Raw genomic sequence first — 41,498 nt, forward strand, 5'->3', positions numbered from 1 at the left:
GTTTCCTCCAAAGCAGGCTTGCTTTTTGCTAATACAAGTGAACTATTCATTGATTTTAAAGGAAAGGGTGGTCATGCTGCTTACCCTCATTTAACAAAAGATATGGTAGTAGCAGCAAGTAATTTTGTAACCCAATTACAGCAGATTGTCTCCAGGAAAATAGATCCTTTAGAAAGCGCTGTTGTTACGATAGGAAAGATTACTGGAGGATTCGTACAGAATGTTATTGCTGAAGAAGCAAGGTTAGAAGGAACTATTCGAACTCTTAAACCTACAATAATTGATGAAGTTAAACACCATATTGAAATACTAGCAAAAGGAAACGAACTAAGCTATGATTGTTCCATTTCAATTGATTACGGTTCTAATTATTATCAAGTATTTAATACAGATGATTACATTAAAAATTTTAAAAATGTTGTACTCGGTCAGAATATAATTTGGAAGGAAGCAAAAGCTGCAATGACTGGAGAGGACTTTGGCTATATGTTAAAAGAGATACCTGGGTTTATGTTTTGGTTGGGAGTTGACTCAACTTATGGGTTACATCATAGTCAGTTAGAACCTCAGGAAGAAGCTTTATCTATTGGAGTGAATTTAGTAGAAAGTACTATTAGACAACTATAAAGCATTCACGAATACCAACTCTTCTTTTGGGAAATCTAATAACGGAAATCCCAATAGAACTAATTTGAGGAGGTATGTCGACTATGGCTAAAATAGGTATTGAAGGTACTCTTGCAGATGTCAAAGGTGCACTACAAGAAAAAGGTTATGAAATTGTTGATTTAAGGCAAGAGGAAGACGTGAATGGCTGTGATTGCTGTGTCATTTCTGGTCAGGATAAAAATGTAATGGGAATGCAAACAACAAGTTACAAGGGATCCGTTATTAATGCAGATGGACTTACTGCTGATGAAGTTTGTAAACAAGTAGAACAACGCGTTCAATTGTAGAAAAATTACTTATAAAAATAACCCTCGCACACTGCGAGGGCTATATTTTAGGCATCTTTACTAATATTGACCTGATGTGGGAAAGGTATTTCAATGCCTGCTTCATCAAATACTTCCTTAATCCGTTTTCTCATATCCCTTTCAGCGGACCACTGAAGCATGTTTTCGGTTCTACCCAGAATTCTTAGCACTACTTCTGAAGAGCCAAAGCTCTGAACCCCTAGTACATCTGGGCCATCAACAAATCGCTCATCGTCTTTAAATTCATCACATACTTTCTGTAATACTTGCATCGCTTGATCGATATTGTCATCATAACTAATACCAATATCAACTAGTGCTCGCATCGTACCTCTAGAGTGATTACTTACACCAGCTACATCTCTATTTGGTACAAAGTTTAATGTCCCATCAAAGCTTCTAATTTTAGTAGTACGTAATCCAACCTCTTCAACAATTCCGTTAAATCCGCCAGCTGTAACATATTCATCTACTTCAATTTGACGTTCAAGTAATAAAAAGAATCCTGTAACAATGTCACTAACAAGTCCTTGTGCGCCAAATCCAATCGCAAGTCCAACTACCCCCGCCGCGGCAAGTAGAGGTCCAAGATCCAAGTCGAATACACCAAACAACATAACAATAAAAATGAATGTTAGTGTGTAGGTATATACATTAACTAATAGCTTGTCTAATGTCTTAATTCTACCTTCAGATATTTTTTCTTTATTACTAGCTTTCGCTATTGCTTTAGATATAATCTTCTTTCCAATTGGGGTAATAATTAATAAAGCAATTACTAGTAGGGCTATTTTTAATCCTTTGCCGATAATAATTTCTAGTAATTCAGCAAAATTGAACTCTAACCCTTCCTCAAATAAGTTCATATTCATGCTCCTTTCTATGCTCTTCTATCATAATAATAGAGAGTTGTTTAATTAATCAAATCAAACAACTTAACTAATCTAGTAAAAAAATTAGTTTTATTTAGTTTCGGAATTAGAAATTGTTACAAACTAGTTTAATCTAAAATGAATCTGGTTAAACTAATACTGGGAAAAATATATTAGATAACATATCCTAATTGACTAGAGATGATGTGTTGGGTATAATATCCATTGTGATTTGCAGTTCAAGCATCACAAGAACATCCTAATGAATATATTTGTGGAGGTATTACATATGGCAGAACGCATGGTAGGAAAGCAGGCACCGCGATTCGAAATGGATGCAGTGCTACCAAACAAAGAATTTGGTAAAGTTTCTTTAGAAGAAAATATGAAGAATGATAAATGGACAGTTCTATTCTTTTATCCAATGGATTTTACATTTGTTTGTCCAACAGAAATCACCGCACTTTCCGATCGGTTTGATGAATTTGAAGATCTTGATGCAGAGGTTGTGGGAGTTTCTACTGATACGATTCATACACACTTAGCATGGATTAACACACCACGTGATGAAAATGGTCTTGGCGATTTACACTATTCACTAGCCGCTGACACCAATCACCAAGTAGCAAGTGATTACGGAGTTCTTATTGAAGAAGAGGGTGTAGCATTACGAGGGTTATTTATTGTTAGTCCTGAAGGTGAATTACAATATCAAGTTGTTAATCACAACAACATTGGTCGTGATGTTGATGAGACACTTCGAGTACTGCAAGCACTTCAAACTGGCGGACTTTGTCCAGCTAACTGGAAGCCGGGTCAGCAAACACTTTAATTAATAAGATGGAAGGTCTAACCACCAGTGTTAGGCCTTTTTATTCAATTCACTTATTTCTAAGTTAAACGAAGCATTTGTCTTGATTATATACTCTCACAAAATTATGAAAAATCATACGAGAGTTCTGTCAACTATCCAATGGGAGGATTACATATGAAATTAAGAGAACCAATGCCAGAACTAACTGGTGCAACAGAATGGCTGAACGGAGAAGTAACCAAGGATAGTCTCGTTGGTGATAAGCCAACGCTTTTCCACTTCTGGTCGGTAAGTTGTGGCCTTTGTAAAGAAGCTATGCCTAATGTAAACGAATTTCGAGACGAATTTAAAGATGAGCTAAATGTTGTTGCTGTTCATATGCCAAGGTCCGAAAAAGATTTAGATTTGGCCCAAATTAAAGAAGTTGCAGATGAACATGGAATTAGTCAACCTATATTTGTTGATAACAAACACTTATTAACTGACGCATTTGAAAATCAATACGTTCCTGCTTATTATGTTTTTGACGCAGAGGGTAACCTTCGTCATTTCCAAGCTGGTGGGGGCGGGATGAAAATGCTTAGGAAGCGTGTGAATCGTGTATTAGGTAAAAATGAGAAGTAAACATTTTTTGATAAGAAAGCTCCTTACTTATGGTAAGGTGCTTTCTTTTTTATCGTTTTATGCATAGGACAAAAGCAAGTAATATAGTATTTTTAATGGACCTAAAAATTTATAGGGAATTTTTAACAATCTAAGTCAAAAAGGTGGAATTTTATTTCGAAAACCGTTATATTTAAAGTTGCGAAAAAACATCAGGAGGAGGGAAACGGTTGGATACATTTAAGAAATTAATGCAGTATTATTGGCCGTTTAGGAAGTACTTTTTTGCTTCCCTGTTTTTTGTATTACTTGTAACCGGAATAACTGTGCTATACCCAATTGTATTACAGGTAACTATTGACGATGTAGTTAGGGGAGGACAGTACTCATTAATACCATATCTTGCAGTTGGCTTTATTTTAATTATGATTGTAAAAGGAATTGCTAATTTTTTCCAACAGTATCTCGGCGATTTGTTTGGTACGTCTTCAGTTTATTTGTTAAGAGATGGACTATATAAAAAACTACAGAAGCTATCATTTACCTATTATGATAATGCAAGAACAGGTGATTTAATGTCCAGGCTTACCATGGACGTAGAAGGTTTTAAATTCTTTTTAGCAGCTGGTTTTAAGGAATTATTAAAAATCTCCTTACTAATTATTATTAGTTTATGTGTTATGTTCTATTACTCTGTCCCATTGGCTTTAGTTACAATGTCAGCTATGCCTTTTTTAGCTATCGTTGTTTATAAATTTGACCGTCGTGTTCACCCAGCTTTCAGAACCATAAGAAAGTCATTGGGTCGTCTTAATACTAGAATACAAGAAAACGTAAGTGGTATGAACACAGTTAAATCTTTGTCAAAAGAAGATTTTGAAATTGACCGATTTACCAGTAATAACCAAGATTATCGTGAGGTCAACATCAAAACATCAAATATTTGGGCAAAGTACTTTCCATTTATGGAGTTTATCGGAAATATTTGTATGGTTGCATTGCTTATTTATGGTGGTTACTTAGTTATAAATGAACAACTAAGTTTAGGTGAATTAGTAGCATTTTTTAGTTTGGTAACCTATATTTTGGGACCATTAATGCACTTAGGATTTATCGTTAACATGTTCTCCCAAGCAAAAGCATCTGGAGAGAGATTACTAGAAATCCTAGAAGCCAAAGAAGACATTGAAGAAGATGAAGATGCAATTGTCCCTAACAAGATAGCTGGACATGTAACATTTAATAACGTTACGTTAACTTACACTGCTGAAGACGATTCAGCATTGAAAAACGTTTCTTTCGATGCTCCTCCAGGAAAAGTTGTCGGACTAATTGGAGCTACAGGTTCAGGGAAAACTAGTATTACTCAATTAATTACGAGATTTTATGAGCCAGAATCAGGAGAAGTTATAATTGATGGAAAATTAACTAGCGACTATAATTTGAAAACCCTTCGAAAAAATATTGGCTTTGTATTACAGGAATCTTTTTTGTTTTCGACTACAATAAAGGAAAACATTGCTTACGGGAATCCTGATGCGAGTATGGATGAAATCATAGCTGCTTCCAAGAGAGCACAAGCGCATGATTTTATAATGGAAATGCCTAAAGGGTATGAGACGATGTTAGGTGAAAGAGGTATGGGCCTTTCCGGTGGTCAAAAACAAAGGATTGCTATAGCTCGAGCGATTCTAATCGATCCAAGCGTGTTAATTCTAGATGATGCAACATCAGCAGTTGATATGGAAACTGAATTTGAAATTCAAAAAGCCTTAAAAGAAGTAATGGATAATCGCACAACATTCATTATTGCTCACAGAATTTCTTCATTAAAACATGCTGATGAAATATTAGTGCTTGAAGATGGTGAAATCGTTGAGCGAGGTAACCATGATGAACTATTACAAAACGGAGGACCATACCAACGCATTTATGATATTCAGTATCAAGACAAAGAAGCGATAATGAATGCTGTTAACTAAAAGGGGGGAAGGAAATTGTCAAGTCATCGAAGTTCAAGAGAAACAAGTAAAGGAAACCGTCACTTAAAACGATTTTACTATCCCCTGGATCAAGCAGTTGAAAAGCCTTTTAACTGGAAGCAAATGCTACGTTTGCTTAATTTTATCAAGCCATATTCAAAAACATTGGTACCAGGCGCAATTGTAGCAATGTTTATTACTACTATGGTGCGGCTTCTTGTTCCAATACTAATCGGTAAAGTTGTTATTGACGTTGCGATTGCAAACAAAGATATAACGTTGTTAACTCAGCTAGTTTTAGTAATAGGTTTTCTATATTTACTAAGTTATTTGGGTAATATGTTTAGAATTAAATGGATTAACATCCTCGGACAAAAGATTATTCATGATCTAAGGTGGAACCTGTTTTCACATGTCCAGCGTTTATCTCACAATTTCTTTGATAAAAGATCTGCAGGATCAATCTTAGTGCGAATTTTGAATGACGTAAATTCGTTACAAGAATTATTTACTAACGGTATCATTAACCTACTAATGGACACCGTTATGTTGCTAGGGATTATCGTAATTTTATTTGTACTAAGTCCACAACTAGCAATAGCTGTGTTGGTAATCTTACCTATTATGTTCTATATTTCAACGAAGCTAAGAAGAAATATTCGCAGGTCTTGGCAGGAAGTTCGAATTCAAAAATCAAGACTAAATTCACATTTAAACGAAAGTATGCAGGGAATCCGTATTACACAATCATTTGCACAAGAAAAAGAAAACACAGAGTTCTTTGATGGTGTAAATTCAGATAACTTTGAGGCTGAACGAATTGCGACTAAAAAAAGTGCTTACTTTGGTCCATTTGTAGAAATGAGTAATGCAATTGGTACAGTTATTTTAATTTCCTATGGTGCTCATCTAATAATTTCAGACCAAATAGAAATTGGTACATTTGTTTCTTTTGCTTTCTTCCTAGGTATGTTCTGGGAGCCTATTTCGAGATTAGGTCAAATTTATAATCAGTTATTAGTTGCAATGGCATCTTCCGAACGTATATTTGAATTTTTAGATGAACAACCAAATGTTGAAGAGAAAGAAGATGCATTGGAGTATGCAGACATGAAAGGGGATATTGAATTTGATCATGTTAAATTCTCCTATGATGAAGACCGTATTGCCCTTCATGAAATATCATTAAAAATGACACAGGGGCAAACTGTAGCCTTAGTGGGCCACACCGGTTCGGGTAAATCAACAATAGCTAACTTAATCAGTCGGTTCTACGATCCTACTGAAGGCAGTGTTAAAATTGATGGTTACGATTTAAAAGATATGAAGTTAGATAGTCTACGAAAGAATATTAGTGTTGTTTTACAGGACACATTTATATTCTCTGGTACAATAATGGAAAATATCCGCTTCGGTCGCCCAGAAGCTACCGATGAGGAAGTGAAGGATGCAGCTAAAGTAGTAGGTGCTGAAGAGTTCATATCAAGACTATCTGGCGGGTATGAGACCGAAGTAGAAGAGCGAGGAAACATTCTTTCTGCTGGGGAGAGGCAATTACTTTCATTTGCTCGTGCATTACTTGCTAATCCAAGAATATTGATTTTAGATGAAGCAACCGCAAGTATTGATACGGAAACAGAAGTGAAAATACAAAAAGCTTTAAAGAGGCTTCTTAAAGGAAGAACCGCGATTATGATTGCTCACCGGTTATCTACGATTAGAGAAGCAGATAATATTATTGTATTGGAACACGGAAAGATATTGGAACAAGGGAATCATCAACAATTGATGGAAGCAAAAGGTGAATATTTTGATCTCGTTAAATCGCAGTTTCAAATGCTAGACGCGCTATAAAAATAGAGACCTCTACCTGTAAAAAGGTAGAGGTCTTTATTTAAATGTTTACACAACAAAAAGTTCTTCAGTGGTATCCTTTTTAAATAAAAAGTGTGATAAGATGGTGAAAGTAATATATATGGAGGAAAAGCCATGAAAAGAGAGTTTGCCGTAATTGGATTAGGACGTTTTGGTGGTAGTATTTGCAGAGAATTAAGTGAGGAAGGCATGGAAGTCCTTGCTATTGATTTAGAAGAAGATAAAGTTAATGAATTCAAGAACATTGCTTCTCATGCAGTTATTGCTGATGCAACAGATGAAAAAGTACTAAAAGAATTGGGCGTACGTAATATAGATCATGTAATCGTTGCTATTGGTGATAACATTCAAGCAAGTATCTTAACTACTCTAATGCTTACGGAATTAGGAGTACAGAAAATAACAGTAAAAGCCCAAAATGACTACCACGAGAAGATTTTGAATAAAATAGGTGCTGATCAAGTCGTTCACCCCGAACGAGATATGGGAAAGCGAATAGCCCACAGTATTATTTCTAATAATATTTTAGATCATTTAGAGCTTTCTGACGACCACAGTATTGTTGAAGTAAAAGCCGGAAAGAAGATGAGTGGAAAAACACTGGTCGATTTAGATATTCGTGCACATTTTGGATGTAACGTAGTGGCAATTAAGCAAGAAAATAATAAGGAAATTAACGTTTCTCCAATGGCTACAGAAATGATTAATTTAGGTGATATTTTAATTGTAATTGGTGCAGATAAAGATATCTCTCGTTTTGAAAAACAACTAGTAGTAGATGATTAAGAAAAATACCCTTTCTCAACTGAGAAAGGGTATTTAAATAGAAGGATTTATCGGTATTATACTTCCATTATAATCGGTAGAATCATTGGTTTTCGCTTTGTTTTATCGTAAAGGAATGGTGAAATTGTATCTGTTATTTCATTTTTAATTTCAGACCACTGTGTTGTTCTTCTTTCCATCACTTTGTTTAAATGAGAGGAAACAAGTTTTTGTGCCTCATTAATAAGATCTTCAGATTCTCTCATGTAGACAAATCCTCTAGAAATGATGTCAGGTCCAGATGCGATCTTGAACTCCTTCATGTTAATGCTTACTACAACAATTAGAAGACCTTCTTCTGAAAGAATACGACGATCTCTAAGAACTATGTTCCCGATATCTCCAATTCCGCTTCCATCTACATAAATAGAACCTGATGGAATCTTACCGGCAATCGCAGCATTGTCTTTACCAAGAGCAAGAACATCTCCATTATCCATAATAAAACAATGACCAGGATCTACATCGCATAATTCTGCTAATTTTGTATGTTCTTTTAACATGCGATATTCACCGTGAATTGGCATAAAGTATTTAGGATTCATCAATCTAAGCATTAATTTCTGTTCTTGTTGCCCACCGTGACCTGATGTATGAATATCATTTAAAGGACCATGAATTACATCAGCACCCGCGCGGTACAGTTTATCAATTATTCTACTAACACTAACATTGTTTCCAGGGATTGGGGAAGATGAAAAGACCACGGTATCGCCAGGAATAATCTGAATTTGTCTATGTGTTCCATTAGCAACCCTTGAGAGTGCTGCCATTGGCTCACCTTGAGAACCAGTACATAAAATGGTAACTTCATTAGCTGGTAATCGGTTTAATTGGTGTGTGTCAATGAATGTATCTTTTGGTGCCTGAATATATCCAAGCTCTTGTCCAATCCTAATTGCATTATCCATACTACGACCAAATACCGCAACTTTCCGATTATTTCTAACTGCTGCCTCGACAACCTGTTGTAAACGATAGATGTTAGAAGCAAACGTTGCAAAAATTAAACGACCGTTATCGCGTTTAAATACATCGTTAATACTTTCTCCTACTACTCGTTCTGACATTGTAAATCCAGGAACTTCACTATTTGTACTATCTGATAATAAACATAAAACTCCTTCTTTACCAATCTCAGCCATTTTGGCTAAATTAGCTGGTTCACCAACTGGAGTAAAATCAAACTTAAAATCTCCTGTGTGAACGATATTTCCTGGTGGTGTTTTAACAACAATACCATAAGAGTCTGGGATGCTATGAGTTGTTCTAAAAAATGTTACTGATGTTTTACGAAATTTGATCACTTCGTCTTCCTGAAATGTATGAAGCTTAGCATTTCGCAGAAGACCATGTTCATCTAATTTATTTTTTAATAGTCCGATCGCAAGTTTTCCAGCATAGATTGGCACGTTAATCTCTCTCAGAAGGTATGGGATACCTCCGATATGATCCTCATGTCCATGTGTTACAAATAAGCCTTTAATTTTGTCTTGGTTTTGTACTAGGTAAGTGAAATCAGGAATTACATAATCAATTCCTAATAATTCATCTTCAGGAAACTTTATTCCTCCGTCAATAAGAATTATTTCATCTTGGAATTGAACCCCATACATATTTTTTCCGATTTCGCCTAATCCACCTAATGCAAAGACAGCTGTTTGGTCATTTTTTACGAATTTCATGAGTTAGGCATTCTCCACAACAAAGTCTTCAGACTGTTTTTCGTAATTAAGGTGTGCTTCATCTAAAGGCTGGATGAATTCTATGTTTAAATTGCGATCGGAGAGTTTTTTTCTTACTTCGCGCTCAGACTTGGCGTCAAAGTATAGGCTTTTTGTACGTTCTCGAACAGGAACTTCATTTGGAAGCTCCTGATACATTACTTTATATATCATTAAATCTCTCCTAACTTGTTTTAAAAGGTTTCTTAGTAGTTTGAATCATAGCATTTTTATTATCAAATAGTTTGTTAGTTGGACTAGTTAGTTTTGACGATCCTGAAATGTAGTAGGTACACGATTCCGGCCTAACATTTTTTTCCATCGTTTCCTAAGCTTTTCTCTTAAACGTTTTAACATTATTTCTTACAACTCCCTTCCTTATACTAAGAAAAGCAATAGAAAACGTTTACCGATCTAATCCCTCTTATTTTCTAGTATAGTATGATTTGGTAAATATTGAAATAGAAACGTATTAAAAATTGTATAATTTTCACTGAGAACTTGAGAAATTCACGAATTCATGTGATTATATTTTTTGCAGAAACCACGATCCTTATACATTACTGAGAATTAAGAGAATGGTTTGACGTTTAGTCAAAAAAGCAAGTGATATTTTCTGATATTGTCAATAAACTAACTTTCTTCATTAATTTTTCCAAATAAAAAAGAAAAAATGATTAGTATGTGAAGTGTAATTGGTTGAAGAATCAAGATATCGAAGTGTTATTTATGATCCTGATAAGAAATGAAATGTGTAGTTGTGCACTGAACTTAAGGAGATGTTGCTGAGACCATTACGGTAGATACAAAAATACATTTTGTGAAAGAAGTGTTTAAGTGCCTACTTCTAATAAAAAAAGCTGACTATATTAGTAATAGGTATAATCAGCTTCCACTTATATTAACTATCAACAGGTTTTGCATTAATAGGTTCCTGAAATGGATTTTCTGGGTTGATACGGTCGTAGAACATAATGCCATTTAAATGATCTATTTCATGTTGAAATACTATTGCAGCAAATCCTTTGACCCTGAGCTTTACTTCATTCCCATCTAAATCGATAGCCTTTACTGTTACTCTAGCATAACGAGGAACATACCCTGGAACTTCTCTATCGACCGATAGACAGCCTTCCCCAGTGGATAAATATGTTTCTTCCACTGAATGACTTATTATTCTTGGGTTGAACAAGCCATAGCTATAATGTTTATCCTCAAAATCCTCAAAATGTACAGCAATCATTCGTTTAGAAATCCCGATTTGAGGGGCTGCGAGTCCAACACCTGGTCTCAAATCATATTTTGTAGCAATTTCGTCGTCTTGGCTATCTTTTAGGTATTGCAGCATTTCCTGTAAAATTGTTTTGTCTTCAGTTGTTGGTGGTATAGATATTTCTATAGCTTCTTTTTTCAGAATAGGATTACCTTCGCGAATTATATCATTCATTGTAATCATATCGATTCACTCCTTAGCTTACTTCTTTTTGCTGAAAATAGTTTAACACAGAAATGAGTGAGAATGGTAAATTAATAAGAAAGTACCAAGGGTTATTTTTTTTAACTATAATAAAATTTGTTAACTAAATTAGTATAATGATATGTTATAATCTTAGAAAAGCAACTAAAATTTTACAACTAAAAAGATCTTCAACTAGACGATAGGAGGAAACGTAGTGCAATACAAGAAATTATTATTTGTCATCGCCATATCAATCTTTTTACTTGGGGCGTGTAATGGGGAATCACCTACATTAAAAATGTACGAGCATATGGAGCAGGCTGTTACTTTGGAGGAATCCTTTGCTGAGCAGCAACAACCTCTTGTGGATCTAGAACAACAGGAAAAGGAACTTTATGAGGAAATAATCAACATGGGTTTAGATGAGTTTGAAAGAGTAAAAGAGTTATCCCAAGAAGCTTTATCTTCTATTGAAAGTCGTGAAGAAATCATAGAAGTTGAAAAAGAAAGTATTGATGCGGCTATGGAAGAGTTTAGAAAAATCGAACCATTAATAGAGGAAATTGAAGAAGAACAAGTTAAGGAAAAAGCACAGCAAATGTATAGTACAATGGACGAAAGATATGAAGCATATCTAAGTTTACATGAAGCATATACTAATTCGATTAATGAGGATAAAGAATTGTATCAAATGCTTCAAAATGAAAACCTTGAAGAAGAGGAATTAAAAAGTCAAATTGAAACAGTAAATACTAGTTATGATGAAGTAATTAAAGCCAATGAAACCTTCAACACTAAAACGGACGAGTATAACAATCTAAAAAAAGAGTTTTACCAGTTGGCAGAAGTTAATGTTGAATATAATGAATAACTTTGCTTATACTAAGATGTAATAACTGAATTACAATACATTAGTTAAAGCCTTCGCAATTAAGCGAAGGCTTTTTATGTTCACAAAATTTTGTCTGTTTTATAGTACAGTAGCCAAACACTAATGTAACAGATTAATAATGTTATATTTTAAAGTCGGTTTTTTACTAGTGTTTTATTTACTTTTAAGTATACAAATTTGTATTAATAAGTATCAAAGTGTTTGACCAACATCTTTTAATAAGCTAAAATAAAAATTGAATAAAAATTGTACCAGTCCAAATTGATTCTTCTATGTAACAGATTTATAAAAAAGTACATATAAGATTAAAGAATAACAATAGAGGGTAATGTATTATTAATCAAATTTGGTACAGATTTTTTCATCTTTTGGGAAAGCTAGAATTGATAATTTAATCATGGAAATAGAAAGGAAGAGGTGAATCTTTTGAAACGTACATTAGAAAACATTGAAAAACAGTTTGAAACGTTTCAAATTCTGAATGAAGAAGGCAAAATAATTAATGAAGATGCTATGCCTGATCTATCAGATGATGAATTAAAAGAACTTATGCACAGAATGGTCTATACTCGTATTTTAGACCAACGTTCGATAGCCTTAAACAGACAAGGGCGATTAGGTTTTTACGCACCAACAGCAGGCCAAGAGGGATCACAGCTTGGTACACAGTATGCATTAGAACAAGAGGATTTCATTCTTCCAGCATACCGTGATGTTCCGCAGTTAATTTGGCAAGGTCTTCCGTTATATCAGGCCTTCTTATTTTCACGTGGTCACTATCATGGTAACCAAATGCCAGAGGGTGTCCATGCTTTAAGTCCTCAGATTATTATTGGTGCACAGTATACTCAAGCAGCTGGTATAGCGTTGGGTATGAAGATCCGTGGTAAGAAAAATGTTGCAATTACTTATACAGGTGATGGTGGTACATCTCAGGGTGACTTTTATGAAGGTATGAACTTTGCAGGCGCTTATAAAGCACCGGCGATTTTTGTTGTGCAAAACAACCGCTTTGCAATCTCTGTTCCAGTTGAAAAGCAAACAGCCGCTACAACACTTGCGCAAAAAGCTGTAGCAGCTGGTATTGAGGGGATTCAAGTTGATGGTATGGATATATTGGCAGTATATGCAGCAACTAAAGAGGCAAGGGAACGCGCGATTAATGGAGAAGGACCAACATTGATTGAAACTTTAACATATCGTTATGGTCCACACACAATGGCTGGAGACGATCCAACACGTTATCGTACGGAAGATTTGGATAACGAATGGGAGAAAAAAGATCCATTAGTTCGATTCCGAAAATTTCTAGAAAACAAAGGTTTATGGTCAGAGGAAGAAGAAAATAAAGTAATCGACCAAGCAAAAAAAGAAATCAAAGAGGCGATTAAAAAAGCTGACGAACAACCGAAACAAAAAGTGACTGACTTAATAAAAAATATGTATGAGGAACTTCCAGCTCACTTACAAGAACAAATGGAAGAATATAAAGCAAAGGAGTCGAAGTAAATCATGGCTCAAATGACAATGATTCAAGCAATTACTGATGCAATGCGCATAGAGTTAAAAAATGATGAAAACGTGCTAGTCTTCGGCGAGGACGTTGGTCAAAATGGTGGAGTGTTCCGTGCTACTGAAGGCCTACAAAAAGAATTTGGTGAAGAACGTGTCTTCGATACGCCACTAGCTGAATCTGCTATTGGTGGACTTGCGTTTGGTCTTGCCATGCAAGGTTTCCGTCCAGTACCTGAAATCCAATTTTTTGGTTTCGTTTACGAAGCAATGGATGCCATTAATGGTCAAATTGCACGTATTCGCTACCGTTCTGGCGGAACACAAAATGCCCCAATTACCATTCGTTCTCCATTCGGTGGCGGAGTTCACACACCTGAACTTCATGCTGATTCATTAGAAGGTCTTATGGCACAACAACCAGGATTGAAAGTAGTGATCCCTTCTACACCATATGATGCAAAAGGATTATTAATTGCTTCTATCCGCGACAATGATCCGGTTATATTTCTAGAGCATATGAAACTATACCGTTCTTTCCGTGGTGAAGTTCCAGAAGAAGAATATACTATTGAATTGGGTAAAGCAGACGTTAAACGTGAAGGTAGTGACGTTACATTAGTGGCTTATGGCGCTATGGTTCATTCATGTTTAAAAGCAGCTGAAGAATTAGAAAAAGACGGCATTCAAGCAGAAGTAATTGATTTACGCACTGTTATGCCAATCGATTTTGAAACTGTTATGAAGTCTGTTGAAAAAACAAATCGAGTTGTTGTTGTTCAAGAGGCTCAGCGTCAAGCTGGAATGGCTTCACATATTATTGCTGAGATTCAAGAAAAAGCAATTCTTCATCTAGAAGCGCCAGTTCTAAGAGTAACTGCTCCAGATACAGTGTATGCTTTTACTCAAGCAGAAGAAGTTTGGTTACCAAATTATAACGATATTATTGAAAAAGTAAATAAGGTAATTAATTTTTAATAGATCCAAAGATGGGAGGTAATAGTAATGGCTTTTGAATTTAAACTACCAGATATTGGTGAAGGAATTCACGAAGGTGAAATTGTTAAATGGTTCGTTAAAACTGGAGAAGAAATAAAAGAAGATGATGTTCTTTGTGAAGTGCAAAATGATAAAGCTGTTGTTGAGATCCCCTCTCCTGTAGAGGGCACAGTTAAAGAATTACATTTCGAAGAGGGTTCGGTTGCGACTGTCGGCCAAACAATCATAACGATTGATGCAGAGGGCTATGAAGACGAGGGCGGAAGTGAAGAACCAGAAGAAGAAGACTCAAAAGAAGAGTCAAAAGAAGAAACTAAATCTAAAGAGCAAAAACAACCAGCGGATGACCAGAAAAAAGAAGCCGCAAAAGAAACTAATACTAATGAACAAGAGGAAGATACAGATCCTAGCAATCGCGTTATAGCAATGCCATCTGTTCGTAAGTACGCTAGAGAAAATGAAGTTAAAATCAATAAGGTACAAGGATCAGGGAAAAATGGTCGTGTATTAAAAGACGATATTGATAACTTCTTAAGTGGTGGACAGACTGAAGCTCCGAGTGAAGGTGCAGAAGAACAAACTGATGCAACTGATGCTAAACAAGAACAGAAAGCAACTGTTCCTGCAGGTGACTTCCCTGAAACTCGCGAGAAAATGAGTGGAATTAGAAAATCAATTGCTAAGGCAATGGTTAACTCTAAAACAAAAGCACCTCATGTGACTCTACACGATGAGATTGATGTAACAGAGCTAGTTGCTCATAGAAAGAAATTTAAAGCCGTTGCAGCTGAAAAAGATGTTAAGTTAACTTACTTACCATATGTTGTAAAAGCACTTGTATCAGCATTAAGAGAATATCCAGTCTTAAATGCTTCTATTGATGATTCAACTGATGAGATCATCTATAAGCACTATTACAACATCGGAATCGCTGCTGATACTGAAAAAGGTTTACTTGTACCAGTTGTGAAGAATGCTGATGCTAAATCAATTTTCGCAATTTCATCAGAGATAAATGAATTAGCGGTTAAGGCAAGAGATGGTAAACTTGGTCCTAATGAAATGAAGGGTGCATCAAGCACTATTTCTAACATTGGTTCTGCAGGTGGACAATGGTTTACTCCGGTAATTAACTACCCAGAAGCGGCTATCCTTGGTATCGGACGCATTGCTGAAAAGCCAATTGTACGCGATGGTGAAATCGTTATTGCGCCAGTGCTTGCTCTATCATTGAGCTTTGATCACCGTCTAGTTGATGGTGCTACAGCGCAATTCGCAATGAATCAGATTAAAAGGTTATTGAACGATCCACAATTAATTATGATGGAGGCGTAGTGATATGGTAGTAGGGGATTTTCCAATTGAATTAGATACTCTTGTAGTTGGCGCTGGACCAGGTGGTTACGTTGCTGCAATACGTGCAGCACAAACAGGCCAAAAGGTAACGATTGTTGAAAAAGGTGAACTTGGTGGCGTGTGTTTGAATGTTGGTTGTGTTCCTTCTAAAGCCCTCATTCAAGCAGGACATCGAGTTGAGTATGCTCATGGTTCAGAAGACATGGGCATCAAAACAGAAAAGGTTTCTGTTGACTTTTCTAAAGTACAAGAATGGAAAAGTGGCGTAGTTAAAAAGTTAACCGGCGGTGTAGAAGGCCTGCTTAAGGGTAATAAAGTTGATATTGTTAAAGGTGAAGTATACTTTGTTGATAAAAATACAGTAAAAGTTATGGATGATAAGAACTCTCAAACATACACGTTTAAGAACTGTATTATTGCAACAGGTTCTAGCCCAATCGAATTACCGACATTCAAATACAGTGATCGTGTTCTTGATTCAACAGGAGCGTTAAATCTCAAAGAAATTCCTGAAAAACTTGTTGTAATTGGTGGAGGATATGTTGGTACTGAGTTAGGAACTGCATACGCTAACTTCGGCACTGAAGTAACAATTCTTGAAGGTGCTAAGGACATTATTGGTGGCTTCGAAAAACAAATGACCTCACTTGTTAAAAAGCATCTTAAGAAAAAAGGTGTTAAAGTTGTCACTGAAGCAATGGCAAAAGGTGTAGAAGAATCAAAAGATGGAGTAAAGGTTTCTTATGAAGTAAAAGGCAAAAAAGAAACGATTGAAGCTGATTATGTTCTTGTAACTGTTGGACGAAATCCGAATACGCAAGAACTTGGTCTTGAGCAAGTTGGGATTGAGATGAACGATAAAGGTGTTATTAAAATTGATAAACAATGTAGAACCAATATTGATAACATTTATGCTATCGGTGATATTGTACCAGGGCCGCCTTTAGCTCATAAAGCATCATATGAAGGTAAAATTGCTGCTGAGGTCATCGGTGGTGAGAAATCTGAAATTGACTATAATGCAATCCCTGCAGTTGTGTTCTCTGATCCAGAACTTGCTTCTGTTGGTTACACAGAACAAAGTGCAAAAGATGCAGGATATGATGCAAAAGCATCTAAATTCCCGTTTGCTGCTAATGGTCGTGCATTATCATTAAACAACAGTGATGGTTTCGTAAAATTAATCACTCGAAAAGAAGATGGCTTAGTTATCGGTGCTCAAATTGCTGGTCCGAATGCTAGTGATATGATTGCTGAACTTGGCTTAGCTATTGAAGCAGGAATGACGGCTGAAGATTTAGCACTAACAATTCATGCTCACCCAACTCTTGGGGAAATAACTATGGAAGCTGCAGAAGTAGCAATGGGTACACCCATCCATATGATGAAATAAAATTCCTATGACAAAAAGCTATCACCGATTGGTGATAGCTTTTTATCTATTTAAGAACTATCATTTCTTCATAGTGTGCTAAAGTAATACTGAACTAGAATTCTATACTACAAATTGTAATTTTATCGATAGTTTTAATATTTACTAATATAAAATTTTGTAAATTTGAAGTTTATTGGTAATAAATCCTTTATAATAGAAGCAGTCCTATGAAAAACATCAGGAGGGAGAACACTATGATGAAAAATATCATCTTTGCATTATTATTGCTACTATTTTTAGTAGGTTGCAATAACGCTGAACAGCCAGAAGTTCAAGAAGAGGAACCAGTGGAAGAGGGAGTAACAGAAGAAGACGAAACAGAGGTGCCCGATGAATCGGATACTAACACGGGTGCTGGAACTGATGAAGAAAATGAAATACCGGAAAGTGACGACTCTGAGGCAGTGGACGAGCAGGAAATAGAGGTTGTAGAACCCACATATGAGTTAACGGAAGATTGGGGATTAAAACCTATTTCTGAAGAAGGTAATGAAGATGTTGTTTTGTTGACTATTGATGATGCACCAGATAAACGTGCGCTTGATATGGCAAAAACATTAAAAGAATTAGATGCTGAGGCAATTTTCTTCGTCAATGGTCATTTTTTAGATACAGATGAAGAAAAGGCAATATTAAAGGAGATACATGAGCTAGGTTTTGACATAGGTAATCATACGTATAGCCATCAAAGATTATCAGAAGTATCAGTGGAAAAACAACGAGAAGAAATCGAGAGTTTGAGTAATTTAATTGAAGAAATTATTGGGGAAAAACCAAAATTCTTTCGGGCACCAAATGGAGTTAATACTGAATTTGCCGAACAGTTTGTTAAAGAGGAAGGCATGTTGCTGATGAACTGGACATATGGCTATGATTACTTCAAGCCATATATGGATGCTGAAAAATTAACTACAGCAATGGTTACAGGGGAAGGTCCTGAAGTTGATGTCCCATACTCATTATTAAAACCAGGCGCAAACCTGTTAATGCATGACCGTGATTGGACTGCTGACGCTCTTGGTGACATAGTAATCGGTCTAAGAGATAAAGGTTATGAAATTCTTGATCCTGCCCTAATTAAAACGCCAGAGTAAATAAAAAGGAGCTGTCATTTGACAGCTCCTTTACCTATTAAAAAGGTTTATGTTCTTTTATGACACGAATCTGTTGTAATGTCTCATCTTCCAATCCTTGAACAGGTAATCCAGCTTTTAAGTTTTGGTTGATATAGTCTATATTTTCTTTAGTAATTATTTCACCTGGAATAAAAATAGGTATGCCTGGAGGATATACCATGATAGATTCGGCACTAATCCTTCCAGCAGAATCGCTCATGTTGATAATTTCTGTATCAGCATAAAATGCTTCTCTTGGTGAAAAAGCAAGCAGCGGGATATCTGGGACTGTTACTTCAATTGTTTTTTCAGTAGCGGTGATTTCTTGATCACCCGCTAATTTGAAGAGAGCATCAACAAGAATATTAACCTCTCTATCAGTGTCTCCAGGGGTAACGATACAAAGAATGTTATATAAGTCGGAAAGTTCAACCTCAATATTATAGTTTTCTCGTAACCATACCTCTGCGTCATAACCTGTCATCCCCAAGTTTTTAACAGAAACAATCATTTTTGTAGGATCATAGTTATATGTGGCACCACTTCCCAATATTTCCGATCCAACACAATATAAATGTGGTATTTTGTTTATTGCTGCTCTAGTTTTATTTGCAAGAAGAATTGTTTGATCAATTAAATGCCTTCCGTTTATCGCAAGTTGTTTTCTAGCAGTATCTAATGAAGCTAATAAAATATATGATGTTGATGTTGTTGTTAACATTGATAGGACACTTTGAACTCTTTCATGAGAGACAAGCCCTTCTTTCAGATTTAAAACAGAGCTTTGGGTTAGTGAACCGCCTAATTTATGAACGCTCGTGGCAGCCAGATCGGCTCCTGCCTGCATTGCAGATATTGGTAAATCTTCATGAAAGTGAATATGTATTCCGTGCGCTTCATCCACTAATACAGGAACATTATAAGTATGTGAAATATCGACAATTCGTCTTAAGTCAGCTGCAATACCGAAATAAGTCGGGTTAATTACTAGAACCCCTTTTGCATCTGGATGGGCTTGCAATGCTTTTTCTACAGAAGCAGGTGTTATTCCATGAGAAATTCCTAAATTCTCATCTACCTCAGGATGAATAAAAATAGGAGTTGCTCCAGAAAAAATGATTGCAGTTGTAACAGACTTGTGAATGTTCCTAGGGACAATGATTTTATCACCAGGTCCACATACACTTAGTACCATCGTCATTATAGCTCCACTAGTACCTTGTACAGAGAAAAAGGTGTAATCAGCCCCAAATGCTTCAGCAGCTAATTCTTGAGCTTGTTTGATCATACCCTGAGGATGATGTAGATCATCTAGAGGTTGGATATTAATTAAATCAATCGATAATGCATTGTCACCAATAAATGACCTAAAAGTGGGGTCCATTCCTATCCCTTTTTTGTGTCCAGGAATGTGAAATTGTACTGGATTTTTGCTTGCATGGTCAAGTAAACCAGAAAATAACGGTGTTTCATTTTGTGATAACATAGTTAGTTGCACCTCTTATTAAAGTCTAAAACAACAGAATTATAGCAAAGTACAACTCTGATAGCTAGTTTTAGGAAATATTATACCATTGTTAATAGAATAATTTAAATGAAGGGACTTAGTGTGATGGTTATTATTTTAAAACTTCCAGTAAATAGATTAGATAATGTTTAAAATTAATATGTTCATTGAACAGGACATAAACATAGAAAGAGATATTTCTCGCTATGATGTGTTAATATTTCAGGTAGTTGTTAATGCTATAATATATTTAAGGTAATTTTAAATTGCACAATTTGTTGTTCAGATAAAGTTTTTTAAAATAGAAAGGGGTATTCTTTTTGAGTTATAGTTATCCAATTGATAGTACGTGGTCTAAGGAAGAAATCATAGATGTAGTTAATTTCTTTTCGATTGTTGAGAAAGCATATGAACTAGGTGTAAAGCGTGATGACATCCTCATCGCATATACCCGTTTCAAACAAATCATCCCCTCAAAAAGTGAAGAAAAAAAGCTTTGTGGTAAATTTGAAAAGGAATCTAGCTATTCTTGTTATCGCACTGTACAGAAGGCAAAAGAAAAAAGACAAGGAGAGCGTGTAAAAATGTAAAAGTATCACTGGATAGTATATTTAAGAAGGTGAGTTAAATTCGATATGTTGAAGTTGTCCCACCAAACAATAATTGGTCACTATTGTTTAATAAAGAGGCTGAACAGATACGTTTAATACTTCAGGAAGAAGTACATGATATTTACCATATTGGAAGCACAGCAATCCCGAATATGAGTGCGAAACCAGTTATAGATATCTTAGTAAATGTAATGAATATCAGCAACATAGATGATTATAACCAACAGTTTGAAAAATTAGACTACATAGGTATGGGAGAGAATGGGATAAAAGATAGAAGGTTTTTTATGAAGGGTAGGGAGAATCGAACACACCATATCCACATATTCCAGCAAGGAAACAAAGAAATCAAACGTCACCTTGCATTTAGAGATTATCTGATTTCACATCCTAAAGAAGCTGAAAAATACCGCAAGTTAAAAGAAGAGTTAGCGAAGCAATTCCCGAATAATATGAAAAATTACATAGAAGGGAAAGATAGTTTCATAAAAAACATTGATAAGCTTGCAGCAGATTGGTACTGCAATCGATAACACATACCATACTCGAAAAAAAAAACATTATAAAATGACTGAGATAACTCAGTCATTTTATTTATCTTTCTACTTTTTAATTTTATTTGGCTGATAGTGCAGTTTTGTAAAAAGGTATTAATTGATCGACTGTTTCTTTAGTAAATGATATGAATTCATCTCCATTCTTCAATAAACTACTAGTTGCGTCTACGTGACGTCCAATAAGGAACTCAGCCTTTTTAACATCTCTAAACCGCTCTAAATTTGCTTCGGTCAAATCAGCAATTGGGAATGCATCTTTTTTTGTATGATCTAGGGAAACAACAAAATCCGATGGTAACTGTTTTATGTTTTTATATTCCTTCATAAATTGTTTGGCAATTTCAACTTTGTTTGGTAGTTCGTAGATTAATGCCAACCAAATAAATACGTGATCATCAAAAACACCTACTTGAAAATGCGGGTGTTTTTTATAGCCACGTTTATTCTCTGCGACTGCCAACCATGTATCATTGGGAGGATTAACTGATCTTCTTGCATGTCTTGCAATATGTAAAAACATTTCATTGCCAAGCTTCGATGACAAGTAATCAGTCACTTCACTACCAATCACTTGGAACTTTGGTTGAATTCTACTTTGTATTGCTTCCATTCTTTCTTCTAACCCTTCAATTTCAAACGTATCAAAATCTTTTTTGTCGAATCCTGTAAAATTCATAATAATGCTTCCTACCTTTCTTTTAATTAATCCCTATAAAATAAATGTTAATTTACTATATTTTAGCACATAAGGACCTTAATTAGAACGTAGGTGCTCTATCATAAGATGGCTGATACTTAGCATAACTATTATAATAATTTCTATTTGAGTTAAGCTATGAACAGTAATAGTGCATAGAGTAGAAGTTTTTGGTAAGATGAATGGAAAGAATTTACCATTGGAGGAAATACCACATGGACAACCAAAGTCGCCAATTATTATTCGATCAAGTAAAAAAATGGATACTGGAAGCGGGAGGTCATATAAGGGATGCAATTGATGAACCGTTATATATAGATACTAAATCCAACCCAAATGACTTAGTTACACAAATGGATCGAAATACCGAAGAGTATTTCGCGAAGAAAATAAGAGGTAAATACCCTAATCATCTCATATTGAGTGAAGAGGGATTTGGGGATGAAGTTGAATCATTAGATGGGACTATTTGGATCATAGATCCTATTGATGGTACGATGAATTTTGTACATCAAAAGAGGAACTTTGCCATCTCGATAGGGATTTACCATGACGGTATTGGTGAAATAGCATTTATTTATAATGTTATGGATGATGTGCTATATAGTGCGCAAAAAGGTCAGGGTGCATTTAAAAATGATAAACGATTACTATCATTAGAAAATAAGGTTAGTCTTGAAGAATCAATAGTAGTCCTAAATAGTTTCTGGGCCTGTGAAAACCAAGTTATAAATGAAAAAAAAATACAAGACTTAGTAAAAACGGTTCGTGGAACTAGATCATTTGGATCTGCTGCACTTGAACTCGCTTTTGTAGCCGAAGGAATAGTTGATGGATATTTAACAATGAAACTTGCACCTTGGGACATTGCTGCAGGTGCGATCTTAGTCAATGAAGTTGGCGGAATAACAACAAAAGCTAACGGAGATCCATTAAATTTACTTACAAATAATACGATCTTATCAGGAAATAAACAAATACATGAAACAATTTCAAGTCAATTTGTAGAACTTAAGAAGTAAGTAATAATTTCCTTAAAAAGGGACTGCCATTGTTTTGGCAGCCCTTTTTTCGTAAAGTCTATTTTTCAATTGTATTTTTTCTTTTTAATGAGATTCCATATCCCATAATTAGAAATCCTACGATGAATCCTAGTATTGTAAGCCAAATATTTCGATAAGCAATTGCTACTCCTACGAAAGAAAAAGAACAAATGACCAGGACAGCTAAAAATAATTTTGATAATTGAATGGATTTCATTATTTCACCTCATGATTGAATTGAATACCTACATTTATACTTTACTCTAGCGTCTAAAGATAAGATTTAGTATGATAGTTAGGGAATCTAATTGAATTAACAGAAGGAGGAGGCATATGGGGAACCAGTCAGTGTTGGAAGTACCCGATAACCTTTGGCCAGTAGCTGATTTCTTTATGCAAGGTCTAGGGGGAGAAATTAATTTAAACAATGATAATGAAGTTGCACAACTAATACAAGGCTTCTTCTTGTTATATTTAACTATCGTACTATTTACTATTTTAGCATATAAATTTGGTTTTGCTAAAAAATTACCACCTTTAAAATCAGCAGTAGTTTACCTTATTCTTATAGTTGGTATGTTTTTTATCACTATAATATTTGGTCTTAATTTACCTGTAGCTGAAAGTATTTTTGTAATTGCATTAGTTCTAGGAGCTTATCGCTTTAGGTTACATCGAGAACGAAGCGCACAAAATTAACTAGAAACTATAGAAGGACTTGTTACATGTACCGCTTAGAGCGGCGGAGTAACAAGTCCTTATTTTATTGTGAGTACCTACATTACTATCTTTCTACTATTATATTAATTGATCTTTATGTTTTAATTCTTTGAATACTCGGAAGTTACCAGTTGCAAGTCTTTCTTTAGTTTTCTCCCCAATTCGTTGATCACATGTAGGGCAAAGATACATGTGAATCCTTCGATTCCTTAGACGTTTTGCTTGTGGTGAATTGCCATCGATATTATCAATAGAATCACATATTACACATTTAACTCTCATCATTTTCACCTCTCAGTTAGGCTGTACACCTATTTTAACATCATATTCTATGGAATTCCATTAAAGCTTAAAATCGATACTTTCAACAAAATCCATTAAGAAGTAGTTTTAGAATAATTTATTAGGGAACTTATTACTTATATAAAGAATGAAAGGGTGATATTTATCCGAAAAACGATGGTTATTTCCTCAATTGGTGCTGTAGGAGCAGGAGTAGTAAGCTATTTGGTTGTGGATAAGAAATGGAAAAAAATTCTAAATACTTTTAAAAAGAGATCTAATATTAACGATGATAAACTACCATTGGAACAAGCCGGGGTACCGGAAGTAGACAATGAAGAAAATGCTAAAATGGTATCAGAGGGTTCTCAATTTGGAGTCAATTATTATAATGAAGTTAAAGAAGATAAATAATAAATAGGCAATAAAGGGTGAACAACTCTTTATTGCCTATTTATTTGGTTAATTATTAATATTATTTTTTGATTGATCCTCTTGGATTTCTTCAAGCTGTTTTTCTTCATCTTCAGGTATGGAACCTTTATTTTGATCCGGTTCTTGGGGTTGGTCTTCATTGATTGGAAATTCAGGCATATAGCGGCCAACAATTCCTGCTACTTCATCAACAAAACCTTGGATCGGATGACCTTGTTGGACCTTATTTGCCATTTCCCTAATTCTTTGAGTACCATCCGCGTCAGCTACCACTACTGCAGTTTTTCCATAAGGATCGTGTTGAAGAGCTTCTGCAACAGAGTATTTTATAGTTCCAACTCTAGATTGGTTCAAGTCTTTATCAACATCTATTCCAACCACTGCATAGGGTCCTGCGACTATTGCCGTTGCATTTTCAACATTAGGTACTCCACCCGCTAGATTTGCCAAACGTTGTGCAATTTCTTCATTCGAGTAGTTTTCGAGTTCTACGGGATCAGAATTTTTCACATGTAACATCCCACCGTGATCATTTTGTTCTGCTAAGTTGGTTTCTTCTTGTTGTTGGCAACCAAATAACGAAAAAATGAATCCTATCGTTAAGATTTGATAAATAAAAAGCCTGAGCATTTATTCTTCCTCCTTTTTGTTGTTTTATTTTTTGTTATTTGGCAAAGTTTATACATATTTTTGAGAGAGAGAGGGAGAGGAGGCTGTAGGTTACTCCATAAAAAAACCAACATATATAAGAAATATGTTGGTTTTTTTATGGAGTAACACTTATTCAATGGCTATTTTATTAATTCCTTTTATAGGATTATCTTTATTTGAGCCATCACCAAAATATAAATGAACAGGACCTTCAACTGATACTGGCTTTCCTTCGATTGCAAACAACAATAAACTATTAGTAAGACTATCTAAAGATAAAATTATATCCCCATTAGTGGTTAGAATTCTTGCTTGGGTTGCTTCCTTTTTAATTTCGGAAGTTGTTAAGAAATCCTTGATTGGCATCACATATGTATTTTTTAATATTTTTTCCCTCTCATATTTAGAAATACTTTTATTAACAGGAGGTTTAATTCTTTCTAAGTTTAGCTCTCTATTGAATCTTTCTGAGGCATTTTTCAATTCATCTACTTCTATTTCCTTAGTTTGACTTTTCTTATTAAAAGCTTCATCGAATATAATTTTTCTGTCGTCAAAAATCCATACGGTAGGATCTAAGGTTATCGAATATCTAACAGCACCAGTTAGTTGTACGATCACGTTGTTTGCCACCCTTCAATTGATAATTTTTCTTTATTAGCATAGCAGAGATTATAATAATTTTCACCAACGACGAATTAAATAGAAAAACTTTTAAAAAGATGCACTTATTGAGAGGTAATATGTTGGCTATTTTAAAGATAACTGGAAATATAGCATAGTATATCTCAAGGGGGAGGTAATGTTTTAACATGAATTTTCTCTACTATAGATGTTAGGAAATAACGGTGAATAGTCCAACCGAAAATTCGACTGAATTATCGGTTGGAGGAGTCTTATTAGCTTAAATAATTGATTTTTAAATTTATGTTATCTTATCTTGCATTTTTCGGCTTTAGAAGCTAATATAAGTAAAGAAAGTTAGTTTATTGGAGGGGATTTATTTGATATCTGAAGTGGCTGTAACTAATAATGAAAAAGCCTTTGCCCTTCTAAAGGCTGATGCTGATAAAATCCTAAAACTAATCAAAGTTCAGATGGATAATTTGACAATGCCTCAATGTCCTTTATATGAAGAGGTTTTAGATACACAAATGTTTGGCTTATCAAGAGAAATTGATTTTGCGGTTCGGTTAAATCTTGTAAGCTCAGAGGATGGAAAACAGCTTTTAGAAAATCTCGAAAGACAATTAAATGTATTGCATGAAACCGCCCAAAATTCATAGCGGAAATAGTATGCTATGCATTTTCGTAAATTAAAGCCTTTGCCATATTGGCGGGGTTTTTTTGTTTATAATTATTTTTAACAAATATTAGCTTATTTAATTATTTCACGTGTTTTTTTAGATTTATTCTTTTATATAAAACTTCAAGATTATGGTATATTTAACTAGAAGGTTTTCTAATTGTATTACTATTCAGGAAAAATAACTAAATCTTATAAAAGTCAAAGTAAGGAGTATATAAATGAAACAAAGACAGAAATGGAAATCCTTTGATTTCACACTTTTAATAACCCCATTACTCCTTGTCTGTTTTGGCATCGTGATGATTTACAGTGCTAGTATGGTCGTTTCTATTATGGATAACAAACCTAGTAACTATTATATGCTAAGACAACTCATTTGGTTTGGAATTAGCTTAGTAGGGTTTGCAATATGCTGTGTTATACCGTATCGACATTATCAAAAAATTATGAAATTTATTATTTTCGGTTTAATAGGATTATTAGTTGCAGTTTTATTTGTTGGTATTGAAGCTCATGGTGCTAAATCATGGCTATTAATAGGGAAATTTACACTTCAACCTTCAGAGTTTGTTAAATTGGGTTTAATTATGTACTTGGCATCTATCTATTCAAAAAAACAGAATTACATAACCGATTTCAGTAAAGGTGTACTACCACCATTAGTTATTACGGGAATCCTTCTTGGTTTGATTGGTATGCAGCCTGACATAGGAACAGGTGCAATAGTTTTTCTTATCGCTTGTTCTGTGATTTTCAGTTCAGGAATAAAATTCAAACACCTTTTCTTATTAGTTTTCGTTGGAATTGGCCTCTTAGGTCTTGCCGCGACACAAATGGTAAATGATGAAAGAATTTCTCGTTTTACTGGTGCATACCAACCGTTTGAGCAACCAGACGATGGTGGTTATCAATTAATTCAATCTTATGTAGCTATTGGCACTGGAGGAATAGTTGGAGAAGGTTTAGGTAGCGGAGTTCAAAAAATGGGTTATTTAACACAACCCCACACAGATTTTATTATGGCTGTTGTTGCTGAAGAACTAGGTTTTGTTGGTGTGATAATTATTATAGGAATGTTAGCGATTATCGTACTTAGAGGGATTTACATAGCGAGAATTTGTGAAGACAGCTTTGGTTCCTTACTTGCGATTGGTATCTCCTCAATGGTTGGGATTCAAACCTTTATTAATTTAGGAGCTATTAGTGGTCTATTACCAATTACTGGTGTTCCTTTACCGTTTATAAGTTATGGTGGCTCATCGCTATTAGTTTCAATGATTTCTATGGGAATCTTAAATAACATAGCTCTTAATGTAAAGCTTAAGGAGCAAAAAGTAGTAACTGATCCACAAATAGATAGACCATCTGTTTATACACGTAGTTATCAGTCTAACGAACAAAACTTATGGCACAAATGATATAGAAATTTTCCGATTCCAATTAAACAAAAAAAACAGCAAATTAAGGTAATAAGTTATGTGATATAAAGCATCAATCTCAGCGATTGATGCTTTATATTTTTTTATAAATAATATAGTGGATTTAATTTGTTCAAGTAAATTACAAAAGAAATCGCTAGTTTTATACAGGTTAAAAATTCAGAATAGTTTAATGGTAGTCAGAATATAACAAAGTAACTTTTCCTCTGTGTAGCAGTTTCAATAAAAATATGGGAACATTCAAAAACGCTTGGATTGTGTTTCCAAGCGTTTCAGATGAGAATATTCACTTGTGGCGATGACCGATTGTTATACTGACTTCCATAATAGTATGACATTCCATATAAAATTATCGCTTACAGAATTTTGTTTTTTTGACTAAAATTAATTTTACTTTAGTTTTTCATATGCAACACTTCTTGAGCATAGAAGGATAAAGTAGCATAACAATCCAAAATAAATGGTTATCGTTAAGGCGTGAAGTAAGGCTATTACAAGATTTCCTAAGGTCACTATGACAATTGCTCCTAGTAAAACCTGAATAATCATAAGAAGAGCAGCTACTGTCCATCCCCATAACATTACTTTACTATTTTTATAATGTTTCCGTACATGAAGAAACAAATAGATTGTCCATATAAAGGCTATCGCTGCCGCAAATCGGTGTCCCATTTGAATCCATTGACCAGTATTAAAGGCTAAACTAAATGGGTCTTCATTATCACATAATGGCCATCCACCACAGGCTAAACTTGAGTTTTTATGCCTCACAAGTGCACCAGTATAGACAACAAACATGATATAGGTAGTAAGTGCATATATTTTGTTTCGTATTGGTTTTGGAATGATTAAAGATTTTGCATCAAACTTTTGATCGATCTCAAAAATAAGTAATGTTAATAGAAGAACTGCAGCGAATGATATGAGTGAAATACCAAAATGTAAAGCTAGTACAAAGTCAGATTGTGACCATAATACTGCAGCAGCTCCGATCAACGCTTGTAAGATAAGAAAGGAAATAGAAATAAATGCTAGAAACTTTACTTCTCGTATATGACCTATAAATTTCCAAGAAAGAATGGATAATAGTAAGACCACAATACCAGCTATCCCAGATACAAGACGATGGCTTAGTTCAATTATTAGTTCTGCCGAAATCTCTCCTTCACAAACAGGCCAGTTAGCACCACAACCCATTCCTGATTCTGTTTTTGTTACCAATGCCCCACCTATTAAGACGAATATCATTGAAAGTGTTGCTATTACTGATAACCTTTTTAGTGTTCTAATCATATGGCCACCTCATATCCCAGTGGACTATTTTATTAACTGTAGACAGTAATAAGAATATTATCCTAGGACTATTTTCAATTTTTAGTACTACTGTATTATCTTCCTTCGATAATGAAGGAGGTTGTACTGTATGTTTTTAAAGATTAACTAATGAAGAATCCTAAAAAAACATTTTTAAAAACATGACAAAAGTTATAGTATCATTTATATAAACTAATTTCACTAAAAACTATAAAAAATACTTGCATTATAGACCTTTGTTTGCTAGAAATAAATAAGAGAATTCCTTGTTAAACCTACAATAGCAAGGATTTAGCAGCTTATAAACAAAGGTCTGGCTAGCAATTTGCGATTAGGTCTATACTTATAATAACGTTTAACTATCTTTAAAAATTAGATTTCACAAATTTGTCACAATATTTTTCTTCTTGAGTAGTTAAATAGATAGAAAGCCGAATCCGTGATACAATATTGTTGACGAGCGTAATTTTATGCTAATAATCAGGTTAATTTTAGTAGGTTAAGGAAAAACTAATAGACAATGTAAAGGAGGGGTGCAATTTATAATGAATAAGGCTGAATCAACAACTCAGATTATTGGTAATGTAGGTAGTAAAGACCGAGCAAGCTTATGGACAGATATTAAATCGCTAATAAAAATTGGTATCATTAATTCTAACTTAATGACAGCATTCGCTGGTTTTTGGCTAGCTTTATACTATTCAGGCCTTTCCTTCTCGAATCATTGGGAAACTTTTTTAATAATGATGATTGGTACAGCTCTAGTTATCGCTGGTGGTTGTATTTTAAATAACTATTTTGATCGTGATATCGACCCAATTATGTCTAGGACTAAAAAACGTCCGACTGTTACTGGGAGTATTCCTTTAACGTATATTTTGTTACTTGGAATAATATCTACTGTTCTTGGGATTCTGTTACTGATGCTAACAACCATTCAAGCTGCTTTGTTAGGAGTTGTAGGATGGTTTTGCTATTTTGTCTTGTACACAGTATGGTCTAAAAGAAGATATACGATTAATACAGCAATTGGGAGTTTATCGGGTGCGGTTCCACCTTTAATAGGATGGGCAGCCGTTGATCCTAATCTTCACATGGCAGCAATTATATTATTTTTAATTATGTTTATCTGGCAAACTCCTCATTTTCTTGCATTGGCAATGAAAAAATGTAAGGAATATAAAGCTGCAGGAATTCCAATGCTGCCAGTAGTATATGGATTCGCAATTACAAAAAGGCAGATAGTTATTTATTCTGCTTGTATGTTACCTTTGCCATTTTATCTATTTTCTCTTGGTAATACCTTTTTAGTAATCGCAACAATATTAAATATAGGTTGGCTTGCTTTAGGTATATCTGGATTTTTCACTAAAAATGATTTAAAATGGGCAAATTGGATGTTTGTCTATTCACTTAATTATTTAATGGTATTATTTCTTACAATGATTGTCGTAACAATTCCACAAGTGGTTTATTAATAGAGTATTTTTATACTCCATTTATTAATAATAAAGATTCAAAAAAGAAAGAGAGGTATTTTCATGAAAGGTTGGATGGGAAAAATCCGTGCTCTGTTTTTGTTAAGCTTACTATCTTTGATTCTTTCAGGGTGCGGAAAAGAAAACTTGACCGCCTTTACACCTAAAGGATATGGGGCTGAGGTATCATTAAATCTTATTATTATTTCCTTGTTGGTCATGATCTTTGTATTTATAGTCGTTATGGTTATCTATACAATTGTCTTGGTCCGATATCGTCAGAAAAAAGGTCAAGAAGATTTTGTACCAAAACAAACTGAGGGGAATAAAGCTTTAGAAGTTATATGGACAGTTATTCCAATTATTTTATTAATTGTTATAGCGGTACCTACTGTAACAGCAACGTATGATCTTGCTAGTACAGATGACAAAGAAGACTCGTTAAACGTTAATGTAACTGGTAATCAATACTGGTGGCATTTTAATTATGGCGAACAAGAGATACAAACCAGTCAGGATTTATATATACCAGTTGGTGAAAAGGTATATTTGAACATGATATCAAGCGATGTTCTGCATTCTTTTTGGGTTCCATCCATATCAGGTAAAATGGATACAAATCCAGAAAATGAAAACACGATGTTCATTGAAGCGTATGAAGAAGGGGTTTATTACGGCAAATGTGCTGAGTTATGTGGACCTTCACACTCCTTAATGGATTTCAAGGTTATTGCTGTAAGTCGAGAGGAATTTGACACATGGGTTGAAGACATGCAAAATGTGGACCCAGAAGCAACACCGGAAACAGCTAGTGCTCAAGAAGGTCAAGAAATTTTTCAAAATAGCTGTATCGGATGCCATGCGGTTGGTTCTCAAGCAAGTGCAGTAGGACCAAACGTAACAAACTTTGGTGATAGAAGTATGATTGCTGGGGTTGTTGAATATTCAAAAGAAAATCTAATTCAATGGATGTTGAATCCGGAAGAGTTTAAGCCTGGCAATAAAATGACAGGAAATTATTCTGTTCCAAGTCCAGAAGAAGCTGAAAAGATAGCAGATTATTTATTACAATTACAACCATCAGAAATCACTCCGGAAAGTGCTACTGAGTAGCGAGAAAAATCTAGGGATGGAAGAGGTTAAGGGAGGTTTAATAGCGTGAGCACTACAATTGCGCAAAAAAGAGGAATTGGCTCTATGCTGTGGGATTATTTAACCACTGTCGACCATAAAAAAATCGCAGTTTTATATTTACTCGGTGGGGGTTTTTTCTTCATAATTGGTGGACTTGAAGCTTTAGCTATCCGAATACAACTAATAAAACCAGCAAATGACTTTGTTAGCGCTGGTTTTTACAACGAACTATTAACAATGCATGGAACGACAATGATTTTCTTGGCAGCCATGCCATTGGTATTTGCTTTAATGAACGCGGTTGTACCATTACAAATTGGTGCACGTGATGTAGCATTTCCATTTTTAAATTCGTTAGGCTTTTGGCTATTTTTATTTGGAGGTCTTTTATTAAATGCTAGTTGGTTCTTAGGTGGTGCACCTGATGCTGGATGGACAGCATATGCTCCATTATCAACTACATCTCCAGGTCACGGGGTAGACTTTTATGTTCTTGGTCTACAAATATCCGGTGCTGGAACATTAATCGCAGGAATTAATTTTCTAGTAACGATAGTTAATATGCGTGCCCCTGGAATGACATATATGCGTATGCCATTATTTACATGGACAACATTTATTGTTAGTGCGCTAATTTTATTTGCATTTCCAGCTTTGACTGTTGGATTGTTCTTACTTATGTTTGATCGATTGTTTGGTTCAGGATTTTTCGATGCTAGTATGGGTGGTAACTCCGTTATTTGGGAACATCTATTTTGGATATTTGGTCACCCTGAAGTATATATTTTAATCCTTCCAGCATTCGGTGTTTTTAGTGAAATACTACCTACTTTTTCTAGAAAACGTCTGTTCGGTTATACGGCTATGGTATTTGCGACCGTATTAATTGGTTTCTTAGGATTTATGGTTTGGGCCCACCACATGTTCACTGTAGGTTTGGGACCAGCTGCAAACTCTATATTCGCAATAGCGACAATGGCGATTGCTGTACCAACTGGAATTAAGATATTTAACTGGTTATTTACGATGTGGGGAGGAAGCATTCGGATTAATTCTGCTATGCTTTGGACACTTGGTTTTATTCCTTCTTTTACTATCGGGGGAATGACAGGTGTTATGGTAGCTGCTGCTCCAGCAGATTATCAGTACCATGATTCCTATTTCATCGTTGCTCACTTCCATTATGTAATTGTTGGAGGGGTAGTATTTGGTATTTTTGCAGGTCTTCATTATTGGTGGCCAAAAATGTTTGGTAAAATCTTGGATGAAACGTTAGGTAAAATTACCTTCTGGACATTTTTCATAGGTTTCCACTTAACATTCTTTATACAACACTTCCTTGGGTTAATGGGTATGCCACGTAGATATTGGACATACGGTGCAGATCAACAACTCGAATTAGGAAATGTTATTAGTACAATTGGCGCTTTCTTTATGGCAATTGGTGCGATTGTATTTATTTACAATGTGATTATTACTACTGCTAAAGGTGAAATGGTTAGTGGTGACCCATGGGATGGTCGTACCCTTGAGTGGGCGACTCCAAATCCTACGCCACATTATAATTTTGCACAAACACCACTTGTACGTGGTCTAGATCCTTTATGGATTGAAAAAACAGAAGGTAGAAAAGGCATGACTCCTGCAGAACCGCTTGGGGATATCCATATGCCAAATCCTTCAATTCTACCATTTATTATGTCATTAGGTTTGTTCATTGCAGGATTCGGATTCATCTATCAAATAGATGATCCAAGGTGGTTAATTGTAGCCATTGTAGGAATGGGAATCCTTCTTGGGGCTATGTTTATACGATCCGTCAAGGATGACCATGGACATCACATTCATAAAGAAGATTTAGAGAAGGGGGCTGGATTGTAATGAGTCAAGAACATACATTAAATCCTGAGGTATTTCCAGATGAACCGGAAAAAGCCACCCTAGAAGGCAAAAATAAGTTTTTAGGTTTTTGGTTTTTCCTTGGAGGAGAGACAGTATTATTTGCTTGTCTTTTTGGAACTTATCTTGCCCTTCAAGGTTCAACTGTAGGAGAAAATACTGCTGAGAATTTATTTGGACTTGAGTTGGTATTTATCATGACGATGTTGTTATTAACTAGTTCATTAACTAGTGTATATGCAATGTATCACATGAAAAATAATGACTTTGCGAAAATGCAAGTATGGTTAGGTATTACTGTAGTGTTAGGTCTTGCTTTTCTTGGACTAGAGATTTATGAGTTTTATCATTATATTACTCATTATGATTTTACCTTCCGCTCATCAGCCTTTGGATCAGCCTTTTATACTTTAGTAGGCTTTCATGGAGGACACGTTCTATTTGGTCTTTTGTGGATTATAACGTTAATGGCTCGTAATGCGAAGAGAGGCTTAAACCTATATAATGCTCCAAAGTTCTACATTGCAAGCTTATACTGGCACTTTATTGATGTTGTATGGGTGTTTATTTTTACAGTTGTCTATCTAATGGGAAAGGTGGGGTAAACCATGTCTGAAAACACCAATTCCACAACTACCGATCTAGATTATAAAAAAGCAAAGAAAAAAGAAGAGATGAAACAACAGGTAGTGACTTTTGCTTTAATGATAGTGTTCACCATTATCGCTTTCACAATGGTAACAGCAGGATTGGATAAATTATTTGTAATTCCAATTCTGATAATTCTAGCGGTTGTCCAAGTAGGATTTCAGCTTTATTACTTCATGCATATGAGCCACAAAGGTCATGAAATGCCTTCAATAATGTTTTATGGAGGGACGGCTGTTGCTTTTCTAACAGTCTTAACAATGCTTGTTTTAGTATGGTGGTAGACTAGATAGAGGTCAGGGATTCGTCCCCGACCTCTTTTCTATATTAGTTACTGTTGTAGTGCTTTGATTAGAAAAATAAATTTGTTTAAATTGTCATATTTCTAATGTTTTTTTGCCACTTAAATAAGCTATAATGGAAAAAGCACAAATATGGAGTGATATGAAATGTGGTTAGAACTACAAATATTTGGATTTCGAGCTTTGTGGAGTCCATACTATGCATTATTCGTTTTAGGTTTAGGTATAACCTATTATTTAATAACTACTAAATTTACTAAGAAGGGACCACCAAGTGTTACCCAACAAACTTCCTTTTATCTTGGGTTAGTTCTTCTGTATATCATAAAAGGATCACCTATAGATCTGGTATCTCATATCATGTTTACTTCTCATATGGTTCAAATGGCTCTGTATTACCTTGTTTTCCCAATATTGATTATTAGGGGCATTCCAGTGTGGATATGGAGAAAAATATTTGACTTGCCAGTATTGAAGTCGATTTTAAAGATTACTACAATACCCTTAATCGCATTATTATTATTTAACGGTTTATTTTCGATGTATCATATTCCAGTTATTTTTGATTACGCGAAAGAAACTCCAACTGCGCATGCAATCATTACAACAGTTATTTTGTTTACTGCCTTTTGTATGTGGTGGCCCATTGTCACGCCAATTAAAGAGTTAGACAAACTGTCACCATTGATGAAAATTGGTTATATATTCGCAAATGGAGTATTAATTACACCTGCTTGTGGCTTAATTATCTTTGCGGACCATTCTATATACGCTACCTATAGTGAGACAGGTAGTTGGATACAAGCACTTGCTTTATGTGTTCCTTCTTCTGTTTTAGGTGGATTGACCTTAAGTGGACCAGAGATGTTTTCACCACTTCCAATTGTGGAAGATCAACAGCTTGGTGGAATAGTAATGAAGATTATGCAGGAAATCGTGTACGGAATGATACTAGCCAAAGTTTTCTTTGGTTGGTTCGGTAAGGAAAGCCACAAGGTTGACCCTGTTCCTACAACCACTCCCAGTGAGACCTAATTATTAATTGTTATTTAGAGAGGATAATTGTTATGCCTTTTTTACCAACTATTAGTACCTTTTTCATTGTTCTAAGTGCTGTATTAGTTGCTATTGGCTGGATACTAGTTACTCAAAAGAAATATAAAGCGCACAAGAAGACAATGATAAGTGCTGCCATTAGTGCATTACTATTTTTCATTATTTATTTATCACGGACTATCTTTGTAGGAAACACTAGCTTTGGCGGACCTGAAGAGTTAAAGATTTATTATACAATTTTTCTTATTTTTCACATTATACTAGCAACAACTGGTGCAGTATTTGGTATAGTCACTCTTGTACTTGCTTTAAAACGTAATATTACAAAACACAGAAAGATTGGTCCTGTGACTAGTATTATCTGGTTTTTTACTGCAATAACTGGAGTCGCAGTTTATTTACTTTTATATATTATTTATGATAGTGGAGAAACAACCAGTATGATAAAAGCAATCTTAGGATTATAAACAAAGGGACTACCTTAACAAGTTGAGGTAGTCCCTTTTGATATTCTGTTTGTTACAAATAGGTGAAAGAATACTTATGTGGATGTATAATCAAATTTAGAAGGAGATAATACTTCTCGTAGTCCTACTGGAAGGCTCACGAATAAGTTTAGTCTCTACTTTTTAGAATAGAGGTGTATTAAAAGGTGAATGAAATAAAAGTGATAACAAAGGAAGAGTATTATCATGTACTTTCTCTAGGAGAATATGCTTTCAATTATAGACTTACTGAACAGGATAGGCAAGATCGGTCTAAAATGATGGAGAATCAAATTATACTTGGATCATACGACAAATCAGGGACGCTAGCATCAAAATTACACTTGTTACCAATGGAACTATTTTTGGGCTCTAAGGTAATCCCTTTTGGTGGAATTGCTGGAGTAGCAACTTGGCCTGAACACAGAAGAAAAGGACATGTTCAACGCTTAATGCGGATGGCTTTGATGGAGATGAAGAAACATCCATTACCTCTTTCCATGTTACATCCTTTTTCTGTTGGATTTTATCGTAACTATGGTTGGGAATTGACACAACATATACATAAGTATTTTTTTAAGCCTACAGATTTACGGGTTAAACGCGTCAATGGTCACACCCAAAGAGTACTATATTCCGAACAAAAAGATACTCTTCAATTTTTATATGAACAACATGCTATTACCTACTGCTTAATGTTGAAACGTGAGCAGTGGTGGTGGGAAAAGCGAGTAATTTCAAAAGATGACCAGATAGTCATTTATTTTGATTCATCCAATATCCCTCAGGGCTACTTGATTTCGAAGATAGTTGATAAAAGATTAAAGGTAGAGGAATTCATCTATCAAAATGGTGAAGCATGCTATGGTTTACTACAGTGGATTAGAAATCATGATTCAATGTTAAATGAAGTTGAAATGGTAATTCAACCACAAGACCAAATCTCATTTTATTTTGACAATCCCAAAATAACAATGAAGAAAGATGCATATTTTATGACAAGAATCGTTGATTTTCAGTCATTTGTTAAAGAGTATCCATTTTTCAAATCCGTTGACCAACTTTTTTTAAGAATTGACCTTATCGATGATCTCGCCGAATGGAATAATGGAAGTTGGTTACTTAAAATTGAAAATAATGTAGTAAGTAATGTTGAACTTAATCTTGCTTTTCGAAGTGATTTTACTATAACAACCGATATTCAAACACTAACAGCATTATTATTTGGCAGTGAACCCATTGACCGTTTAATCTCATTCGACCTGTTAAAGGTAGAAGGCAATATTAATTTGCTTAAAAAAATAATTCAACCGATGCAGCCTGCATTATTAGACTTTTTTTAATTTTATAAAATGAGTTTCAATAAAAAAACATAGTCAGATTTGACGGAATGTCAATCTGACTATGTTTTATTTTGGCTATACTTTGAAATTCCATTTAATAATTCCCGCCTCTTTAGCAGAGTTAAAGGCGATTACAAGTAGAGGTCCTAGGATAAATCCAAGTATTCCTATTAATTGTAAGCCAATATACATTGCGATTAAAGTGGCCAGTGGAGAAAGACCAATGTGTCGACCCATAACTTTTGGTTCAACAGTCCTCCTAACAGCAAGTAGAACAACAGCAAGAATAGCTAGTTGTGTACCGGTGACTACGTCTCCAGTAATAAACATGTAGAGTGCCCAAGGTCCGATAACTATTATGGAACCTATAATCGGGATGAAATCAACTAACCATACAACAATTGAAACAATTATGGCGTATTCCGGTGCAATAAATAATAAACCAAGTAAAGTAATAATAAATATGATGATACTAACTAAGAACTGAGCTTTCAAAAAACCTAATACCACATAAGCCAGTCTGGCATTCATAAACTTTACTTTTTCGGCACTTTCAGCTGTAAGGTGTTCATAGGTCATCTTCTTTAGCCCTGGTAATTCTAACATGAACATAAATAACGCAAGTAGGTACACGATTAGACTTACCAAATATTCAGGTACTTTACCTACAGCAGATGCTATTTGTTGTAGCTGTAATTTAGATCTTACTGTATCTCCAAACTCTGAAAGGCTTTCACTAATACCATCTTTCAACTCATCTACAAATTCAACAGGGAGGTCCTCAGTAAAATGTTCAATATCAGTCTCCCATTCTAATAGTTTTGAGTTTATTTGATTTATATATGTAGGTGTATTCTCAGCGAAGTTCACAACATGAGTAACAGCTCTAGTTACTAAATATGAACCACTGACACTAACAATCACTAAGAAGATTAGAAATATGATAGTGACTGCAATTTTTCTGTTTAATTTGAATCTTAACTGCATCCAGCGTATTGAGGGATTAAGAAATAGAGCAGTAAAAAAGGCTAAAATTAAAGGAATTGATACTGGTAAAATAAAGTATCCCGCAATAATTAGCAGTATTGTTAGCATTATTAAAATCCATTGGCGTTTTGTAAGGTAACGAAACAATTTAGTTTTGTAAACTCCTTTCATAATGGAACAACTTTAATCAAAATATAGCATGTATTTTATTTTTTGAATAGCAAAAAAGAAAGAAAAAGGTGTGAAGTTAAAATAGTAATGTCAATTGCTCATGTTTTGGATAATCACATAGTTCAAACGAATTGTTTATGTAGCGGGCAATTAAAGCTCAATACAAATAATAAACTGTTAGTGATAAAACCAACAGTTTATTATTCCTTATTTTTTATGTTTGTCTAATTCTGCTTTTGCCTTTGAAAGTTGTTGTTTAGCTCTATCAACAACACTATCAGGAAAGTTCTCTTTTTCTCCGTATTCAACTCCATGCGGGTAATAATGCTTACCCAGTAGAGGTGTGTTTAATTTGACAACGGCATCACCGCGGTCAACATCACCTTCAAGGGAATAACCTTGAATTCTAATATAGTAAGTAATATTTTCTTCAGCAGAGCTTATTTTGAAATCATAAGTTACCCGTTCATAGTCCCATTGACCAGCACGTATAAAAGCAATGTTGTTCATTGAATGATCTAATGGCTTTAAATCTAAAACTAAACCTTCAATTCCAGTACCTTCTATTTTCATACTTCCACCTCACAAAAAAATGTATGTATCTACCTTATAATAGTATGAAATAAGATAAGTTGCAATCGATTTACGTCCTTTATTGTTTTTAGAACAAGATGATGCAAGAAATTTAATAAATTGGAAAGACTAGTTTTGTATGGGAAAAAACATTTTAACTATTAAAGGAGGAAATTTATGAAGTCTGTAAAGGAAATTATGACAACCGATATAAGTTATTGTACTGCAGATGATAAAATTAGCGATGCAGCAGTGAAAATGAAAGATAGGAATGTTGGTGCTATACCAATTTGTGGTTCAAATCAAGAACTGTTAGGAATGGTAACAGATCGAGATTTAGTGATAAGAGGGTATGCCAATAATAAGGATGGCTCAAGCAAAGTTAAAGAGGTTATGAGTAATGAATTGCATTCTGTTAGTCCTGAAACCACAGTTCAAGAGGCAAGTAAACTAATGGCTAAAAAGCAAATTCGTAGATTACCTATCGTTGATAACGGAAAGCTTATTGGTATTGTGTCATTAGGTGACTTATCATTAGAAAATAAATCTAATGAGGCAGCAGGTCATGCTCTTGAAGAAATTTCTGAAACGGGAAAAGAACATAACAATGAGATTCATTAGTAATTAATTCATAATATTAATCTAAAACCTTGCTGTTATTTTAATGCAGCAAGGTTTTTATAGTTTTGGTTTAACCAAATATTTTATTAATAATATAAAATTCTTTTCATAAACAAGCCTATTTTTCATTATAATGATTTATAGAAGTGATTAAAGGAGTTAATAGATATGAGAGGTTTTAAAAACGTAATACTTTTACTTTTATTAGTCGCTGGTATTTTCTACGTCTTTCAAGATAGGTTAATAACTGAAAATACAGTAACTAGTTTAGATCTTCTAAGCAAATCTACTCAAACAACAATGGAACCCAAAACGTCACCCGCTAGTATAACTTCGGTTTCAAGAATTGAGGGTGATTTATACAAATGGATTGGGAAACAACAAAGTGAATTAGAGAGTAGTTTAGGAGAACCACTTCGTAGAAACCTAAGCTCCTATGGCTATGTTTGGTGGGTTTACACAAACAGGATAGATCAGTATATTCAGTTTGGTATAAAAGACAATCAAATAGTAACTATTTTTGCTACGGGAGATGGTCTTTCTATAGACCCGATTAGTATTGGTCAATCATATGATGAGAATGATAAAAACTTTGAATTTGACAATGAAGTTTCTTTTTCCAGAGCATCTACTTCATATCGTTTTAAACTAACTACAAATGATATGGAAACTAGACCACTAGCTCAAATTGACACTGACACTTTTATTCAATTTTACTTTGATTCGTTTGCCCAAAGTTTATCATCAATTCGAATTGTGAACTCAGAAGTCTTATTAACACAGAGGCCGTATGAAATTTTCTACCGTGGAGAACTACCAGAAGCACCATTACTTACTTCTGTTCAGTGGAGGGAAGTCGAAACGGGAATGGAACAGCAAATTTTTGATATAACTAATATATTTCGAACCCGATTTAATAGAACGCTACTCGAATGGGACGATTCGGCTGCGGGGGTTGCTCTAGGTCATAGTAAGGATATGGCAGAGAACAATTATTTTTCCCACTATACCCAAACAGGTGATGGTTTAAAGGAAAGACTAAGCGCTAATGAAATATATTACTTGTCTGCTGGAGAAAATATTGCTGCGCAATACACAGATGGTCCTTCTGCTGTTGAAGGTTGGTTAAATAGTGAAGGGCACCGAGACGCATTGCTTAAAAACGATTACACCCATTTAGGTGTAGGTGTATATAAATATTATTATACTCAAAATTTCCTGCAAAAATAAAAAAATTATAACTGTTAAAAAGTGTTAAAAGTAACTTTCTTTTAAAATAACTCTGTTCCTAAGGGGTTTTGTGGCTACTTAATATTCATAGTTGATGTAAATTGCGTCGTAACATACCACGCTCTTCACCACTACGGAAATACACTACGCTTTCCGCGGGTGGCTGTTGAGCCTCCTCGTGCTACGCACTGTGGGGTCTCACCTAGGCCATTCCCTCCCGCAGGAGTCTCCGTGTATTTCCTGCGTTAGTATAGTGTTGTGTTTGATAACTACTACATTAAACCAACCAGAGCTAAATACTTATAATGGTTGATTGTGGTGGTAGACAATCGACTCTAGAGTGAAAAGTAACAAAGGTCTCATGCGACGAGTAAGCGCAGGTATTTTCCAAATGTCTATGGATTCCGCCCACGCTAGTAGTAGTGTTTTTTTTATTAAAGAAAAAACCCATGAATTTATTGTCTCAAGGATCCACCCTTGAACAGTGAGCTACTCAAAGCGGAGGAAAAATACGACACTCCTATGGGAAAGGAACAGTCTGAAGACCCCGCAGTGAGTGTTCTTTA

At 34.8% G+C, this 41,498-nt stretch carries 43 protein-coding genes (1 of these 43 cut by a window edge); 30 read left to right on the forward strand and 13 right to left on the reverse strand.

Translation table 11 applies throughout. The annotated features are described in order from the left end of the window. On the forward strand, positions 1-627 hold the 3' portion of the coding sequence (locus GH741_RS04220) for an N-acetyldiaminopimelate deacetylase (protein WP_153735488.1). It extends 489 nt beyond the left edge of the window; only the last 627 of its 1,116 coding nucleotides appear in the window; the start codon falls outside the window, past its left edge; its stop codon occupies positions 625-627. Between the two features lie 83 nt (positions 628-710). Further along, positions 711-956: a YkuS family protein gene (locus GH741_RS04225; protein WP_153735489.1), complete on the forward strand. Its 246-nt coding sequence runs from the start codon at positions 711-713 to the stop codon at positions 954-956. A gap of 47 nt (positions 957-1,003) precedes the next feature. Here GH741_RS04225 and GH741_RS04230 read toward each other — a convergent pair whose 3' ends face one another. Further along, positions 1,004-1,843, reverse strand: a complete 840-nt coding sequence (locus GH741_RS04230; protein WP_153735490.1) for a mechanosensitive ion channel family protein — start codon at positions 1,841-1,843, stop codon at positions 1,004-1,006. Between the two features lie 295 nt (positions 1,844-2,138). Here GH741_RS04230 and GH741_RS04235 point away from each other — a divergent pair, with 295 nt between their 5' ends. The 5 genes from GH741_RS04235 (at position 2,139) to GH741_RS04255 (ending at position 7,909) form a co-directional block, all read left to right on the forward strand. Then, positions 2,139-2,681 (forward strand): peroxiredoxin, encoded by a 543-nt coding sequence (locus GH741_RS04235; RefSeq protein WP_153735491.1) that lies wholly within the window; start codon positions 2,139-2,141, stop codon positions 2,679-2,681. Positions 2,682-2,837: 156 nt separating this feature from the next. After that, positions 2,838-3,287 carry a TlpA family protein disulfide reductase gene (locus GH741_RS04240; protein WP_153735492.1) on the forward strand — a complete coding sequence of 150 codons (450 nt, stop codon included), beginning with the start codon at positions 2,838-2,840 and terminating at the stop codon, positions 3,285-3,287. A gap of 209 nt (positions 3,288-3,496) precedes the next feature. Then, the gene (locus tag GH741_RS04245; RefSeq protein ID WP_153735493.1) at positions 3,497-5,248 is read left to right on the forward strand and encodes an ABC transporter ATP-binding protein; all 1,752 of its coding nucleotides are present in this window, start codon (positions 3,497-3,499) and stop codon (positions 5,246-5,248) included. Positions 5,249-5,263: 15 nt separating this feature from the next. After that, the gene (locus tag GH741_RS04250; RefSeq protein WP_153735494.1) at positions 5,264-7,102 is read left to right on the forward strand and encodes an ABC transporter ATP-binding protein; all 1,839 of its coding nucleotides are present in this window, start codon (positions 5,264-5,266) and stop codon (positions 7,100-7,102) included. A 135-nt stretch (positions 7,103-7,237) separates the two neighbouring features. Continuing rightward, positions 7,238-7,909, forward strand: a complete 672-nt coding sequence (locus GH741_RS04255) for a potassium channel family protein (protein ID WP_153735495.1) — start codon at positions 7,238-7,240, stop codon at positions 7,907-7,909. A 56-nt stretch (positions 7,910-7,965) separates the two neighbouring features. Here GH741_RS04255 and rnjA read toward each other — a convergent pair whose 3' ends face one another. The 3 genes from rnjA to def all read right to left on the reverse strand — a co-directional run bounded on the left by rnjA (position 7,966) and on the right by def (position 11,128). Beyond that, a complete protein-coding gene (rnjA, locus tag GH741_RS04260; protein WP_153735496.1) occupies positions 7,966-9,633 on the reverse strand; it encodes a ribonuclease J1 in 1,668 nt (555 codons plus the stop codon). 3 nt (positions 9,634-9,636) lie between these two features. Then, a complete protein-coding gene (locus tag GH741_RS04265; RefSeq protein WP_153735497.1) occupies positions 9,637-9,846 on the reverse strand; it encodes a DNA-dependent RNA polymerase subunit epsilon in 210 nt (69 codons plus the stop codon). A 727-nt stretch (positions 9,847-10,573) separates the two neighbouring features. Next, entirely contained in the window at positions 10,574-11,128 is a 555-nt protein-coding gene (gene def / locus GH741_RS04270; protein ID WP_153735498.1) for a peptide deformylase, read from the reverse strand. A 217-nt stretch (positions 11,129-11,345) separates the two neighbouring features. Here def and GH741_RS04275 point away from each other — a divergent pair, with 217 nt between their 5' ends. The 6 genes from GH741_RS04275 (at position 11,346) to GH741_RS04300 (ending at position 18,419) form a co-directional block, all read left to right on the forward strand. Beyond that, the gene (locus GH741_RS04275; RefSeq protein ID WP_338079231.1) at positions 11,346-12,002 is read left to right on the forward strand and encodes a YkyA family protein; all 657 of its coding nucleotides are present in this window, start codon (positions 11,346-11,348) and stop codon (positions 12,000-12,002) included. Positions 12,003-12,449: 447 nt separating this feature from the next. Further along, on the forward strand, positions 12,450-13,532 hold the full coding sequence (gene pdhA / locus GH741_RS04280; RefSeq protein ID WP_153735499.1) for a pyruvate dehydrogenase (acetyl-transferring) E1 component subunit alpha: 1,083 nt from the start codon (positions 12,450-12,452) through the stop codon (positions 13,530-13,532). 3 nt (positions 13,533-13,535) lie between these two features. Continuing rightward, on the forward strand, positions 13,536-14,513 hold the full coding sequence (locus GH741_RS04285; protein WP_153735500.1) for an alpha-ketoacid dehydrogenase subunit beta: 978 nt from the start codon (positions 13,536-13,538) through the stop codon (positions 14,511-14,513). Between the two features lie 27 nt (positions 14,514-14,540). After that, positions 14,541-15,869 carry a dihydrolipoamide acetyltransferase family protein gene (locus tag GH741_RS04290; protein ID WP_153735501.1) on the forward strand — a complete coding sequence of 443 codons (1,329 nt, stop codon included), beginning with the start codon at positions 14,541-14,543 and terminating at the stop codon, positions 15,867-15,869. 4 nt (positions 15,870-15,873) lie between these two features. Next, positions 15,874-17,283, forward strand: a complete 1,410-nt coding sequence (lpdA, locus tag GH741_RS04295) for a dihydrolipoyl dehydrogenase (protein ID WP_153735502.1) — start codon at positions 15,874-15,876, stop codon at positions 17,281-17,283. 236 nt (positions 17,284-17,519) lie between these two features. Further along, positions 17,520-18,419: a polysaccharide deacetylase family protein gene (locus tag GH741_RS04300; protein ID WP_153735503.1), complete on the forward strand. Its 900-nt coding sequence runs from the start codon at positions 17,520-17,522 to the stop codon at positions 18,417-18,419. A 37-nt stretch (positions 18,420-18,456) separates the two neighbouring features. Here the strand turns inward: GH741_RS04300 and GH741_RS04305 are convergent, their stop codons facing one another. After that, positions 18,457-19,926: an aminotransferase class I/II-fold pyridoxal phosphate-dependent enzyme gene (locus tag GH741_RS04305; RefSeq protein WP_153735504.1), complete on the reverse strand. Its 1,470-nt coding sequence runs from the start codon at positions 19,924-19,926 to the stop codon at positions 18,457-18,459. 341 nt (positions 19,927-20,267) lie between these two features. On the opposite strand from GH741_RS04305, the gene GH741_RS04310 reads away from it, so the two are divergent. Both GH741_RS04310 and GH741_RS04315 read left to right on the forward strand, forming a co-directional pair. Then, positions 20,268-20,537: a UPF0223 family protein gene (locus GH741_RS04310; protein ID WP_153735505.1), complete on the forward strand. Its 270-nt coding sequence runs from the start codon at positions 20,268-20,270 to the stop codon at positions 20,535-20,537. Between the two features lie 38 nt (positions 20,538-20,575). Next, a complete protein-coding gene (locus tag GH741_RS04315; protein WP_338079241.1) occupies positions 20,576-21,091 on the forward strand; it encodes a GrpB family protein in 516 nt (171 codons plus the stop codon). An 82-nt stretch (positions 21,092-21,173) separates the two neighbouring features. Here the strand turns inward: GH741_RS04315 and GH741_RS04320 are convergent, their stop codons facing one another. Then, a complete protein-coding gene (locus GH741_RS04320) occupies positions 21,174-21,791 on the reverse strand; it encodes a YktB family protein (RefSeq protein ID WP_153735507.1) in 618 nt (205 codons plus the stop codon). Positions 21,792-22,027: 236 nt separating this feature from the next. On the opposite strand from GH741_RS04320, the gene GH741_RS04325 reads away from it, so the two are divergent. Beyond that, complete coding sequence (locus GH741_RS04325) at positions 22,028-22,834, forward strand: inositol monophosphatase family protein (protein WP_153735508.1); 807 nt, start codon at positions 22,028-22,030, stop codon at positions 22,832-22,834. A gap of 58 nt (positions 22,835-22,892) precedes the next feature. On the opposite strand, the gene GH741_RS04330 is transcribed toward GH741_RS04325, so the two are convergent. Beyond that, positions 22,893-23,072: a DUF5325 family protein gene (locus GH741_RS04330; protein ID WP_153735509.1), complete on the reverse strand. Its 180-nt coding sequence runs from the start codon at positions 23,070-23,072 to the stop codon at positions 22,893-22,895. Between the two features lie 116 nt (positions 23,073-23,188). Here GH741_RS04330 and GH741_RS04335 point away from each other — a divergent pair, with 116 nt between their 5' ends. Next, a complete protein-coding gene (locus GH741_RS04335) occupies positions 23,189-23,554 on the forward strand; it encodes a YlaH-like family protein (RefSeq protein ID WP_153735510.1) in 366 nt (121 codons plus the stop codon). 99 nt (positions 23,555-23,653) lie between these two features. On the opposite strand, the gene GH741_RS04340 is transcribed toward GH741_RS04335, so the two are convergent. Further along, positions 23,654-23,857, reverse strand: a complete 204-nt coding sequence (locus tag GH741_RS04340) for a YlaI family protein (RefSeq protein ID WP_153735511.1) — start codon at positions 23,855-23,857, stop codon at positions 23,654-23,656. Positions 23,858-24,034: 177 nt separating this feature from the next. Between GH741_RS04340 and GH741_RS04345 the strand changes: the two genes are divergently transcribed. Beyond that, positions 24,035-24,271 carry a hypothetical protein gene (locus GH741_RS04345; RefSeq protein WP_153735512.1) on the forward strand — a complete coding sequence of 79 codons (237 nt, stop codon included), beginning with the start codon at positions 24,035-24,037 and terminating at the stop codon, positions 24,269-24,271. 48 nt (positions 24,272-24,319) lie between these two features. On the opposite strand, the gene GH741_RS04350 is transcribed toward GH741_RS04345, so the two are convergent. Both GH741_RS04350 and GH741_RS04355 read right to left on the reverse strand, forming a co-directional pair. Beyond that, positions 24,320-24,922, reverse strand: a complete 603-nt coding sequence (locus GH741_RS04350; protein ID WP_153735513.1) for a YhcN/YlaJ family sporulation lipoprotein — start codon at positions 24,920-24,922, stop codon at positions 24,320-24,322. 150 nt (positions 24,923-25,072) lie between these two features. Next, positions 25,073-25,564 (reverse strand): hypothetical protein, encoded by a 492-nt coding sequence (locus tag GH741_RS04355; protein WP_338079232.1) that lies wholly within the window; start codon positions 25,562-25,564, stop codon positions 25,073-25,075. Between the two features lie 383 nt (positions 25,565-25,947). Between GH741_RS04355 and GH741_RS04360 the strand changes: the two genes are divergently transcribed. Beyond that, positions 25,948-26,229, forward strand: coding sequence for an Fpa/YlaN family protein (locus GH741_RS04360; RefSeq protein WP_153735514.1), 282 nt, complete (start codon positions 25,948-25,950; stop codon positions 26,227-26,229). Between the two features lie 241 nt (positions 26,230-26,470). Further along, positions 26,471-27,670, forward strand: coding sequence for a putative lipid II flippase FtsW (gene ftsW / locus GH741_RS04365; protein ID WP_153735515.1), 1,200 nt, complete (start codon positions 26,471-26,473; stop codon positions 27,668-27,670). Between the two features lie 411 nt (positions 27,671-28,081). On the opposite strand, the gene GH741_RS04370 is transcribed toward ftsW, so the two are convergent. Beyond that, positions 28,082-28,984 (reverse strand): COX15/CtaA family protein, encoded by a 903-nt coding sequence (locus GH741_RS04370; protein WP_153735516.1) that lies wholly within the window; start codon positions 28,982-28,984, stop codon positions 28,082-28,084. A 566-nt stretch (positions 28,985-29,550) separates the two neighbouring features. Here GH741_RS04370 and cyoE point away from each other — a divergent pair. The 8 genes from cyoE to GH741_RS22265 all read left to right on the forward strand — a co-directional run bounded on the left by cyoE (position 29,551) and on the right by GH741_RS22265 (position 37,350). Then, positions 29,551-30,483, forward strand: a complete 933-nt coding sequence (gene cyoE / locus GH741_RS04375) for a heme o synthase (protein ID WP_153735517.1) — start codon at positions 29,551-29,553, stop codon at positions 30,481-30,483. A gap of 63 nt (positions 30,484-30,546) precedes the next feature. Beyond that, positions 30,547-31,596 carry a cytochrome c oxidase subunit II gene (coxB, locus tag GH741_RS04380; protein WP_153735518.1) on the forward strand — a complete coding sequence of 350 codons (1,050 nt, stop codon included), beginning with the start codon at positions 30,547-30,549 and terminating at the stop codon, positions 31,594-31,596. Between the two features lie 45 nt (positions 31,597-31,641). Then, on the forward strand, positions 31,642-33,498 hold the full coding sequence (gene ctaD, locus GH741_RS04385) for a cytochrome c oxidase subunit I (protein ID WP_338079233.1): 1,857 nt from the start codon (positions 31,642-31,644) through the stop codon (positions 33,496-33,498). Next, a complete protein-coding gene (locus GH741_RS04390; protein ID WP_153735519.1) occupies positions 33,498-34,121 on the forward strand; it encodes a cytochrome (ubi)quinol oxidase subunit III in 624 nt (207 codons plus the stop codon). Before ctaD ends, GH741_RS04390 begins: the two co-directional genes overlap by 1 nt. A gap of 3 nt (positions 34,122-34,124) precedes the next feature. Beyond that, the gene (gene ctaF / locus GH741_RS04395) at positions 34,125-34,448 is read left to right on the forward strand and encodes a cytochrome c oxidase subunit IVB (RefSeq protein ID WP_153735520.1); all 324 of its coding nucleotides are present in this window, start codon (positions 34,125-34,127) and stop codon (positions 34,446-34,448) included. Between the two features lie 165 nt (positions 34,449-34,613). Continuing rightward, on the forward strand, positions 34,614-35,501 hold the full coding sequence (ctaG, locus tag GH741_RS04400; RefSeq protein ID WP_153735521.1) for a cytochrome c oxidase assembly factor CtaG: 888 nt from the start codon (positions 34,614-34,616) through the stop codon (positions 35,499-35,501). A 32-nt stretch (positions 35,502-35,533) separates the two neighbouring features. After that, positions 35,534-35,989, forward strand: a complete 456-nt coding sequence (locus tag GH741_RS04405; RefSeq protein WP_153735522.1) for a DUF420 domain-containing protein — start codon at positions 35,534-35,536, stop codon at positions 35,987-35,989. Positions 35,990-36,174: 185 nt separating this feature from the next. Then, on the forward strand, positions 36,175-37,350 hold the full coding sequence (locus GH741_RS22265) for a GNAT family N-acetyltransferase (RefSeq protein ID WP_153735523.1): 1,176 nt from the start codon (positions 36,175-36,177) through the stop codon (positions 37,348-37,350). Positions 37,351-37,425: 75 nt separating this feature from the next. On the opposite strand, the gene ytvI is transcribed toward GH741_RS22265, so the two are convergent. Further along, a complete protein-coding gene (gene ytvI, locus GH741_RS04415) occupies positions 37,426-38,484 on the reverse strand; it encodes a sporulation integral membrane protein YtvI (RefSeq protein ID WP_153735585.1) in 1,059 nt (352 codons plus the stop codon). A 231-nt stretch (positions 38,485-38,715) separates the two neighbouring features. Further along, positions 38,716-39,081 carry a YugN family protein gene (locus GH741_RS04420; RefSeq protein ID WP_153735524.1) on the reverse strand — a complete coding sequence of 122 codons (366 nt, stop codon included), beginning with the start codon at positions 39,079-39,081 and terminating at the stop codon, positions 38,716-38,718. A gap of 177 nt (positions 39,082-39,258) precedes the next feature. Here GH741_RS04420 and GH741_RS04425 point away from each other — a divergent pair, with 177 nt between their 5' ends. Both GH741_RS04425 and GH741_RS04430 read left to right on the forward strand, forming a co-directional pair. Continuing rightward, positions 39,259-39,702, forward strand: coding sequence for a CBS domain-containing protein (locus GH741_RS04425; RefSeq protein ID WP_153735525.1), 444 nt, complete (start codon positions 39,259-39,261; stop codon positions 39,700-39,702). A gap of 168 nt (positions 39,703-39,870) precedes the next feature. Beyond that, positions 39,871-40,932 (forward strand): CAP domain-containing protein, encoded by a 1,062-nt coding sequence (locus GH741_RS04430; protein WP_153735526.1) that lies wholly within the window; start codon positions 39,871-39,873, stop codon positions 40,930-40,932. The last annotated feature ends 566 nt before the right edge of the window (positions 40,933-41,498 follow it).

This window comes from Aquibacillus halophilus, from assembly GCF_009649745.1.
Taxonomy (GTDB): Bacteria; Bacillota; Bacilli; order Bacillales; family Amphibacillaceae; genus Aquibacillus; species Aquibacillus halophilus.

Coding starts and splice junctions, on each gene's coding strand:
- GH741_RS04420 (WP_153735524.1), bottom strand. CDS start 39,081: ATGAAAATAGAAGGTACTGGAATTGAAGGTTTAGTTTTAGATTTAAAG.
- GH741_RS04330 (WP_153735509.1), bottom strand. CDS start 23,072: ATGAAATCCATTCAATTATCAAAATTATTTTTAGCTGTCCTGGTCATT.
- GH741_RS04255 (WP_153735495.1), top strand. CDS start 7,238: ATGAAAAGAGAGTTTGCCGTAATTGGATTAGGACGTTTTGGTGGTAGT.
- lpdA (WP_153735502.1), top strand. CDS start 15,874: ATGGTAGTAGGGGATTTTCCAATTGAATTAGATACTCTTGTAGTTGGC.
- coxB (WP_153735518.1), top strand. CDS start 30,547: ATGAAAGGTTGGATGGGAAAAATCCGTGCTCTGTTTTTGTTAAGCTTA.
- GH741_RS04325 (WP_153735508.1), top strand. CDS start 22,028: ATGGACAACCAAAGTCGCCAATTATTATTCGATCAAGTAAAAAAATGG.
- GH741_RS04370 (WP_153735516.1), bottom strand. CDS start 28,984: ATGATTAGAACACTAAAAAGGTTATCAGTAATAGCAACACTTTCAATG.
- GH741_RS04425 (WP_153735525.1), top strand. CDS start 39,259: ATGAAGTCTGTAAAGGAAATTATGACAACCGATATAAGTTATTGTACT.
- GH741_RS04290 (WP_153735501.1), top strand. CDS start 14,541: ATGGCTTTTGAATTTAAACTACCAGATATTGGTGAAGGAATTCACGAA.
- GH741_RS04390 (WP_153735519.1), top strand. CDS start 33,498: ATGAGTCAAGAACATACATTAAATCCTGAGGTATTTCCAGATGAACCG.
- GH741_RS04225 (WP_153735489.1), top strand. CDS start 711: ATGGCTAAAATAGGTATTGAAGGTACTCTTGCAGATGTCAAAGGTGCA.
- GH741_RS04320 (WP_153735507.1), bottom strand. CDS start 21,791: ATGAATTTTACAGGATTCGACAAAAAAGATTTTGATACGTTTGAAATT.
- GH741_RS04430 (WP_153735526.1), top strand. CDS start 39,871: ATGAGAGGTTTTAAAAACGTAATACTTTTACTTTTATTAGTCGCTGGT.
- GH741_RS04240 (WP_153735492.1), top strand. CDS start 2,838: ATGAAATTAAGAGAACCAATGCCAGAACTAACTGGTGCAACAGAATGG.
- def (WP_153735498.1), bottom strand. CDS start 11,128: ATGATTACAATGAATGATATAATTCGCGAAGGTAATCCTATTCTGAAA.
- GH741_RS04340 (WP_153735511.1), bottom strand. CDS start 23,857: ATGAGAGTTAAATGTGTAATATGTGATTCTATTGATAATATCGATGGC.
- GH741_RS04405 (WP_153735522.1), top strand. CDS start 35,534: ATGCCTTTTTTACCAACTATTAGTACCTTTTTCATTGTTCTAAGTGCT.
- GH741_RS04285 (WP_153735500.1), top strand. CDS start 13,536: ATGGCTCAAATGACAATGATTCAAGCAATTACTGATGCAATGCGCATA.
- GH741_RS04335 (WP_153735510.1), top strand. CDS start 23,189: ATGGGGAACCAGTCAGTGTTGGAAGTACCCGATAACCTTTGGCCAGTA.
- GH741_RS04350 (WP_153735513.1), bottom strand. CDS start 24,922: ATGCTCAGGCTTTTTATTTATCAAATCTTAACGATAGGATTCATTTTT.
- ctaF (WP_153735520.1), top strand. CDS start 34,125: ATGTCTGAAAACACCAATTCCACAACTACCGATCTAGATTATAAAAAA.
- ctaG (WP_153735521.1), top strand. CDS start 34,614: ATGTGGTTAGAACTACAAATATTTGGATTTCGAGCTTTGTGGAGTCCA.
- GH741_RS04235 (WP_153735491.1), top strand. CDS start 2,139: ATGGCAGAACGCATGGTAGGAAAGCAGGCACCGCGATTCGAAATGGAT.
- cyoE (WP_153735517.1), top strand. CDS start 29,551: ATGAATAAGGCTGAATCAACAACTCAGATTATTGGTAATGTAGGTAGT.
- GH741_RS04345 (WP_153735512.1), top strand. CDS start 24,035: ATGGTTATTTCCTCAATTGGTGCTGTAGGAGCAGGAGTAGTAAGCTAT.
- rnjA (WP_153735496.1), bottom strand. CDS start 9,633: ATGAAATTCGTAAAAAATGACCAAACAGCTGTCTTTGCATTAGGTGGA.
- GH741_RS04265 (WP_153735497.1), bottom strand. CDS start 9,846: ATGATATATAAAGTAATGTATCAGGAGCTTCCAAATGAAGTTCCTGTT.
- GH741_RS04305 (WP_153735504.1), bottom strand. CDS start 19,926: ATGTTATCACAAAATGAAACACCGTTATTTTCTGGTTTACTTGACCAT.
- ftsW (WP_153735515.1), top strand. CDS start 26,471: ATGAAACAAAGACAGAAATGGAAATCCTTTGATTTCACACTTTTAATA.
- GH741_RS04300 (WP_153735503.1), top strand. CDS start 17,520: ATGATGAAAAATATCATCTTTGCATTATTATTGCTACTATTTTTAGTA.
- GH741_RS04230 (WP_153735490.1), bottom strand. CDS start 1,843: ATGAACTTATTTGAGGAAGGGTTAGAGTTCAATTTTGCTGAATTACTA.